This window comes from Segatella copri (genome assembly GCF_009494395.1).
Taxonomy (GTDB): Bacteria; Bacteroidota; Bacteroidia; order Bacteroidales; family Bacteroidaceae; genus Prevotella.
Genome location: NZ_VZCB01000014.1, coordinates 1 through 57,671 on the forward strand (window position 1 = coordinate 1; position 57,671 = coordinate 57,671).

Annotated in this window: 51 protein-coding genes, 4 tRNA genes and 1 pseudogene; 37 read left to right on the forward strand and 19 right to left on the reverse strand. The window is 44.6% G+C overall.

Going from position 1 to position 57,671, the window contains the following annotated elements; all coding sequences use genetic code 11:
* Window positions 1-177: 177 nt before the first annotated feature.
* Window positions 178-1,887, reverse strand: coding sequence for a Na/Pi cotransporter family protein (locus F7D73_RS01565; RefSeq protein ID WP_153121982.1), 1,710 nt, complete (start codon window positions 1,885-1,887; stop codon window positions 178-180).
* 171 nt (window positions 1,888-2,058) lie between these two features.
* Between F7D73_RS01565 and F7D73_RS01570 the strand changes: the two genes are divergently transcribed.
* Entirely contained in the window at window positions 2,059-3,720 is a 1,662-nt protein-coding gene (locus F7D73_RS01570; RefSeq protein ID WP_153121983.1) for a nucleoside kinase, read from the forward strand.
* Between the two features lie 573 nt (window positions 3,721-4,293).
* On the opposite strand, the gene upp is transcribed toward F7D73_RS01570, so the two are convergent.
* On the reverse strand, window positions 4,294-4,953 hold the full coding sequence (gene upp, locus F7D73_RS01575; protein ID WP_153121984.1) for a uracil phosphoribosyltransferase: 660 nt from the start codon (window positions 4,951-4,953) through the stop codon (window positions 4,294-4,296).
* 386 nt (window positions 4,954-5,339) lie between these two features.
* Window positions 5,340-5,527, reverse strand: a pseudogene (locus F7D73_RS01580) (IS1380 family transposase); the annotation flags it as partial.
* Between the two features lie 153 nt (window positions 5,528-5,680).
* On the opposite strand from F7D73_RS01580, the gene F7D73_RS01585 reads away from it, so the two are divergent.
* From F7D73_RS01585 to F7D73_RS01645, 13 genes are all read left to right on the forward strand, one after another.
* Complete coding sequence (locus tag F7D73_RS01585) at window positions 5,681-6,838, forward strand: hypothetical protein (RefSeq protein WP_153121985.1); 1,158 nt, start codon at window positions 5,681-5,683, stop codon at window positions 6,836-6,838.
* Between the two features lie 5 nt (window positions 6,839-6,843).
* Entirely contained in the window at window positions 6,844-7,554 is a 711-nt protein-coding gene (locus F7D73_RS01590; protein ID WP_153121986.1) for a porin family protein, read from the forward strand.
* Between the two features lie 388 nt (window positions 7,555-7,942).
* Window positions 7,943-9,556, forward strand: a complete 1,614-nt coding sequence (gene pckA / locus F7D73_RS01595) for a phosphoenolpyruvate carboxykinase (ATP) (RefSeq protein ID WP_022121513.1) — start codon at window positions 7,943-7,945, stop codon at window positions 9,554-9,556.
* A gap of 202 nt (window positions 9,557-9,758) precedes the next feature.
* On the forward strand, window positions 9,759-11,144 hold the full coding sequence (locus F7D73_RS01600; protein WP_153121987.1) for a DUF6242 domain-containing protein: 1,386 nt from the start codon (window positions 9,759-9,761) through the stop codon (window positions 11,142-11,144).
* A gap of 13 nt (window positions 11,145-11,157) precedes the next feature.
* Window positions 11,158-11,847 (forward strand): DUF6089 family protein, encoded by a 690-nt coding sequence (locus F7D73_RS01605; protein WP_153121988.1) that lies wholly within the window; start codon window positions 11,158-11,160, stop codon window positions 11,845-11,847.
* Between the two features lies 1 nt (window position 11,848).
* Window positions 11,849-12,601 (forward strand): isoprenyl transferase, encoded by a 753-nt coding sequence (locus tag F7D73_RS01610; protein WP_153121989.1) that lies wholly within the window; start codon window positions 11,849-11,851, stop codon window positions 12,599-12,601.
* 54 nt (window positions 12,602-12,655) lie between these two features.
* A complete protein-coding gene (locus F7D73_RS01615) occupies window positions 12,656-15,292 on the forward strand; it encodes a BamA/OMP85 family outer membrane protein (protein WP_153121990.1) in 2,637 nt (878 codons plus the stop codon).
* An 11-nt stretch (window positions 15,293-15,303) separates the two neighbouring features.
* Window positions 15,304-15,816: an OmpH family outer membrane protein gene (locus tag F7D73_RS01620; protein WP_153121991.1), complete on the forward strand. Its 513-nt coding sequence runs from the start codon at window positions 15,304-15,306 to the stop codon at window positions 15,814-15,816.
* Between the two features lie 94 nt (window positions 15,817-15,910).
* Window positions 15,911-16,396: an OmpH family outer membrane protein gene (locus F7D73_RS01625; protein WP_153121992.1), complete on the forward strand. Its 486-nt coding sequence runs from the start codon at window positions 15,911-15,913 to the stop codon at window positions 16,394-16,396.
* Between the two features lie 101 nt (window positions 16,397-16,497).
* Window positions 16,498-17,049 carry an OmpH family outer membrane protein gene (locus tag F7D73_RS01630; RefSeq protein WP_153121993.1) on the forward strand — a complete coding sequence of 184 codons (552 nt, stop codon included), beginning with the start codon at window positions 16,498-16,500 and terminating at the stop codon, window positions 17,047-17,049.
* A complete protein-coding gene (gene murI, locus F7D73_RS01635; protein ID WP_153121994.1) occupies window positions 17,046-17,882 on the forward strand; it encodes a glutamate racemase in 837 nt (278 codons plus the stop codon). Before F7D73_RS01630 ends, murI begins: the two co-directional genes overlap by 4 nt.
* Window positions 17,883-17,919: 37 nt before the next feature.
* Window positions 17,920-18,255, forward strand: a complete 336-nt coding sequence (gene rbfA, locus F7D73_RS01640) for a 30S ribosome-binding factor RbfA (protein WP_153121995.1) — start codon at window positions 17,920-17,922, stop codon at window positions 18,253-18,255.
* Window positions 18,256-18,287: 32 nt separating this feature from the next.
* On the forward strand, window positions 18,288-19,517 hold the full coding sequence (locus F7D73_RS01645; protein WP_153121996.1) for an FtsX-like permease family protein: 1,230 nt from the start codon (window positions 18,288-18,290) through the stop codon (window positions 19,515-19,517).
* A gap of 151 nt (window positions 19,518-19,668) precedes the next feature.
* On the opposite strand, the gene F7D73_RS01650 is transcribed toward F7D73_RS01645, so the two are convergent.
* Entirely contained in the window at window positions 19,669-20,307 is a 639-nt protein-coding gene (locus tag F7D73_RS01650) for an O-methyltransferase (RefSeq protein ID WP_153121997.1), read from the reverse strand.
* A gap of 1 nt (window position 20,308) precedes the next feature.
* Window positions 20,309-20,731 (reverse strand): type II 3-dehydroquinate dehydratase, encoded by a 423-nt coding sequence (aroQ, locus tag F7D73_RS01655; RefSeq protein WP_153121998.1) that lies wholly within the window; start codon window positions 20,729-20,731, stop codon window positions 20,309-20,311.
* Between the two features lie 135 nt (window positions 20,732-20,866).
* Here aroQ and xerA point away from each other — a divergent pair, with 135 nt between their 5' ends.
* From xerA to F7D73_RS01730, 15 genes are all read left to right on the forward strand, one after another.
* A complete protein-coding gene (xerA, locus tag F7D73_RS01660; protein WP_153121999.1) occupies window positions 20,867-21,781 on the forward strand; it encodes a site-specific tyrosine recombinase/integron integrase in 915 nt (304 codons plus the stop codon).
* A 147-nt stretch (window positions 21,782-21,928) separates the two neighbouring features.
* Window positions 21,929-23,203 carry a methionine adenosyltransferase gene (metK, locus tag F7D73_RS01665; protein WP_153122000.1) on the forward strand — a complete coding sequence of 425 codons (1,275 nt, stop codon included), beginning with the start codon at window positions 21,929-21,931 and terminating at the stop codon, window positions 23,201-23,203.
* 20 nt (window positions 23,204-23,223) lie between these two features.
* Window positions 23,224-24,252, forward strand: coding sequence for a DUF4271 domain-containing protein (locus F7D73_RS01670; RefSeq protein ID WP_153122001.1), 1,029 nt, complete (start codon window positions 23,224-23,226; stop codon window positions 24,250-24,252).
* Between the two features lie 6 nt (window positions 24,253-24,258).
* Window positions 24,259-25,008 (forward strand): uroporphyrinogen-III synthase, encoded by a 750-nt coding sequence (locus F7D73_RS01675; protein WP_153122002.1) that lies wholly within the window; start codon window positions 24,259-24,261, stop codon window positions 25,006-25,008.
* 20 nt (window positions 25,009-25,028) lie between these two features.
* Entirely contained in the window at window positions 25,029-25,478 is a 450-nt protein-coding gene (rnpA, locus tag F7D73_RS01680) for a ribonuclease P protein component (RefSeq protein WP_153122003.1), read from the forward strand.
* Window positions 25,475-25,729: a membrane protein insertion efficiency factor YidD gene (gene yidD, locus F7D73_RS01685; protein ID WP_153122004.1), complete on the forward strand. Its 255-nt coding sequence runs from the start codon at window positions 25,475-25,477 to the stop codon at window positions 25,727-25,729. The genes rnpA and yidD overlap by 4 nt, the downstream gene beginning before the upstream one ends.
* 63 nt (window positions 25,730-25,792) lie before the next feature.
* Window positions 25,793-27,094: a tyrosine--tRNA ligase gene (gene tyrS, locus F7D73_RS01690; protein ID WP_153122005.1), complete on the forward strand. Its 1,302-nt coding sequence runs from the start codon at window positions 25,793-25,795 to the stop codon at window positions 27,092-27,094.
* Between the two features lie 66 nt (window positions 27,095-27,160).
* A tRNA-Gln gene (locus F7D73_RS01695) sits at window positions 27,161-27,231 on the forward strand.
* An 84-nt stretch (window positions 27,232-27,315) separates the two neighbouring features.
* The gene (locus tag F7D73_RS01700; protein WP_153122006.1) at window positions 27,316-27,837 is read left to right on the forward strand and encodes an RNA polymerase sigma-70 factor; all 522 of its coding nucleotides are present in this window, start codon (window positions 27,316-27,318) and stop codon (window positions 27,835-27,837) included.
* A 24-nt stretch (window positions 27,838-27,861) separates the two neighbouring features.
* Entirely contained in the window at window positions 27,862-30,612 is a 2,751-nt protein-coding gene (locus tag F7D73_RS01705; RefSeq protein WP_228117601.1) for a TonB-dependent receptor, read from the forward strand.
* A 22-nt stretch (window positions 30,613-30,634) separates the two neighbouring features.
* Window positions 30,635-31,663 (forward strand): DUF4249 family protein, encoded by a 1,029-nt coding sequence (locus tag F7D73_RS01710; protein WP_153122007.1) that lies wholly within the window; start codon window positions 30,635-30,637, stop codon window positions 31,661-31,663.
* Window positions 31,630-31,851, forward strand: coding sequence for a DUF4249 family protein (locus F7D73_RS16300; protein WP_153122008.1), 222 nt, complete (start codon window positions 31,630-31,632; stop codon window positions 31,849-31,851). The genes F7D73_RS01710 and F7D73_RS16300 overlap by 34 nt, the downstream gene beginning before the upstream one ends.
* Before the next feature lie 14 nt (window positions 31,852-31,865).
* Entirely contained in the window at window positions 31,866-32,699 is an 834-nt protein-coding gene (locus F7D73_RS01720) for a hypothetical protein (protein WP_153122009.1), read from the forward strand.
* A 17-nt stretch (window positions 32,700-32,716) separates the two neighbouring features.
* Complete coding sequence (locus F7D73_RS01725) at window positions 32,717-33,532, forward strand: FecR family protein (RefSeq protein ID WP_153122010.1); 816 nt, start codon at window positions 32,717-32,719, stop codon at window positions 33,530-33,532.
* A 169-nt stretch (window positions 33,533-33,701) separates the two neighbouring features.
* Window positions 33,702-34,505, forward strand: coding sequence for a gluconate 5-dehydrogenase (locus F7D73_RS01730; RefSeq protein WP_117662633.1), 804 nt, complete (start codon window positions 33,702-33,704; stop codon window positions 34,503-34,505).
* 137 nt (window positions 34,506-34,642) lie between these two features.
* Here the strand turns inward: F7D73_RS01730 and F7D73_RS01735 are convergent, their stop codons facing one another.
* The gene (locus F7D73_RS01735) at window positions 34,643-34,918 is read right to left on the reverse strand and encodes an HU family DNA-binding protein (protein ID WP_153122011.1); all 276 of its coding nucleotides are present in this window, start codon (window positions 34,916-34,918) and stop codon (window positions 34,643-34,645) included.
* 227 nt (window positions 34,919-35,145) lie between these two features.
* Between F7D73_RS01735 and F7D73_RS01740 the strand changes: the two genes are divergently transcribed.
* The 3 genes from F7D73_RS01740 (at window position 35,146) to secDF (ending at window position 40,342) form a co-directional block, all read left to right on the forward strand.
* A complete protein-coding gene (locus F7D73_RS01740) occupies window positions 35,146-36,093 on the forward strand; it encodes a rhomboid family intramembrane serine protease (RefSeq protein ID WP_153122012.1) in 948 nt (315 codons plus the stop codon).
* A gap of 18 nt (window positions 36,094-36,111) precedes the next feature.
* Window positions 36,112-37,209: an endonuclease/exonuclease/phosphatase family protein gene (locus F7D73_RS01745; RefSeq protein ID WP_153122013.1), complete on the forward strand. Its 1,098-nt coding sequence runs from the start codon at window positions 36,112-36,114 to the stop codon at window positions 37,207-37,209.
* Window positions 37,210-37,318: 109 nt separating this feature from the next.
* A complete protein-coding gene (gene secDF / locus F7D73_RS01750) occupies window positions 37,319-40,342 on the forward strand; it encodes a protein translocase subunit SecDF (protein ID WP_153122014.1) in 3,024 nt (1,007 codons plus the stop codon).
* Between the two features lie 157 nt (window positions 40,343-40,499).
* On the opposite strand, the gene F7D73_RS01755 is transcribed toward secDF, so the two are convergent.
* Window positions 40,500-40,571 (reverse strand) — tRNA-Arg (locus F7D73_RS01755).
* Window positions 40,572-40,660: 89 nt separating this feature from the next.
* Between F7D73_RS01755 and F7D73_RS01760 the strand changes: the two genes are divergently transcribed.
* The 3 genes from F7D73_RS01760 to F7D73_RS01770 all read left to right on the forward strand — a co-directional run bounded on the left by F7D73_RS01760 (window position 40,661) and on the right by F7D73_RS01770 (window position 43,812).
* Window positions 40,661-41,683, forward strand: coding sequence for an endonuclease/exonuclease/phosphatase family protein (locus tag F7D73_RS01760; protein WP_153122026.1), 1,023 nt, complete (start codon window positions 40,661-40,663; stop codon window positions 41,681-41,683).
* 129 nt (window positions 41,684-41,812) lie between these two features.
* Complete coding sequence (locus F7D73_RS01765; protein ID WP_089545314.1) at window positions 41,813-42,670, forward strand: enoyl-ACP reductase FabI; 858 nt, start codon at window positions 41,813-41,815, stop codon at window positions 42,668-42,670.
* Between the two features lie 413 nt (window positions 42,671-43,083).
* The gene (locus F7D73_RS01770; RefSeq protein WP_153122015.1) at window positions 43,084-43,812 is read left to right on the forward strand and encodes a porin family protein; all 729 of its coding nucleotides are present in this window, start codon (window positions 43,084-43,086) and stop codon (window positions 43,810-43,812) included.
* A gap of 116 nt (window positions 43,813-43,928) precedes the next feature.
* Here F7D73_RS01770 and metG read toward each other — a convergent pair whose 3' ends face one another.
* The 12 genes from metG to F7D73_RS16125 all read right to left on the reverse strand — a co-directional run bounded on the left by metG (window position 43,929) and on the right by F7D73_RS16125 (window position 55,774).
* Window positions 43,929-45,995, reverse strand: a complete 2,067-nt coding sequence (gene metG / locus F7D73_RS01775; RefSeq protein ID WP_153122016.1) for a methionine--tRNA ligase — start codon at window positions 45,993-45,995, stop codon at window positions 43,929-43,931.
* Between the two features lie 1,174 nt (window positions 45,996-47,169).
* On the reverse strand, window positions 47,170-48,720 hold the full coding sequence (locus F7D73_RS01780) for a YifB family Mg chelatase-like AAA ATPase (protein ID WP_153122017.1): 1,551 nt from the start codon (window positions 48,718-48,720) through the stop codon (window positions 47,170-47,172).
* A gap of 42 nt (window positions 48,721-48,762) precedes the next feature.
* The gene (locus F7D73_RS01785; protein ID WP_153122018.1) at window positions 48,763-49,770 is read right to left on the reverse strand and encodes a DUF4369 domain-containing protein; all 1,008 of its coding nucleotides are present in this window, start codon (window positions 49,768-49,770) and stop codon (window positions 48,763-48,765) included.
* A 19-nt stretch (window positions 49,771-49,789) separates the two neighbouring features.
* Window positions 49,790-49,875: transfer RNA gene (locus tag F7D73_RS01790), tRNA-Leu, on the reverse strand.
* A 21-nt stretch (window positions 49,876-49,896) separates the two neighbouring features.
* Window positions 49,897-49,969, reverse strand: a tRNA-Gly gene (locus F7D73_RS01795).
* Window positions 49,970-50,084: 115 nt separating this feature from the next.
* On the reverse strand, window positions 50,085-50,711 hold the full coding sequence (locus F7D73_RS01800; RefSeq protein WP_153122019.1) for a hypothetical protein: 627 nt from the start codon (window positions 50,709-50,711) through the stop codon (window positions 50,085-50,087).
* Between the two features lie 19 nt (window positions 50,712-50,730).
* Window positions 50,731-52,068 (reverse strand): argininosuccinate lyase, encoded by a 1,338-nt coding sequence (gene argH, locus F7D73_RS01805; protein ID WP_153122020.1) that lies wholly within the window; start codon window positions 52,066-52,068, stop codon window positions 50,731-50,733.
* 13 nt (window positions 52,069-52,081) lie between these two features.
* Window positions 52,082-52,543 (reverse strand): polyketide cyclase, encoded by a 462-nt coding sequence (locus F7D73_RS01810; RefSeq protein ID WP_089543321.1) that lies wholly within the window; start codon window positions 52,541-52,543, stop codon window positions 52,082-52,084.
* Window positions 52,544-52,560: 17 nt separating this feature from the next.
* On the reverse strand, window positions 52,561-53,193 hold the full coding sequence (gene pyrE / locus F7D73_RS01815) for an orotate phosphoribosyltransferase (protein WP_153122021.1): 633 nt from the start codon (window positions 53,191-53,193) through the stop codon (window positions 52,561-52,563).
* 141 nt (window positions 53,194-53,334) lie between these two features.
* A complete protein-coding gene (locus F7D73_RS01820) occupies window positions 53,335-54,066 on the reverse strand; it encodes a ComF family protein (RefSeq protein WP_153122022.1) in 732 nt (243 codons plus the stop codon).
* Between the two features lie 116 nt (window positions 54,067-54,182).
* A complete protein-coding gene (locus tag F7D73_RS01825) occupies window positions 54,183-54,713 on the reverse strand; it encodes a regulatory protein RecX (RefSeq protein WP_153122023.1) in 531 nt (176 codons plus the stop codon).
* A 26-nt stretch (window positions 54,714-54,739) separates the two neighbouring features.
* A complete protein-coding gene (locus F7D73_RS16125; protein WP_228117602.1) occupies window positions 54,740-55,774 on the reverse strand; it encodes a N5-glutamine methyltransferase family protein in 1,035 nt (344 codons plus the stop codon).
* 393 nt (window positions 55,775-56,167) lie between these two features.
* On the opposite strand from F7D73_RS16125, the gene ribD reads away from it, so the two are divergent.
* Together ribD and F7D73_RS15995 are read left to right on the forward strand one after the other, a co-directional pair.
* Complete coding sequence (ribD, locus tag F7D73_RS01840) at window positions 56,168-57,205, forward strand: bifunctional diaminohydroxyphosphoribosylaminopyrimidine deaminase/5-amino-6-(5-phosphoribosylamino)uracil reductase RibD (RefSeq protein WP_153122024.1); 1,038 nt, start codon at window positions 56,168-56,170, stop codon at window positions 57,203-57,205.
* Between the two features lie 149 nt (window positions 57,206-57,354).
* Window positions 57,355-57,513: a hypothetical protein gene (locus F7D73_RS15995; protein ID WP_194256811.1), complete on the forward strand. Its 159-nt coding sequence runs from the start codon at window positions 57,355-57,357 to the stop codon at window positions 57,511-57,513.
* Window positions 57,514-57,671: the final 158 nt, after the last annotated feature.

Genomic DNA, 57,671 nt, shown 5'->3' on the forward strand with positions numbered 1-57,671 from the left:
AAATGCTCAATTCAGTTGTTTGCTTCCCTAATTAAGTTTTCGGACGGTCTCCCCCGTTTTAACGGATTTTTACACATTGTAAACGGCTTATTTCCTCCAAATGGAACCTCATGAAACAGTAAAAGCTTCAAACCGCAACGACGGTTTGAAGCTTTTTCTGATATATATAAAGAGGTGTTATGCCTCATGCTGTCTTACACCCATTCGAGCCTCCACTACGTTCACCACGTAGTCGCCGAGCTTCTCGCATTCCTGGATGATGTCCATATACATCGTACCGATGGCGTAGGTGTAGAGATGGTTGTTTACATCGTTGATGTTCTGGCTCTTCAACTGATTGCGATAGTTGTTGATTTCGTTCTCGATGTTGAAAGAGAGGTTGGCATCGTTGTCCCCCTTATGACCTACGAGAGTGATGTTCATCTGGGTGAGGGCGTTGTCGGTAAGCTCCATCATCTGATGCATGTGCTCATACTGCGAAGTGATGAAGTCTTCCTTGCCTTTGAAACGGCGGTTGAGCGTGCGGGCGATGTTGAAACAGCTGTCACCGATACTCTCGATTTCAGAAATCTCACGGAGCATGGCACGGATCTTTGCCTTGGTCTCGTCAGAAAGATGAGAATCGCTCACCTGGTCAAGATACTTGGCAATCTCAATCTCCATGTTGTCAGAGATGCCCTCGTATTTCTCGATGCGGGTATAGAGCTTGATGAACTTATCCTCGTTGGTTTCGCCAAGAAGCTCCTTCACCATACCGAACATGCGCTGGATACGCTCGGCGAAACAGTGGATTTCCTTCTGAGCCTCCAGTACAGAGATTTCCGGAGTCTTCATGATACCACTCTGGATGAAGCGCAGGCGGAAGTCGTCCTCGTCGGCATTCTTCTTAGGACGGATAATCTTGCATACCAGCTTCTCAATCTGTGGGACAAACCATACCAGGATAAAGGTGTTGGAGAGGTTGAACGTGGTATGGAAGGCGGCAAGCACGAAGGAGAGCTTGGCTGCATTGGCAACGAAATGAGGATCGTTCTTCTCCATGGCATCGTCGAAACCTACCCAACCGCAAACCAGGTGGATGAACGGACGGAACACGCAGAGTATCCACAGCACACCGAAGATGTTGAACACCATGTGAGCCATCGCCGCTCTCCGGGCCTGCGTATTGGCGGTAAGTGCTGCCACGTTGGAAGTTACGGTGGTACCGATGTTCTCACCCATTACGAGCGCAATGCCTTGATAGATAGGCAATACGCCGGTAGAACAGAGAATCATCGTAATCGCCATGACGGCTGCTGAACTCTGTACGCACATGGTCAGTATACTACCAATGAGCAGGAAGGTGATGGTAGTCTGGAAACTGTGAGGATCAAAACTTGCGAAGAAATCAAGAACTGGCTGGTTATGAGCCAGGTCCATATCAATACCGGTTTGGCGAAGAGTACCCAAACCAAGGAACATAAAGGATATACCAAAGATGAAGTCGCCGATAATCTTGCGCTTCTTACTGTAAATCAGGATAATGGCAATGAAGAATGCAGGCCATACAAAGTCGGTGATATTGAACGAGAAGCCGGCACTCATAATCCAGGCGGTAAGCGTGGTTCCGATATTGGCACCCATGATGACCGAAATAGCCTGGGCGAGGGTAAGGAGACCTGCGTTGACGAATGATACCGTCATCACCGTTGTAGCCGTAGAAGACTGCACCGCAGCTGTGATGAGCGTACCCGAGAGGATGCCCGTCACACGATTGGTGGTCATCGTTCCTAACACATGGCGGAGCTGAGGTCCAGCCATCTTCTGCAAACTATCGCTCATGGTCTTCATACCAAACATAAGTAGGGCGAGTGCTCCAATAAGCCTGAAAAATATCCAAATAGACATATTATAACTTAATTAATGTTGTCAAAAACAAGAAGTATCCGAATTTCTTCGTAACTTTACGCTCTGTAAGCGTGCTCCTCTCCGGGGAGTAGGTTGATGCCCCGAAACAGCTTTTAGGAAGGGCTGGACGGGCAGTAGATTGTGTAACTTTGTAACATTTTTTTAATGCAAATGAAACAAGTAATTCAAATCCGTTGCAAAAATAATAAAAAAACTCAGAAAGTCGAAATTGGAAGCACACTTTTTGATGTTTTTTCTTCATTTGACCTCAAAATGACCCACGGACCCGTCTCTGCAAGGGTAAATAATAAGGTTGAGGGCATGCATTATCGTGTATATAACAGTAAGGATGTAGAATTTCTGGATATGACAACTGCGTCAGGTTCCCGTGCCTATACCCGCACCCTCTTCTTCGTACTTTGCAAGGCGGTGCAGGATATCTATCCGGCTACAGACGTGGTGATTGATATTCCGGTTTCCAACGGTTTCTATGTGGATATCCGTCTCGGTCGTCCGGTTGTGGATGAGGATGTGAATATCATCCGCTGTCGTATGCAGGAGATTATTGATGCCAGGATGCCGATTCGCCGATTCACCGTTCCTACGGAAGATGCCATCACCCTCTTCCAGGAAAAGGGAGATGTGGAAAAAGTAAAACTGCTCAAGACTTCGGGCTCTATCTATACTACCTATTATAAAATAGGTGAATACGTAGACTACTATTACGGAACATTGCTCACCAACACCTCCCAGCTCTATCTCTTCGGCTTGGAGAAGTATTATGACGGCATGCTCCTGCGCATTCCTTCGCTCAAGAACCCGGACGAGCTGGGCGAGATGACCCGGCAGGACAAGATGTTCGATATCTTCAAGGAGCATCATCGCTGGCAGGAAATCCTGGGTATCAGAACCGTGGGCGACTTCAATCAGGCTATCGAAGCCGGTCATGCTACCGACATCATCAATATCAGCGAGGCGCTGCAGGAGAAGAAACTGGCTAAGATTGCTGAGGATATTGCCCAGCGTAAGGGTGTGAAGCTCGTGCTTCTTGCCGGTCCTTCGTCTTCCGGCAAGACTACATCCTGCAAGCGTCTGAGCATTCAGCTTGCCGTAAACGGACTGAAACCGTTGCAGATTTCGCTCGATGATTATTTCGTGGATAGGGATAAGACCCCGAAGGATGAGAATGGAGAATATGATTTTGAGAGCATCTATGCGTTGAATCTCGACTTACTCAACGACCAGTTTAATGCTCTGTTCCGTGGCGAGGAGGTGGAATTGCCGAAATATGATTTTCCTTCAGGCAAGAGCATCAAGAGCGGAAAGAAGCTGAAGCTGGAGCCTAACAATGTGCTGGTGGTAGAGGGAATCCACGCCCTGAACCCTGAACTGACGGCGCATATTCCGGAAGAGCAGATTTACCGCGTATATGCTTCGGCATTGACTACCATCCTGCTGGATAATCATAATTATATTCCGACAACCGACAACCGGCTGCTGCGTCGCATCATCCGCGACTATAAATATAGAGGTGTATCGGCTCAGGAAACCATTCACCGCTGGCCATCGGTAAGAGCTGGCGAGAACAAATGGATATTCCCGTTCCAGGAGAATGCCGATGCGATGCTCAATACGGCGATGCTCTATGAGCTGTCCGTGCTCAAGATGCAGGCGGAACCATTGCTGCAGCAGGTTCCGGAAAACTGCGAGGAATATGCGGAAGCTTACAGACTGCTGAAATTCCTGAAGTATTTCAAGGGAATCCCTTACAATAATCTGCCTCCAACTTCCCTATTGCGAGAATTTCTAGGCGGAAGTTCTTTCCATTATTAGGAGATTGGAGAAAGGAAAGGGCGTCTTTGCGAAATGAAGTAAGCCTCATTCCACTTTTTGCCTGGTTATGGCACAATATTGCCCTCGGCTGGGGCAATATTGTGCCATTGCCGGGCGTAATTTTTTGTGTCGTGAAGAAATATTGAAGGCAAGCGTTGTCGCATCGTATTCCTGTGGATATAACGCTACTCTCGCTTTTACTCTTCACTCTTCACATCTTGGGTGTAAGTGGTTGATATACAAAGGGTATTGTGCGTGAAGAGACAAGCCCGACTCTTCACCACTCTTCACCACTCTTCACCCTGATTCTTTTTGAGGGCGTAACCCCTTTTATTTAAACTATGTTTAGTCATCTATAATGACCAATATCTGTCTTCAATGATGGCTGAACTTCGTGATAAGTAAGCGGCTCCGCGTTTATACCTTGCATAAGGTGAAGAGTGGTGAAGAGTGGTGAAGAGTGAGGCCTGACTCTTCACCTGTTTAATGTGTTGATATTTAATGGGTTAATACCAATATGTGAAGAGTGAAGAGTAAAAAGGAAAGTGGCTTTCTATACAGCCACTTTCCGCTTTAGAGCTTGCTTCCGTAGCAGAGGTCTCCGGCATCGCCGAAGCCCGGAACGATGTATTTGTGCTCGTTCAGTCCCTCATCGATAGATGCACACCAGATGGTTGTCTTATCCTCCGGGAAAGTTTTCTTAACGTGCTCGATTCCTTCTGGAGCGGCAAGGACGCAAGCCACGTGGATATGCTTAGGATTTCCCTTGGTAAGGAATGCCTTCATGCCCATCTCCATGCTGATACCTGTAGCCAGCATAGGGTCGGCGATGATGAGCGTCTTGCCGGTAAGGTCTGGAGTAGCCAGATACTCGATATGTACGCCAATCTCGGTATGCTCCTTGTTGGTATATTCGCGGTAGGCGCTCACAAAGGCATTGCCTGAATGGTCGAAGATGTTGAGGAAACCCTCGTGGAAAGGAAGTCCGGCACGGAAGATAGTACCGATGACAATCTCGTCTGTAGGGAAATTAACCTGGGCTACACCGAGCGGGGTAGTCACGTCTCTGTTCTCGTAATTGAGAGTCTTTGAAATCTCGAAAGCCTCATACTCACCGATTCTCTTGATATTGTTGCGGAAGAGGAGTCGGTTCTTTTGATAATCACAATCGCGCATCTCTGCCAGGTAGCGGTTGATGATGCAATTGTGTTCGCTTAGATTATTTATTTTCATAAGTCGTAGTATTTAATTCTGTTGTCTAAATTGTTGCAAAGATAATGCAAGCGAGTGCAATGAAAGCTTGCTTTCGGATTGCCGAGTGCAGCTTATCTTATGCAAAGATAGTACAAATCTCGGAAACTACAAAATGTTTGGGCAACTTTTTGTAGCTTAGGTGGTGTCAAATATTAGGTTTATTTATACATTGGCATATGTCGTGTGATTATACGGCATTTGTCATCCAATCGTATGACAAGTGTCGTATAATCGCATGTCATATGTCATGCAATCATAAATAAGGGTTTCTTGCATCGTTATGGTTGCTTCCTTGCATCATATAAGACGCAACATTGTTACCATCCATCTCACCCTTGCCAATTTCAAGAAATACTCATTCGGAATGAGCCACCACAGAAGTAGATACTCATGAGAGAACGGATGATTTCGCTGTACCGATAACCGGACGATCTACACCTTAGACTGAGGGTCTTATCGATTACTGTAGACAATGTGGAGTCAAATTGCTCCATGATTGAAAAAAAACTCCAAAAGGTGTGAGTTTCTCAGATTTTATTTGTATCTTTGCCATGTCTATCGTTGAATTCTCTTGTTTGTTATGCAACACTAAGATAAGTGAATTCTTCGACATGACAAAGTCCTTGGCAACTTTTTGTTGCTCAGGTACTTAAAAAGTTTAAGTTATAATAGTGTTGCGGAATTAAGATAAAATAAAAACAAAACCATGAAACGTACTTGTTTCGCATTTCTTTCCCAATGCCTGCTTGTCATCATTATATTGACATCATGCAGTGACGACCAAACCGGTCTCTCCCCTGATATTAACATCCCGATTACCGGTTATTGGCAAATAGCCGATGGTGACATCAATGGCGATGGTGCCATTCAGGGCATCGTGGTACACAGTGACGAGACTGTCAGCGAATGGTTATATACCGGTGAAACCGCTAATCCTTATCAACTGGGTTTTAAAACAGGTAAATGGAGCGTGAACGGCAATCACTACGAGATGCAACTTCCTATCAGCAAAGGCGCCTATTATAATGTGACAGTGGCGGGAAACAATGACAGAACAATGTATCTTGCGTATAAAGGAAAAACATCTGTAGTGCCTTTCTATAAGCTGACATCCCTCCCTGGAAATGGAAACGAGATGATCACCGAACTTGAGGGCATGAAAATGTCGGGTTACACGATGGCTGACATCACGGGTTATTGGGAACATGATAACGAGAACGGCACAGGCTTCTATATCGATAATGAAGGAAACATCTCTGATTTGACATGTTTGTATAGTGAGGAAAAATATTATTCAGTGGAATATCATTCGGCAGAGGTGATACTTAATGGCAATGGCTGTGTCATCTCTTCTTTGGGTTCACAATGGATGGTGTATGCCGTAGGCAGCAACTCATTACTTGCCATTGACCGCAATAACAACAGTCACCAAGTGGAACACTTCGTGAAGAAAGATGTTCCTGATGAGATGATGCGAGCCGACGAGATTATGAAGACCCCTGTGCCTGCAGGACTGCTTGGCAAGTGGGAAACCATCCACTATACGCACATGATCAATGGTGAGAATGTTACCGATATTGACATTCTCAATGGTGATGATTGGAACAAGCAGTTTTGCCACACATTAGCTTTTTCAGAAAATCACAAAATATGCAAATGGGATAGGTTTGGAAGTCAGCTCTACGACCAATGCTTCATGTTGAAGGATGACAACATCACTATTGCAGCAGACTTGACCGGTCTCCTTTCCCCAAAATACAGTTATACAGAAACATGGACCATAAGCGACAAGACTGAAAACAGTATGAAGCTTACGCGCGAGCATGGTAATTCAACAGAATGTTATACCTATAAACAAAAATAATTTCAATGAAACATATCATAACAGTCGTTATCATGATGTTGTTGCCTATGTGGACAACAGCTCAAAACGAAAGTCGCCACGTGTCTGTCATTCCACATGCAGGCGTAACAATAGCCAAGATGAATGGCGCTGCACTAACGGTAGCAGAGAAATGGAAAGCCGGATATACTGTTGGAGCAAGCGTTGAGTTTCCTTTGTCGCAGAATTTTTCTCTGCTTACGGGAGCAGACTTCAGCCTGATAGGTACTGGACTTGAGAAACAGAAAGAGAAATATGCGTCTGCCGATGAAAAACTTGACGTGACGTATCTCTCCGTGCCTCTACAAATCAAGACATACTTCTCTGGTGTGAAAGGATTGGCTGCACATATTGGTGTGCAGGCTGGCATACTCCTCTCGGCAAAGGATAAGATGACTATACACAGCATACGCACGATGAACCTCGGCAACGACATATCATCAATGTACCTATGGGAATCGTACCAAGAGAAGAAATCGGAGGATGTAAGCAGTAAATTCCGCAATGTTGTTATTGGCATTCCCCTTGGAGTGAGCTACGAATGGCGACACATCACCCTCGACGCCTCCTATTGTTTCGAACTGCGACAGGCTATCAGTCTGAAGACAGACAACCCCGGTGGCTGGGGCTTCAACGACTCTCCAACGGCACGCAACCATGCCATATATATCACGGCAGGATATAAGTTCACGCTATAGATAGAAAGGCGCACCCGACAAACCCTGTGGAGGGCTGGGCAGATTTAAGGGTATATATTAAATTCAAGTTAAATCCAGTTGTCGTATATATTAAAGCCGTATATATTAAATAGGTGGAATCTCGTAGAAAAATGCAACTTCCGGATAAAGAACAGCAACGAATATTTGCAAAGTCAACGTGGCAAATTATAGACGAAATGGAGCGATTTTAATTTCTTTAACCAAAAAAGATTTTAAAATATATTATTTATATGCGAGAAACTTTGTTATAAAACATATTTTTCGTAACTTTGCGGCGGTTTTAGGAAAAAGGGGTTCTTTGGAGAATCCAATTAAAAAAGGATAAGTTTCAGAATAAATATTTCACAACTTAAATACATTTAAAAAAATGGCAAAGTTTGATAAGTCAGTTTTAGCAAAGTACGGAATCACAGGTACAACTGAGGTTCTCTACAATCCTTCTTATGAGGTATTGTTCAATGAGGAGACTAAGGAAGGTCTCGAGGGTTTTGAGGTTGGTCAGGAGACTGAGCTCGGTGCAGTTAACGTAATGACTGGTATTTACACTGGTCGTTCTCCTAAAGACAAGTTCATCGTTGACGATGCTACATCTCACGACACTGTATGGTGGGATTCTGAGGAATATCACAACGATAACCACAAGGCTACTCCAGAGGCTTGGAATGCCGTTAAGGAGATCGCTAAGAAGGAGCTTTCTAACAAGAAGTTGTTCGTAGTAGATGGTTTCTGCGGTACACACAAGGATACACGTATGAAGGTACGTTTCATCGTTGAGGTAGCATGGCAGGCACACTTCGTAACAAATATGTTCATCCGTCCTCAGAACGAGGCTGAGTTCGATCAGGAGCCAGACTTCATCGTTTACAATGCTTCTAAGGCAAAGGTTGAGAACTGGAAGGAGTTGGGTCTCCACTCAGAGACAGCCGTTGTATTCAACGTAACTTCTAAGGAGCAGGTTATCATCAACACATGGTATGGTGGTGAGATGAAGAAGGGTATGTTCTCTATGATGAACTACTTCTTGCCATTGAAGGGTATGGCTTCTATGCACTGCTCTGCCAACACAGATATGAACGGTGAGAACACTGCTATCTTCTTCGGTCTTTCTGGTACAGGTAAGACTACATTGTCAACAGACCCTAAGCGTAAGTTGATCGGTGACGATGAGCACGGATGGGACGACGAGGGTGTGTTCAACTTCGAAGGTGGTTGCTACGCTAAGGTTATCAACCTCGACAAGGAGTCTGAGCCAGACATCTACGGTGCTATCACACGTGACGCTCTCCTCGAGAACGTAACTGTAGCTAAGGATGGTAAGATTGACTTCGCAGATAAGACTGTTACCGAGAATACTCGTGTATCTTATCCTATCTACCACATCAAGAACATCCAGCGTCCATTCTCTCAGGGTCCAGCTGCTAAGCAGGTTATCTTCCTCTCAGCAGATGCATTCGGTGTATTGCCACCAGTATCTATCTTGAACGCTGAGCAGACTAAGTATTACTTCCTCTCTGGCTTCACAGCTAAGTTGGCTGGTACAGAGCGCGGTATCACCGAGCCTACTCCAACATTCTCTGCTTGCTTCGGTCAGGCATTCTTGGAGTTGCACCCAACTAAGTACGCTGAGGAGTTGGTAAAGAAGATGCAGAAGTCTGGTGCTAAGGCATACTTGGTTAACACAGGTTGGAACGGTACAGGCAAGCGTATCTCTATCCGCGATACACGTGGTATCATCGACGCTATCCTCGACCACTCAATCGACGCAGCTCCTACAAAGACTATCCCATTCTTCAACTTCGTAGTTCCTACACAGTTGGAAGGTGTAGATCCTAAGATCCTCGATCCACGTGATACATACGCTGAGGCTTCTCAGTGGGAGGAGAAGGCTAAGGATTTGGCTGCTCGTTTCATCAAGAACTTCAAGAAGTATGAGACAAACGAGGCTGGTAAGGCTCTCGTTGCTGCTGGTCCACAGCTCTAATTCGACTCTTCGAATTCATGCTAAATATGGAATCCCGTTTTCTCGCAAGAGAAGCGGGATTTCTTCGTTTTTATACCTCTAAATCACTAAAAAACTTAAAAAATGCGCCTAAAATGAATAATTTGCATAATAATAAGGAGAAAAGGGCGAGTTTTTGAAGAATTCTCTGTAAATTTGCAGCTAAAAAGAAAAATTGGATAGAATGAAAAGGAAGTTTTTAGCTTTCGTAGTGCTGCTGGCAGCTACTTTATCGCTCTCTTCATGTTTGAGCAGCGACGATAATTTAAATGTAGAATATACACATGATACTGCTATTACGGCGTTTTCTCTGGGATCACTCGATCAGTGGGGCAAGACCAAGGATGGTACCAAGGATTCCTTGTATAAAGCTGTTGTGGCAGGCGCTAATTATAAATTTTATATTGATCAGGCTACACGCCAGATTTATAATGTTGATTCCTTACCATGCGGAGTGAGGGATTCGGCTATGCTGGCTACTATTACAAGCAAGAATAGTAGCCTTGTCGTGTTGCAGGATATGGATAAGCCAGATTCGCTCATCACTTATTCCAGCACAGACTCTATCAATTTCTCCAAGCCAAGACTCATCCGTGTTTACAACAACGACTTCACTGCCTATGCTACATATACCGTGAAGGTAAACATCCATCAGGAAAAGGGTGATGTGTTCAACTGGCAGGAGAAGGCTCAGCAGAATACTGTGCTCTCTCAGCTCAGCCATCTGAAGATGGTTTCGCTGGGCAGCAATATCTATGTATTCGGCAAGAATGCTGAGGGATTGAAGATTTACAAGACTGCCAATACCGATGGTATGGGATGGCAGGAGATTACCGCCAATATCGCTTTCGGTGCGGATGACTATCAGAATGCGGTGGCTATGGGTAATAACCTCTATATCTTGTCAGACGGAAAGGTATATGCTTCTGCAGATGGCAGCAACTGGCAGGAGAAGGGAAGCGATGCTTCTCTCAAACTGATGGTAGGCGCCAGTAGCAAGAACCTTTATGCCTATACTGCTGCCGGTATCTCTGTTTCAAAGGATCAGGGTGCCAGCTGGACAGCTTTGGCGCTTGACAAGAGCGTTGATTATCTGCCAACAAATAATCTCTCTATGTGCTCTACCAGCATTCGCTCTACCAAGAACGTGGAGTATCTCATGCTGATGGGTACTCGTGACAAGAGTTATGGCGACTCTATCGCTACTATCTGGAACCACGTAGTAGACAATGATGCTGATGCTGCTGACAATGAGTGGAATTACTTCGAACTCGACAGCCATCAGCCATACAAGATGCCGATGATGGATCAGGTATTGACCTGTGCAGCAGATACAGGCTTTGTTGCTGTGGGCAGCAATGGCAAATGGTATAAGAGCAAGGATAACGGAGTTAGCTGGAAGGTTGACTCTCTGGTTACTCTGCCTGCAGCCTTTACCTTTAACGTTAACAGCAGCATCGGTTTCTGTCGTGATGCCAACAATTACTATTGGCTGATTCGTGGTGGTAATGTCTGGAAAGGCCGCTTCAATCGTGATGGCTGGCGCAAGGACCAGACTATTTTTGAATAACTGAAATGTAGTCATGATTCGTAACTTATGCAGCCTGTTGCTTCTCATCAGCTTGCTTTCCGTTCAGAAGGCGCAAGCGCAGGATGACCCGCAATATCGATTGGAGATAGGTGCGGGCATAGGTACTATGGCGTATGAGGGCGACTTTAATGGCAGCATTTTCAAGAATATGCAGCCGATGGCTGCCGTTGTGGGTCGATATAATATCGACCCATACAAAGACCTGCGGCTGAATATTGGCTTCGGCAAGATAAAAGGATCTTCTGACAATGTGGATTCTTATTTCCCTGACTATGCCGGGCAGCCTTACTCGTTTAACAATACGCTGGTAGATGCCAGCTTCGTGTTCGAGTATAACTTCTGGCCATACGGTACGGGTAGAGATTATCGGGGAGCCAAGCCGCTGGTGCCGTTCATCTTTGGTGGTCTGGGAGCCACCTATGCGACGGGAAGCGAAAAGAATGTGTTTACTGCCAATATCCCCCTGGGTATAGGCGCAAAATATAAAGTAAGTGAACGACTGAACGTAGGACTGGATTGGACCATCCATTTCTCGCTGAGCGATGAGCTGGATGGAGTGAAAGACCCTTACTGGGTAAGCAGTAGCGGAGCTTTCAAGAATACCGACTGCTACTCAACGCTGCAGGTGTCGCTGACCTATAGTTTCAGTGCAAAATGTAGAACTTGTAATAAAGAAGATTAATATGGACAACTTGGATATGAACAGAATACCTGAGCACATCGCCATCATCATGGACGGCAATGGACGCTGGGCAACAGAAAGAGGCAAGGACCGCAGTTATGGTCATCAGGCAGGAGTGGACGCAGTGCGTTGCATTACCTCAGAATGTACTCGCTTGGGTGTGAAATTCCTTACCCTCTATACCTTCTCTACCGAAAACTGGAACCGTCCTGCCGACGAGATTTCTGCCTTGATGGGACTGGTACTGTCTTCACTGGAAGATGAAATCTTCATGAAGAACAATGTACGTTTCCAGGTGATAGGCGATATGAAGCGATTGCCACAGGCGGTGCAGGATAAGTTGCAGGAAACAATGGATCATACTGCCAAGAATGATGCCATGACCATGGTGGTAGCCCTGAGCTACTCTTCACGCTGGGAAATCATGAAGGCGATGAAGGAAACCGTGAAGGAAGCCATGGAGAAGGGCACCAGCTATGAGGAAGTAGAGAAGATGCTGACCGAGGAGAACTTTGAGAAGCATCTGGAGACCAACTTCATGCCAGACCCAGACCTCCTGATCCGTACAGGTGGCGAGTTGCGTATCAGCAACTATCTGTTGTGGCAGATTGCATATTCAGAGTTGTATTTCTGCGATACTTACTGGCCAGACTTCAACGAGGAGTGTCTGCACAAGGCTATTGCGAGTTACCAGGCTCGCCAGCGTCGCTTTGGCAAGACTGAGGCTCAGGTAGAGGAAGAGGAAGAAAAGTAAAAAAACAACCCCCAATATAAGAAACGAAAATACATTATATATAATAAGGTATAAATGAACAAGCTAAGAAAGATTTTCATCCTGCTGCTAGGCGTTATGGCAAGTATGCAGATTCAGGCACAAGATAAGATCGTTAATCCCGACATCTCTTATGCTGGTACACCCCGTACGCTGAAACTGGGTGGCATCAATGTATCAGGTGTGGAAGGATACGAAGACTATGTGCTGACTGGTATCTCCGGACTTACAGTAGGAGATGAGATTACTGTACCTGGAGACGACATCACTACTGCTGTAAAGCGTTACTGGAAGCATGGACTCTTCTCGAAGGTTGCTATTGCTGCCGATTCTATCGTGGGTGAGAAACTCTATCTCCACATCTATCTGGCTGTTCGCCCTCGTATCTCAAACATCAATTACATCGGTTTGAAGAAGAGCGAACGTGAAGACATGGAGCAGAAACTCGGTATGGTGAAGGGTACGCAGGTTACTCCTAATATGCTGGACCGTGCCAAGATTCTTGCCAAGAAATACTTCGACGACAAGGGATTCAAGAATGCCGACATCCAGATTAACCAGCGTGATGACGTGGCTAACAAGGGACAGGTAATCCTTGATGTGATAGTAGACAAGAAGGAAAAGATCAAGGTACACGAGATTACCATCGATGGTAACGAGCAGCTGAGCGACAGGAAGATCAAGGGTGGACTCTTCTCCAAGGGTGCCTTTGCCAAGACTCATGAGGCTGGTAAGTTTGCCACTTTCTTCAAATCCAAGAAGTTTACACCTGAGCGTTGGAAGGAAGATAAGGAGAAACTGATCGAGAAATACTACGAGTACGGTTATCGCGATGCACAGATTCTGGAAGACAGCGTGAGCAACTTTGATGACAAGCATGTAAATGTATATGTCAAGGTTGATGAAGGCAAGAGATATTATCTGAGAAATATCACATGGTCGGGTAATACCGTATACAATACCTTCGATCTGGATCGCATTCTGGGTATGAAGAAGGGTGATGTATATAACCAGAAGTTGCTGAAAAAGCGACTCAATGAGGACGATGATGCGGTTTCCAACCTCTATTATAACAATGGTTACGTGTTCTCCAACATCAATCCTGCCGAAATCAATATCGACGGAGATTCCATCGACCTGGAGATGCGCGTGACAGAAGGACCTCAGGCTTATCTGAGCCATGTACGTATCAACGGTAATACCCGTCTCTATGAGAACGTAGTACGTCGTGAGCTCCGTACCAAGCCAGGTGATCTCTTCTCTAAGGATGCCCTGATGCGTTCGGCACGTGAGTTGGCTTCCATGGGTCACTTCGATGCAGAAAAGGTGGCACCAGACGTAAAGCCTAATCCTGAGGATGGTACTGTAGATGTAAACTGGAACCTGGAGCAGAAGAGTAACGACCAGATTGAATTCTCGCTCGGTTGGGGTCAGACCGGTGTCATCGGACGTGTGGGATTGAAGCTCAACAACTTCTCCATGGCAAACCTCTTCAACAAGAACAAGGAGCACCGTGGTATCATGCCTATCGGTGACGGTGAGGTGCTCAGTATCGGTGCACAGACCAACGGTACCTACTATCAGAGCTACAACGTTAGCTACTCTACCAACTGGTTTGGCGGCAAGCGTCCTATCCAGTTCAGCGTAGGTGCATACTACAGTAAGAGTACCGACGTGTCAAGCAACTATTACAATAGTGCAGCCATGTACAACTATCAGAGTTACTTATATGGCTATGGTTCCAGTTACTATAACAACTACGAGAACTATTACGATCCAGACAAGTACATCCAGATGGTGGGTGTGAGCCTCGGTTGGGGTAAGCGCCTCCGTTGGCCGGATGATTACTTCACCTTGTCTGTGCAGTTGGCTTACCAGCGCTACATGATGAAGAACTGGAGCTATATGTTGATGACCAACGGTAATGCGAACAACTTGAACTTGACTATTGCATTGAACCGTACATCAACCGACAACCAGCTCTTCCCACGTACAGGTTCTGAGTTCGAGGCAAGCGTCAACCTTACTCCACCATGGAGTGCGTTCGACAACAAGGACTACAAGAATCTGGCTAACAACTCTCAGTCTGCCACCTATTCAATGGAGCAGCAGGAGAAGTATCGCTGGATAGAGTATCACAAGTGGAAGTTCAAGTCTAAGACTTATACAGCACTCACAGAGGGGCAGAAGTGCTTCGTATTGATGACCCGTGTAGAACTCGGTTTGCTCGGTGCTTACAACAAGTACAAGAAGAGTCCATTCGAGACCTATTATGTGGGTGGTGACGGTATGAGCGGTTATTCATCATATTATGGTGAGGAAACTATCGGTCTCCGTGGTTATGAGAACGGTTCTGTATCATACGGCCGCAGCACAGGTTACTATGCTTATGCCTACGACCGCTTCTCACTGGAGCTCCGTTATCCATTCCTCCTGGGTAATACCACCATTTATGGTTTGACCTTTGTTGAGGCTGGTAACGCCTGGTATGATACCAAGGACTTCAATCCATTCAGCATGAAGCGTAGTGCCGGTGTGGGTGTTCGTATCTTCCTGCCAATGGTAGGTTTGATGGGTATCGACTGGGCATACGGTTTCGACAAGGTATGGAACGGAAGCCAGTATAAGAAGGGTGGAAGCCAGTTCCACTTCATCTTAGGTCAGGAATTCTAAAGATAAATTTTATGAAGAAAATAGTATTGATGCTGATGATGGCTGTAGCAGCCATCTCAGCACATGCACAGAAATATGCATTGGTAGATATGGAATATATCCTGAAGAATATTCCAGCTTATGAGCGTGCCAACGAGCAGTTGAACCAGGCTAGTCTTCTTTGGCAGGCTGAGGTAGAAGCTCTGAATACGGAGGCTAGCACTCTGTACAAAAACTACCAGAACGAAGTGGTCTTCCTCTCACAGGAGCAGAAGAAGGCTAAGCAGGATGCCATCATGCAGAAAGAGAAAGAGGCAAGCGACCTGAAAAAGAAATATTTCGGGGCTGAAGGCGAGCTCTATAAAAAGCGTGAGGCACTGATGGGACCTATCCAGGAAGAGATTTATAATGCCGTCAAGGAAATCTCAGATTTGCGTGGTTATACACTGGTAATAGACCGTGCCAGCAACAATGGTATCATTTTTGCTTCGCCAAAGGTAGATATTAGCAACGAAGTGCTCCAAAAATTAGGTTATTCCAAATAATAATTGTAAATTTGCAGCCGATAGTGAACGTATGGCGCTTGCAAGGCGGCATGGGAACATGAATTAGAATTAATAATCAAAAAGAAATAAAACAATGAAAAAGCTTATTTTAATGTTGATGCTTTGTGCACCAATGACAATGATGGCACAGAAGTTTGGCAAGGTAAATACACAGCAGATCATGCAGTCTTTGCCAGATGTTGCTAAGGCTAACGGCGAGATGGAAGCTCTCCAGAAGCAGAAGGAGAACGACCTCAAGGCTATGCAGGACGAGTTCCAGCGCAAGGCTGACGAGTACCAGAAGGGTGCCAGCACCATGAACGCTACTGCTAAGCAGCAGAAGGAAACTGAATTGCAGGGTCTTCAGCAGAAGATTCAGCAGGCTTACCAGGATGGTCAGCAGGAGTTGCAGAAGAAGAGCAGCGAGCTCATGCAGCCTATCGTAGCTAAGGTTCGTACTGCTATCGAGGCAGTAGGTAAGGCTGGTAACTATACTTACATCTTCGAGGAAGGTTCTGCTGTTTATACAGGTACCAACGTGGTTGATGTAACCAAGGAGGTTCAGGCTAAGATTAAGTAATCAATCGGTTCATTCGATAGTAAGCTGAGGGCAGGCACAAGTGCCTGCCCTTATTTATCATCCAGTATATTCATATATAATATAATAAGGTATCACGCATCATGAAAAAGAATCTCTTATTTTTGGCTTTCGCTCTCGTTTCGCTCTCGGCTTCTGCCCAGCAGAATCCAACGGTGGGAGCACAACAGGCAACTACTGCAGCCCAGCCGGCATTGCGATTTGGCTACTTCAGTTTTGAGCAGGTTTTTCATACTATGCCTGGCTATGCCATAGCCAAGCATAATATGGACGAACTCCGTGGCAAATACGATGAAGAAACCAAGCGTGTAGAGACCGAATTTAACAGCAAGTATGAGGAATTTCTTGATGGCCAGCGCTCTTATGCCAAGTCTATCTTAGAGAAAAGACAGGCTGAGCTGCGTGAGTTGATGGAGAAGAATATTGCCTTCAAGGCTGAGGCTGCCCGTCTTCTGAAAAAGGCAGAGGAGGAGGCTTATGCTCCATTAAAGGCAAAGATGAATGCTGCCTTACAGCAGATAGGTAAGGAGAACGGATTTGCTTTCATTCTCAATACCGATAACAATGCCACTCCTTATCTGAGTGCTGAGATGGGTGTGGATATTACAGAAGCACTAAAGGAGAAAATGAAATGATGTTGCCATCTAATCCGGGACCTATCGGTATCTTCGATTCGGGCTATGGCGGTCTTACCATCCTGCATGGATTGCGCCAGCTCTTGCCACAGTATGACTATATGTACTTGGGCGACAATGCGCGTGCCCCTTACGGTTCCCGTTCCTTCGAGGTTGTATACAAGTTTACCCGTCAGGCGGTTATCAAACTGTTCTCAATGGGTTGTCATCTGGTTATCCTGGGTTGCAATACGGCATCGGCTAAAGCCCTGCGTTCCATCCAGCAGAGGGATATTCCGGAATTGGATCCGGATCGCCGCGTGCTGGGTATTATCCGGCCAACTGCCGAGGTGATTGGCGAACTCACCAAGAGCCGGCATGTGGGTATTCTTGCCACGGAAGGTACCATCAAGAGTGAGAGCTACAAGATGGAAATAGGTAAGCTGTGGCCAGACATAGAGGTAAATGGTGTGGCTTGTCCTCTGTGGGCTGCCATCGTAGAAGCTAATGAAGCGGATAGTCCCGGTGCTGATTACTTCGTCAAGAAACGCATCGATCAGTTGATGCGCAAGGATGCTGATATTGATACCATCATTCTGGGTTGTACCCATTATCCGCTGCTCATGAGCAGCATCGTGAAGAATATTCCTGACGGGGTGAGGGTTGTACCGCAGGGACAGTATGTGGCAAACAGCCTGAAGGATTATCTGAAACGCCATCCAAACATGGAACAGATGGTTACGAAGGGTGGAACCTGCCAGTATCTGACTACAGAAAGTGAGGAAAAATTTAAAGAGTCTGCGATGATCTTCCTGCATGAGCAGGTAAGTGTTACCCACGTAGACCTGGAATAATTTATAATTTATAATTTATAATTAATAGTTGAGAATTATGCAAGAAACAAGACAAAACCGTATATCAAGACTTCTCCAGAAGGAGTTGAGTCTTATCTTCCAGTCACAGACCCGCATGATGCACGGTGTGATGGTAAGTGTAACAAAGGTAAGAGTAAGTCCGGATCTCAGCATCTGTACTGCATACCTCAGTGTGTTCCCATCAGAGAAGGGTGAGGAGATATTGAAGAATATCAATGCCAACGAGAAGACTATCCGTTTCGACTTGGGTAGAAAGGTGAGAAACCAGTTGCGTATTATTCCTGAGCTCCGCTTCTTCCTGGATGATAGTCTGGACTATCTGGAGCATATCGACGAACTCTTGAAAAAGTAAAAGAGTAAAGAAGTAAAAAGGTAAAAAGACAAATGAATTTTCCATTCTTTATAGCTCGTAGGTATCTTTTCTCAAAGAAGAGCACACACGTTATCAACGTGATCAGTTCTATCTCTGTGATTGGTGTGGCTGTGGCTACGATGGCTTTGGTTATCGTATTGAGCGTGTTTAACGGTTTTCATGACCTGGTGGCATCGCTCTTTACGAGTTTTGATCCACAGCTCAAGGTTGTGCCTGTGGAGGGAAAGACAGCCCCTTCTGATGATCCCATTCTAACCCAGATTCGCTTGCTGCCAGAAGTGGATGTGGCTACGGAAACCGTAGAGGATCAGGCGTTGGCTATCTATCAGGGCAAGCAGGCTATGGTTAAGATTAAGGGTGTGGAAGATAACTTCTCAGAGTTGTCGCACATTACTGATATCTTGTATGGAGACGGCACTTACTCTCTTCATGCGGCAAACCTGGAGTATGGTATCCTGGGTATCAGGCTGGCGCAAACCATGGGTATCGGAGCTCAATGGGATGGTTATCTCAAGATTTATGCTCCAAAGAAAGAAGGACAGTTGGATTTGTCGAATCCAGGAGAGGGCTTTGTTGCCGATTCGCTCAATTCGCCTGGCGTGCTTTTCTCGGTAAGGCAGTCGAAATATGACAAGAACTACATCGTAACCTCCATAGCCTTCGCACGCAATCTCTTCGGACAGCAAGGAATGCTCTCCGATCTGGAAATCCGTTTGAAGGAAGGTAGCAATCTGAATGCCGTCAAGGCTGAGATGCAGAAGATTGCCGGTACCAAGTATAAGGTGCTTGACCGCTTTGAGCAGCAGGAAGATACTTTTAAGATTATGTCAATCGAGAAATTGATGGCATATATCTTCCTGACCTTTATCCTGGTGGTGGCTTGCTTCAATATCATCGGCTCGTTGTCGATGCTCATCATTGACAAGAAGAATGATGTGGTGACGTTGAGGAATCTGGGTGCCAATGATAAGCAGATTACGAGAGTCTTCCTTTTCGAAGGACGTATGATTGCCGTGATTGGTGCCGTGATAGGTATCGGATTGGGATTGTTGCTTTGTCTCTTACAGCAGCAGTATGGTTTCGTTCGCCTGGGTGAATCTGAAGGCTCGTTTATCGTGGATGCTTATCCGGTCAGCGTACATTATACAGATGTGGCTATCATCTTTGTTACGGTCATCGCCGTGGGATGGCTTGCCGTATGGTATCCGGTACGGGCATTGAGTAAAAGACTATTGAGTTAATAGAAAGAAATTTTGTCCTTTGCTGTTTTTAGGCACGGATTACACGGATTTTTTATGACTTTACTTACATTAGCAGCATAAATCCGTGTAATCCGTGCCTTATCTATACCCTAAGCAAGATATTTATGACACCCCCTCTTCTTTTTTATTCTTATTTTTTTCTGATGAGTGTCAAACCATCGCGCAGCGGCAGAATCACCACTTCTACACGGGGGTCGTTGGCAATCAGGTCGTTGAAGGCACGAATGCCCTTGGTCTGATGGTCACGGTCGTAGGCAGGGTCAATAACATGCCCATCCCATAATGTGTTATCTGCAAGGATGTATCCGCCAGGGTTCAGAATCTTCATCACCATTTCGTATGTCTCGATATAGGTGCGCTTGTCGCCATCCACAAAAGCCATGTCGAACATCACTCCCAGCTTGGGCGCTTCTACATTGGCATCTCCGATGCGGAAGTCTATTTTGTCGGCAACATCCGAACCTTCTATCCAGGGACGGGTGAAATCTTCCATCTCGTCGTTGATTTCGAAAGTGTATAACTTGCCACCTTCCTGCAGTCCCTGCGCCAGGCAGATGGCGCTATAGCCGCTGAAAGTGCCTACTTCCAGAATATTTTCAGGACGTATCATCTGTACAAGCATCTTGAGCAGACGACCCTGAATATGACCACTTGCCATACGGCCGTGGATGGTGTGGATATTCGTGGCCCGGTAAAGACGGTATAGATAATCGCCTTCTGGCTCAATATGCTGGCAGATGTATTTGTCGATAAGTTCTGTCTCTGTCATATTATTGATTGGCTATGATTCCTGCAATGGCAAGGTCGTAAGAAGCCAGACCGAAACCGCAGATGACTCCGAGGCAAGCGCAGGAAATATAAGAATGATGACGGAACTCTTCACGTTTGTGCACGTTGGAGATGTGAACCTCAACGCAAGGACATTTCAAACTCCGGATGCAGTCTTGCAAGGCAATACTTGTATGGGTATAGGCACCTGCATTGAGAACTACTCCATCGTAAGAGAATCCCACTTCCTGTAATTTGTTGATAAGCTCACCCTCGATGTTGCTCTGATAGTAATCTATCTCAACATCAGGATATTTAGCCTTTAACTGAGGTAAGTAACTCTCGAAAGAATTGCTGCCATAAATGCCTGGTTCACGAACACCTAAGAGGTTCAGGTTTGGACCATTGATGATTTGTATTTTCATAAACAATCGATTTTTATTTTCTCTAAATCAATATTTTTTTGTATCTTTGCGGCAGAGAGCAGACTCGATGTCTTGAATGAAGAAAAGACAAAGAGCATCAATTCTCTGCTTTCAGATGCAAAGGTAAGAATAAAAATGGAAACAGACAAGAAAATTGGTAATGATTTTATCAGGAATTATATGAGGTACCTCAAGTTGGAGCGCAGCTACTCGCTCAATACGCTTGAGGCATATCGTCATGATCTGCAATTCCTGATAGAATATGGAGAAGAGAATGACAAGTCGCTTCTGGAAATGAGATTGGAAGATTTGGAAACCTTTTCTGCCAGCTTGCATGATAAGAAGATAGGAGCCCGTTCGCAAGCCCGTATTCTGAGTGGCGTGCGTTCTTTCTATCGCTTTCTGGTACTCGATGGTTATATAAAGGATGATCCTACGGAACTCTTGCCTTCTCCTCAGATAGGACAGCACTTGCCTGAGTATCTTTCCGTGGAAGAAGTGGATGCCCTGGAAGGTGCCATTGACTTATCCAAATGGGAAGGACAGCGCAACAAGGCAATTATAGAAACTCTCTTCTCTTGCGGTCTTCGGGTGTCTGAGTTGGTTAACCTCAAGAAAAGTGATGTGTTTGAGGAAGAAAAGTTTATCCGTGTTCTTGGAAAGGGAAGCAAGGAACGACTTGTGCCTATCTCGGGTAAAGCATTGAAGGAAATCAACTTATGGTATATTGACCGGAATCTCATGAAGATAAAACCTGGCGAAGAAGACTATGTGTTCCTGAACCGTAGAGGTGCCCATCTCACACGCACCATGATACTTGTCATGATCAAGCAGACAGCACAGGATGCCGGTATCAAAAAAACGATTTCGCCGCATACTCTGCGACACAGTTTCGCCACAGCTCTGTTGAAGGGAGGGGCTGATCTCAGAGTTATACAGGACTTGCTTGGACATGAGGATATAGGGACGACAGAAGTCTATACTCATATAGAAACTTCCGATCTTCGTGAAGCTATATTGAAACACCATCCACGTAATATCAAGAAGTAAATCGGGCATTCTGAGGAAAATGTAGTCACATGGTCCTCAGAATGCTCGTTTTTTCTATAGAAAATAGCAGAATCTGAAAAAAAATGCGTAACTTTGCAGCCGCAAATAAATGAATATCAATAATTAATAGAAAATAAAGGAGAAAATATGGCATATTTGTTTTCATCAGAATCAGTTTCTGAAGGACATCCAGATAAAATATCTGATCAGATTTCAGACGCATTGCTAGACCAGTTCCTGGCATACGATGACCATTCACACTGTGCAATTGAGACTTTTTGTACTACTGGTCAGGTTGTCATCATGGGCGAGGTGCGTTCTAATGTATACGTAGACTTGCAGACTATAGCACGCAAGACCATCAAGAAGATTGGTTATACCAAGAGCGAATATCAGTTCGATGGTGATTCTTGCGGTATTCTTACTGCTATTCATGAGCAGAGTGATGACATCAACCGCGGCGTAAGTCGTGAGGAAGATGAGAATCAGGGTGCTGGTGACCAGGGTATGATGTTCGGTTATGCTACTAATGAAACCGAAAACTACATGCCTGTATCACTTGACTTGGCACAGCTCATCATGCGAGTACTTGCTGATATCCGTAAGGAAGGCAAGGTGATGACTTATCTTCGTCCAGACTCCAAGAGTCAGGTTACTATCGAGTACTCTGATGATAATATTCCACAGCGCATCGATACTATCGTTGTTTCTACCCAGCATGATGATTTCATCAAGAAGCCAAATGGTGAGGACGATGACGAGGCTATGTTGGCAAAGATTCGTGAGGATGTACTCAATATCTTGATTCCACGTGTCAAGACTCACTTGAGCGATAAGGTGTTGGCTCTCTTCAACGATGATATCAAATATTTTGTAAACCCAACCGGTAAGTTCGTTATTGGTGGCCCTCATGGAGATACAGGTCTTACAGGTCGTAAGATTATCGTAGATACTTATGGCGGTAAGGGTGCTCATGGTGGTGGTGCCTTCTCAGGTAAGGACTCTAGTAAGGTAGACCGTTCTGCTGCTTATGCAGCTCGTTATATCGCCAAGAATATGGTAGCAGCTGGTGTTGCAGACGAAATGTTGGTACAGGTAAGTTATGCTATCGGCGTGGCAGAACCTGTAAGCATCTATGTGAACACTTATGGCAGAAGTCATGTGAATATGACAGATGGTGAAATCGCCAAGAAGATTGCCGAGATGTTCGACCTCCGTCCAAAGGCTATTGAGCGCCAATTGAAATTGCGCCAGCCAATGTTCTTTGAGACTGCTGCTTATGGTCACATGGGACGTAAGAACGAAGTTGTAGAGAAAACCTTCACCAGCCGTTATCATGAAGCAAAGACCATGAAGGTTGAACTCTTCACATGGGAGAAGCTTGACAAGGTAAACGAAATAAAGAAAGCATTCGGACTATAAGGAAAGGATAAATATAAAGAATGGTGCAACAAGCAGATTCGATATTGACAGCAGAAACAGCACTTGAGGCTGCAGAACAGCAGCAGGTGCAGAAGCAACATGGCAGCCAACTCACACCCAAACAGGTGTTGAGTTGGCTGCCAAAGAATGCAACCCCTGCTCAGCAAGACTCAATGATACGCGCGCACATTAAACCTAGTGAAATACACTGGAGCGAAATGCCCGACACGTTGCATCTACCAGGACATAAACCAGGAAAGAGTTTTCGAGATGTCAGTTTACCACAGTATTATCGCGAATCATTCTTTTCTAAGGATTCATTGTTTCACCCAGAACTGAAAGGTGGTCGATTAGGTGTTGCGGGAGATCCTGTACCCTATACGGTGGCAGGAGATAATTTCATTACCTCGCTCTTGTTGCTCTGTTTTGTGATGGCTTGTGTGGCATTCGCTAAAACCAAGCAACTCATTCTGCGACAGGCAAAGACTTTCTTCCGTACCCCATCGTTGGGAACAACTGAGATATCGGAGACAAGTAATGAAATCAGATTTCAGTTCTTCTTCGTATTGCAGACGTGTCTCCTGATAGCTATAGGATATTTCATCTATTCCAAGGCTTCTATCAGCGATACTTTTACCATCGAGCAATATCAGGTGATAAGTATATATGCGGGATGCGTGGGAGGATATTTCCTAATGAAGGCAATCCTCTATAGCATATCGGGTTGGGTGTTCTTTGATAAGAAAAAAAATGTACAATGGCTTAAGGCTTACCTCTTTCTGATATCCTGTGAAGGGGTGGCTTTGTTCCCTATGGTGATGCTGCTGTCGTATTTCGATTTTTCGCTTCAGGTGGCAGTCATTTATACGCTAGTAGTACTAGGAATAGTTAAAATATTATCGTTTTACAAGACATATCTAATCTTTTTTAAAAGAAATGGTGTGTTTTTGCAAATATTTTTGTACTTTTGTGCCCTCGAAGTGGTACCGTTGTTTGCCCTATGGGGTGGACTCGTATTGATAAGTCATTATCTGAAAATAAACTTTTAAGACAAAATGGTAAAGAAGATTTTAGTTTCTCAACCCAAACCAGCAAGTGAGAAGTCTCCTTATTTTGATATTGAAAAGGAATTCGGCGTGGAATGTGTTTTCCGCCCATTCTTTAAGGTTGAGGGACTTACAGCTAAGGAATTCCGTCAGCAGAAGATTAATCTGTTAGACTATACTGCCGTGGTATTTACTTCACGCCATGCAGTAGACAACTATTTTAAGTTGGCAAAAGAAATGCGCATTACCATCCCTGAAGACATGAAATACTTTTGTGTCATCGAGACGATTGCGCTCTACATCCAGAAGTACGTGCAGTATCGTAAGCGCAAGGTTTTCTTTGGCGATACAGGTAAGATTGACGGTTTGATGGCACAGATGGCTCGTCATAAGACCGAAAAGTATCTTGTTCCATTGAGCTGCGTTCATAATGATGATATCAAGGACTTGCTTGATGAGAAGAAGTTGAAGCACACAGAGTGTGTGATGTATCGTACTGTAAGTAATGATTTTACTGAAGAGGAGATAAAGAACTTCGACTATGACATGATGGTTTTCTTCAGTCCAACAGGTGTAAAGGCTCTCAAGAAGAATTTCCCTAAGTTTGAACAGGGCAATATAGCCTTGGCTGCTTTTGGACCAGCTACAGCCAAGACTGTGGCAGATGAAAATCTCCGCCTTGACTTGGAGGCTCCTACCAAGGAATTCCCTTCTATGACAGGAGCGCTGAAGGATTATCTGAAACGTCATAATAAATAGATTATTAGAGAATTGTAAATATGTCGGATCAAGGAATATACACATTCGGAAAAAACGAGCATCTATGCAAGCATCTGCTGATAGATTTGCTCTTTAAGGGACATGCCAAGGCTATGACGGCATGGCCTATACGAATGGTATATTTACTGGTAGACAAAAAGGAAGAGCAGGAGCAGTCGGTGCAGGTACTGATCAGTGTTTCCAAACGCTTTTTTAAGCGAGCTGTTAAACGTAATAGAGTGAAGCGACAAATTCGTGAGGCTTTCCGCTATAACAAGATGGCTTTGGAAGAACAGATGAAGGAACTGTCGGGTAAGCAATTGCTTGTGGCTTTCATTTGGCAAGATGGAAAATTGCATGAATCGGCTGAAATCAATGCCAAGATGCATCAGCAGATGAAGCGATTGGTTGAGAAATTGCAAAATGAAACGGGAGTGAAGAAATCATCTTGTGCTGAGCCTGGTTTATGAGAAAGTTGTTGCATTCTTTAATGCTTGGTATTAAAAAAGCATTGATGTGGGGATTGTTGCTACCAATCATCTTCTATCAGAAGTGCATAACCCCTTATACGCCACCATCGTGCCGCTTTCAGCCCACTTGCTCAGAATATGCGAGACAAGCCATTCTGAAGCATGGTCCTTTCAAAGGACTTGCTTTGGCTATATGGCGTATCTTGAGATGCAACCCTTGGGGTGGTTCGGGCTATGACCCCGTGCCGTAAGTTTCCGACTTTATCGTTGGGCCCCATATACATATTATATAATATATAAAGAAATCACATTCGATGGCAAAAAATTTTGTTGAAGAATTGAAATGGCGTGGTATGCTGGCGCAGATTATGCCAGGTACTGAGGAATACCTTAACACCCACATGGTGTCTGCCTATCTCGGAACAGACCCTACTGCAGACTCTCTGCACATCGGTCACCTTTGCGGTATCATGATGTTGCGTCACTTGCAGCGTTGTGGTCACAAACCTTATCTCCTCGTTGGAGGTGCTACAGGTATGATTGGCGACCCTTCTGGCAAAAGCCAGGAGCGTAATCTTCTCGACTCTGAGACTCTCTATCATAACCAGGAAGCTATCAAGAAGCAGGTTTCTAAGTTCCTTGATTTTGATGGTAATGAGCCTAACAAGGCTGAGTTGGTAAACAACTACGACTGGATGAAGGACTTCACCTTCCTTGACTTTGCTCGCGTGGTAGGTAAGCACATCACAGTAAACTATATGATGGCGAAGGATAGCGTGCAGAAGCGTTTGAATGGTGAGGCTCGTGACGGCTTGTCTTTCACGGAGTTCACCTATCAGTTGCTTCAGGGCTACGACTTCCTCTATCAGTATGAGAAGTATGGCGTGCGCCTCCAGTTGGGTGGTAACGACCAGTGGGGTAACATGACTACCGGTACAGAGCTGATTCACCGTACATTGGGTAACGACGCAGAGTGCTTCTGCCTCACTTGCCCATTGATTACCAAGGCAGACGGCAAGAAGTTCGGTAAGACAGAGAGCGGTAACATCTGGTTGGATCGCAACCGTACTACTCCTTATGCTTTCTACCAGTTCTGGTTGAACGTAAGCGATGACGACGCTGAGAAGTATATCAAGATCTTTACCGACCTTGATAAGGAGACTATCGATGCCCTCGTAGAGGAGCACAAGCAGGATCCAGGTCGCCGTGTACTCCAGAAGCGTCTGGCTGAGGAGGTTACCGTGATGGTTCACTCTCAGGAGGACTTGGATATGGCTATCGCAGCCAGCAACATCCTCTTCGGTAAGGCTACCAAGGAGAACTTGGCACAGCTCGATGAGGCTACATTGAACGATGTTTTCGCTAATGTACCTCACTACGACCTCGACAAGAACTTGCTCGGTGGTACAGCTGTTGACCTCTTTAACCAGGAAGGTATGCAGATTTTCCCAAGTAAGAGCGAGATGCGTAAGCTCGTTAAGGGTGGTGGTGTTTCACTCAACAAGGAGAAACTCGCAGCTTTCGACCAGGTAATCACTGCTGATGACCTGATTGACGGCAAGTATCTTTTGGTTCAGAAAGGTAAGAAGAACTACTTCTTGATTACCGTTAAGTAATCGTTAAAAGTATTGAAAATATTTGGTAGTGGAGAAAAATTCCACTACCTTTGTAGCCGATTTGCTTGTCCTATGGTGTAATGGTAGCACTACAGTTTTTGGTTCTGTCAGTGGTGGTTCGAATCCGCCTGGGACAACAGGTCATGAATAATCCTTCAAGTCTTTGCGGATTTGGAGGGTTATTTTGTTATATAAGAGTTTAGTTTAGGTAGAAAAGGTTTATGCAAGAGATAGACTTGATATTTCAGCAACATTATCGTCCACTATGTCTTTATGCCACTCATTATCTGCATGATATCGATGAGGCTGAAGATGTAGTGCAGGATTGTTTTGTGAAATTGATAAGCAGGAGCATCATGCCGGAAAACATCAAGGCTTTCTTATATACCTCTGTGCGCAATGCCTGCATCGACCGGTTGCGCCGCCAGTATCCGATAGATACGGAGATTTCTCCTTCTGACTTGAGCGGCACAATCTCTGATAATCAGGCGCAGGAAAGTTCTTTCCGGGAGGCGGAACTGTGGACGGCTATCGAGCTATTACCCGAACGATGCAGGGAAATCTTCCTGATGAGCAAGCGTGATGGCATGACTTATCGGGAGATTGCCGAGGAACTGGACCTGTCGGAAAAGACCGTGGAGCATCAGATTTCCAAGGCTTTAAAGACCTTGCGAGGCAAGAAAGAGGATTTTCTTGCAGATTTTTTCTATATTTTACCTTTCATCCATGGGGGTATTCTGTAATTTTTGCGTTATAGCAATAAAAGAATGAATAAAAGTACAGTTATGAAAGGTAAAGAGATTATTTTTGCGCTCTCAATTCTGGCCTTGCCAACACCAACGTTGGCAGGCACGCCGAAGATGATGGTGGAGGCTCAGACTTCTACCACCATCCGTCAGCAGATGGATTGGCTGCACCGTATTAGGAAAATCAACTTCGTCTATGATTCATCGCTTGATGGGGAATTGAACATCAAGTATCATGGACCAGATATCCAGCATCTTTCGGTGAAGAAGGCACTGAAGGCGCTTTTCGAGAAAACTCATATTCTATATACTATCAATGCGAACTATGTGATATTGAAGCGAAAACCCGTACAACAAATATCAACATCTTACACGAATATCAATCACAAAGTTCAGCAGGTTCAGCGTCGCCACACTCTCAGCGGATATGTCCGTGATGAGAGTGGCGAATCGCTGATTAATGCCACCATTTATGATTTGACGGATGGCATCGGCACAACCACCAATGAGTATGGTTTCTTTTCGCTTACCCTGCCAGAAGGCGAGCATCAGCTTCGCTTTTCGTATGTGGGCTATGCCGACAAGGTGGAGAAAGTGAATCTCTCGAAAGATATGCATCATAATATGGCGCTCTGTGTTGATGCTAAACTGCCTGAGGTGGTGGTAGATGGCGACTTGAACTCTCCGCTTCTGACCACACAAACCGGCAAGCACTCCTTTTCGAACAAGGATATCAAGACCGAGTTTGCCCTGATGTCTTCACCGGATGTGGTGAAGACCCTGCAGCGTGTGAGTGGAGTGGCAGAAGGACAGGAGTTGGCAAGCGGACTCTATGTGCATGGCGGCAATGGTGATGAGAACCTTTATCTGATAGATGGTACTCCGCTTTATGATACGAATCATGCGCTGGGGCTTTTCTCCAGTTTCAATGCCGATGTGGTGAAAAACGTGGATTTCTACAAGAGCGGCTTTCCTGCACGATATGGTGGAAGATTGTCGTCGGTGGTGGATGTGCGTACTGCCGATGGAAACATGAATCAGTTTCATGGTGCCTATCGCATCGGACTGCTCGATGCCAGCGTGCAGTTTGAAGGACCTATCCAGAAAGGCAAGACCTCTTATAATATAGGTATGCGCCGTTCCTGGTTGGATCTGCTGTCCCGTCCCTTGACCAAGGCTTTCTCTGAGCCTGACGATAAACTTTCGATAGGTTATTACTTCATGGACTTGAATGCCAAGGTAACCCATCGTTTCAACGACCGTTCGAAAATAGACTTGAGTCTCTATCACGGAAAAGACAGTTGGGACGTGAAGGATGATTATGATGAAAGTAAGGCGGATGGGTATCAACCCAACCAAAGCTATGACAAGGGCTTGACGAAGTCGCAGCTGGATTGGGGAAACTTTAATGTTGCACTCAACTGGAACTACCTGTTCTCTCCGAAACTCTTTTCAAACATTACAGCGGTGTATTCCCATAATCGTTCCAAGTTGTATTCCTTTGATGATGAGCGTTACATCAATCCTTCGGGAGAGAATGCCACTTCTGTCACTCACTTGGAGCATGGTTATACCTCAACGATTTATGATGCGGGCTATCGTCTGGCATTCGATTACCGTCCGAACCCTCGTCATCATTTCCGTTTTGGAAGCGACTATACGATGCATCTCTTTCGCCCCCAGACAGCTATGCAATTGGATTATACTGGATATGAGGGAAATGCATCAGCCCAAGTTGATACCATCCGAATGAATAGTAGTAATCGTCATGTGGCGCATGAGTGGACGGTATACGCAGAGGATGAAATCAATATCAACCGCAACTGGAGTATGAATGTTGGCTTCAATATGGGCCTTTTTCATATCAGTAATAAGAACTTCTTGAATATCGACCCACGTTTTGCCCTGAAATATCAACTGAGCAATGAGGTGTCGCTGAAGGCTTCCTTTACTCAGATGACCCAGTATGTGCATAAGGTCTCTAACAGCTACTTGTCCTTGCCTACGGATTATTGGGTACCGACTACCCGAAATCTGAAGCCAATGCGTTCTTATCAGTTTGCGGCAGGAATCTATGCCCAGCCCAACCGCCATTGGATTCTGTCGCTCGAAGGGTATTACAAGTTGTCCAAGCATCTGCTTCAATACAGCAGTTGGGTAGGCATAGAGCCGTCTGCTGAGCATTGGGATTCGCAAGTGATGGATGGCAAGGGGCTCTTCTATGGTGTTGAGGCTGATGCCACTTATCGCACCAATCATCTGACTTTGAGTGGTTCTTATACGCTCTCTTGGAACAAGCGAAAGTATGATGACTTCTATCAGGATTGGTATTACGACAAGTTTGACAACCGCCATAAGTTGAATCTGTCCTTGCGGTATGCGTTTAACAAGAAGGTGAGTTGCTTTGCGGTCTGGAACTATCATACGGGCAATCATGCCACGGTGCCAACCCAGTTGGCGGCATTGCCAAGCTTGCCAGATCAAGAAGGCAAGTATTACGGGAAATGGTGGAATTCCGCCTCTTATGTCTATGCCATCCCCAATAATTTGACGCTTCCAGCTTATCATCGCTTGGACTTGGGATTCGATTTCCGTCATGTCACCAAGCATGGACATGAGCGCATTTGGAATTTGAGCATCTATAATGCTTATTGCCATCTCAACTCGATGTACGTCAAGGTGGACTATAATGGGGTTACGCAGCAGTTTGAGGCGAAAAACAAGGGATTTATTCCAATAATACCTTCATTTAGCTATACTATCAAGTTTTAAAACAAAAGAAATTTCATTGGATATGAATACAAATCATAGAAGAATAAAAATCAATGTAAGTTGGAGATGGGGACTGTTCTTCTTTTTGATGAGTTTGGTCTTTTCTTCTTGCATAGATGATTTTGATGTAAAGAAGCTGCAAGATACTCCCCGATTGGTACTTTATTGTTTTCCTACGGAGGGAGACACCACACTTATTGTTGTAACGAAAAGCTTGCCCGTTTCTTCGTTCAAAGGAGATATAGATACCCAATCACGCTTGCCCGTGGATGCAAGTGTCGTATATAAGGTAAATGGGATGCCACAGGAGGTGAAACGTATCGAAAACATAAAGGAAGCGCAGTCCTTTTCTCAAGTTTCCGATAGTTGGTTTCTTTCTACTCTAATAGGACAGTATTATGCCGTAGGAAAGCAGAAGGCAGGAGATAAGATTGAGGTCCAGGTGTCGGCAGATGGTCTCTCCGAGATTTCTGCTTCGACTTCCATTCCTGAGAAGGTTGATGTAAATATAGGTGACATCCACTTGCAAGAGAAATCGTCGGATCATGATATTTATTTCTCGGTAGATAAGTTGGAAGCGACTTTTAGTGACCCTGCTTCAACCACGGATTATTATTCTGTGAAGGTAACTCGCAAGCAGAAATATGGAAACTTGAAAGGTGTTCCCAAAGAAGGCAATAGATGGCAACATGATGTTTATGTTAATAATTACCAAGCTTATCTTAATTATTTGGGTAGGGAGGATGAATATGAATGGTGTTTTGATAGTTTGGCATCAAATATCGTTTGGCCTGAGATGGTGACCACCAGTGAGCCATTGATTAACAAGAAGTCAGAGTTGGATTATGATTTCGGCTTTGACGAATACAAATACTTTGATGATGTTTATATTTTCAATGACCGGACGATAAATGGACAGACCTATACAATGCATTTGGAAGTGAACAGTAATGATTCTTATTGGCACACGTATGATGGTTGGGACCGTTTGTTTGGCTTTACTTATAATGTACAACTTTGCAAGTTACTCCAGAGTACTATCGCTTCTTGAAGAGCATTAACGATGCGCAGAGCAATAGTTGGGCGGACGCTGGATTGATGCAGGTGACACCTACTTATTCGAACGTAAAAGGTGGTTTCGGTGTAGTGGCAGGATTTAATGTCTGTGAAGCTTCGAAGTATATCGCCCCATTGCCATCGGAACCATCGGATAATCAAGGCGGAATATATACCAAATAAAAAAGGTGAGGAGTATGAAAAGAAGTCTTTTTATCATTTTAGGTACCTTGTGCTTTGTCATTGCCGGCAAGGCACAAGGTTCTGATGTTTCTGTTCAGAAGAAGAATACGGGTTATTGTATCTTGAATGATACCGTGAAAGCGGTGAAGGATTCTATGACTTTTGAACAGCGTGTGGAGATGATCAATCGCATGAAGCGAAAGCAGGATACCAAACTGCTGCGCTTTGAGGCTGGTATTACGGGCGGATTCTGTGATGCCAATGAAAGTAGCTATATGGTTGAGTTGACATTTGCCTATTATCCCTTGACCTATGCCGGTGTTTCCTGTGGAATAGAATGGAACGACAACCATGGGGATAGGCCCTTGATAGAACGTTATGAGGATGATGAATATGATCCGAAGAGGGTGATTAAAATCAACCTGACACCAGGCTTGGCTTTTCGTACTCCTACCTTGTGGTTGAGCAAGCGTCGTTCTGCGGGCTTGATGCTGCATTGCGAGCCGGGACTCTGCATCACGCCATTTTGTAATGATAAGGTGAAGTTTACCGAAATCAAGGACGCTCAAGGTGTGGGGCATCCTGCTTCTTATACAGATGAACTTTATGGCAATGTGACTACCCGGACCGTGAGGAATCATGGCGGAAAATGGCTGGCTTGGCGCATCAAGTCGGCTTTGACCTTCCGTTCGGGCGATGTATTTCTGTCTTTGGGATGGCTGACAAGCGACTTCAATATCGAAAATGGCAGAAACAATATCCGCTATACGAAGGGTAAGCGATATAATGGCATCGAGAAGTATAAGCATACCAATACGCTCTTTGCATCTATTACAGGACAATTTTAAAGGAAGAAAGGAATTCTATGATGAAGATCAACAAGAATGAACAGGATTTTGTGCTGAAGTATTTTCAGCCGGGCAAGCTGGATACCAGGAAGGCCTTGCAGAAGGTGAAGGCTCGGGTTGGCATCGCTGATGAAGAGGTTTCGCATGCTGCAACTGTATCTTTACGCATGCGTCGCATCCGCTGGATAGCTGTGGCAGCATCTATTCTGGTGCTCTTCACCATAGGAGTCTATACGCTTTTGCAGCCAAAGACGGTGACGCTTTCTGCTGAATCGGAAGTAATGGCGTATCATCTGCCTGATGGAACGAAGGTTTCGTTGATGCCTCATTCTTCTCTTTCCTATCAGGAAGATGATTGCAGAAAGGTGGAGATGAAGGGATGTATCTATTATCAGGTGAAGCATGATGAACAGCATCCTTTCGATGTGATGGGAGAGCATGGACATGTAAGGGTGCTCGGTACCCAGTTTATGGTGGATGAAAGAACGGATGTTCCCGAAGTAATGGTAACCAGTGGAAAGGTGCTTTTCACGGCTCGCAGTTCTGCTGAAGGCGTCTTCCTAATTAAAGGCAAGCGGGCACGTCTGTTGAAAGGGTCTGTCCAGCCTGAGTTGTTGGCTGATTATGATATCAATAATGTGGCATGGGCTACGCATCGACTGCATTTCGACAATACTCCATTATCCGAAGTATTGGAGGAACTTTCTAAATTATCAGGCACAAGATATACGGCTTCTGATGAGAGTAAGCGTTTGACGGGTGATTTCGAAACAGATTCCATCCCACAGGTTATCCAGGTAATAGAAGAAACATTGGGTGTTCAGATAAGATAAGTGTGTGAATAAAACATCGCAAAAAGGGACTAACTTATGAAAAGTAGTCAATAAAATGAGAAAATAAGTAAAAAGGTCGCATCTTTCGTATTGATTAAGAGCGAGATTCAAAATAATTTTGTATCTTTGCCCTCGTAACAAATCAAACAATTGATAAATATATAAAAGTATGGACTTTAACAAACTATTCTCATTGGAGGGTAAGGTTGCCCTCGTGACAGGTGCCGCATACGGTATCGGTTTCGCTATTGCTGAGGCTTATGCCAAGGCAGGTGCTAAAATTGCTTTCAACTGCCGCAGCCAGCATCACATGGATCAGGCTCTTGCTGATTATAAGGCTAAGGGTATTGATGCCAAGGGTTATATCTGCGATGTAACAGATGAGGAGCAGGTGAAGAACATGGTTGCTGACATCGAAAAGGAACTCGGCGTAATCGACATCCTGGTTAACAACGCAGGTATCATCAAGCGTATTCCTATGACAGAGATGTCTGTAGATGACTTCAAGCAGGTGATTGACATTGACCTCACTGCACCATTCATCGTATCTAAGGCAGTTATCCCAGGCATGATCAAGAAGGGCCATGGTAAGATTATCAACATCTGCTCTATGATGAGCGAGCTGGGTCGTGAAACCGTTTCTGCATACGCTGCAGCCAAGGGTGGCTTGAAGATGTTGACTCGTAACATCTGCTCTGAGTATGGTGAGTACAATATCCAGTGTAACGGCTTGGGCCCAGGTTATATCGCAACTCCACAGACAGCACCTCTTCGTGAGCGTCAGGCAGACGGTAGCCGTCATCCATTCGACAGCTTTATCTGTGCAAAGACTCCAGCTGGTCGCTGGTTGGATCCAGAGGAGTTGGAAGGTCCTGCTGTGTTCTTGGCTTCTGAAGCATCTAATGCAGTCAATGGTCACATCCTTTATGTAGATGGTGGTATCTTGGCTTACATCGGCAAGCAGCCTAAATAAGATAAGGACCCTATCACAAGGTTAGTTAAATAAAAAATCCCATCCTTGCACAAATTGCGAGGATGGGATTTTTATGATATACAATAATAGGCTATCTGTGAGGATAGTCCTATTATGTTTAAAAATAATCTTTACAATTATTTGTTGAGTGCATCAGCCAACTCAGCGCCAGCTTTGAACTTTGCGACCTTCTTGGCAGCAATCTGGATCTTCTCCTTAGTTGCTGGGTTGATACCCTCACGAGCAGGACGCTCGTTTACGCTGAAAGTGCCGAAGCCTACCAACTGGATTTTGTCACCTGCGATGAGAGCTTCCTTCAAAGCGCTTGTTGTAGCATTGAGAGCTGCCTTAGCCTGTTCCTTTGAAATCTCAGCACCTGCTGCAATCTTGTCAATCAATTCTGTCTTGTTCATAATTTTACGTTATTAAATGATTAGTAATTTTTGCCTTTTTGTCCTTTTTGCTTACAAATATAGCTTTTTCCTTTGAAAGTTCAAATAAAAAAAGCAGAAAAGTGATGAAATTATTGAAAATTAAGTGTAATATGCTTATTTTTTGATGTTTTCACGGATATTTTTAGTAATTTTGCCCCCAAATTACAAAAATATTCGATAATTAATTAATAAGAAAGTTTATAGTTATGCGCAATATACCAATAGTTACAAAGAATTTGCTGATAGTGAATGTTGTTGCCTTTCTGGTGTGTCTTTTGATGGGAAAGAACGGACCTGACGGCTATGTGCTCAATGATTTGCTGGGACTTCATTTCTTTTTAGCATCTGATTTCCATATTTATCAGTTGTTTACTTACATGTTTATGCATGGAGGTTTTGAGCATATTATTTTTAATATGTTTGCTTTGTGGATGTTTGGATGTGTTGTAGAACGAGTATGGGGCCCGAAAAAATTCCTTTTTTATTACATTGCATGTGGTGTGGGAGCGGGCCTTTTTCAGGAAGCTGCGCAGGCTGTGCAGTTCTATGTCGTAGCTTCTTCTCAGTTGCCAGGGTTGTCTTTTTCTGATTTGACTGTAGTTGCTCATAATAGTTCTGCTGTGCTTAATCAATGGACTACTGTAGGTGCTTCTGGTGCAATCTATGCCATTTTGTTGGCTTTTGGTATGATTTATCCGAATGAGCGTATTTTTATATTCCCGTTGCCTATACCTATCAAGGCTAAGTATTTTGTTATTGGTTATGCAGCCATAGAACTGTTCTCTGCGTTGGCAACTACAGGTGATGGTGTTGCTCATATTGCCCATTTGGGAGGTATGGTATTTGGATTCTTTATGATTAGATATTGGCGTAAGCAGGTAGATGGTGGTTATGGCGGCTCTCATACGGCTGATGCATTTGATAAGTTAAAGAATATGTTTGGCGGAAAACGTAATACAGGTAAGAGAAACTTTACCTATACCCGTAATGATTCTTATACTTCTCAATACGAGCAGGATGCAGAGTGTACCACCAACGAGAAAGTTGTCTCTCAAGAGGAAATAGACCGTATCTTGGATAAGATAAGGAAAAGTGGATATGATAGTTTGACCAAAGAGGAAAAACAGTCTCTCTTTGATCAGAGCAACAAGTAATATCGTAGATGAAAACTTATGTTTAAAGGATTTAAGGAATTTACTTATCGGATGATTGCTGGTGCCAATGTGGCTACGATAGTAATCATGTTCTTGGTAGGCTTCTCAGATGTCTTGTCACCTGAGAAGCTTGGCATTTTTACAAATGCTGGGCTTACTTTTCCGTTATTCTTGGCAATCAACTTGTGTTTTCTCCTCTTTTGGTTATTGTTCCGTCCAAAATATGCCACAATTCCTTTTGTGGGTTTTCTGGTATGTTTTGTTCCTGTTCGTAAGTACATGCCCATCAATGTAAATGGTGAGGCTCCTTCTGAATGTATCAAGGTGCTTTCATATAATACGTGGAATTTTGGCGACCAGACAGAGGATTCTGAAGGTACTAATATTTCTTTAGCATATATTCAGGAACAAGATGCAGATATTGTTTGTTTGCAGGAAGCGATGCCAACCTCAAGAAATGTTCAGCAGATTGATAGTTTGTTAAAACCGCTATATGCTTTTCAAGATACGACCATGCATCCTGGTGGTGGAAATTGCCTGATGCTCTTGAGTAAATTCCCGATATTATCAAAGGAAATTATTCCTTATCAGTCTAAAGGTAATATGAGTGTGGCTTATCGCTTAAATATCAGGGGTCGAGAAGTGTTATTGGTTAATAATCATCTGGAAACGACTGGTTTAAGTCTGGAAGAAAGAAAGCAATTTAAAAGACTTGTAGTGGGAAAACTGGAAGTGGATACTGCTGAACATACATCAAAGCTTTTGGTTGTGAAGTTAGCTGAAGCTACCCGAAAGCGTGCCTCGGAAGCTGAGGCTGTGGCCAGCTATCTGAAGCATTATGGGAAAATGAGTAAAATAGTTTGTGGGGATTTTAATGACGGTCCTATTTCCTATGCACATCGGACGATAGCTAATGGATTGACTGATTGCTTTGTTTCCAGTGGCAACGGATTGGGGATTAGTTACCATCATAGTGGATTTTTTGTTCGCATTGACAATATTTTATGTTCAGATGATTGGGAACCGTACGAGTGTAAAGTTGATGATAAAATCGCTGTTTCTGACCACTATCCCATCATTTGTAAGCTAAAAATGAGGGCTAAACATCAAAAATAGCGCAAATTATTCTTATTTACGAAAAAAAATGCGTATTTTTGCACGTCATTATATATGTAGTAACAATAATAAGACTGAAAATAAATAAATTAATAACAATAAAATAGAAATGCAAAACAAAGGAATTGTAATTTGTGTAGCCGTCTTACTGACACTCGCAAGTATCTTCTATTTGTCATTCTCGTTCGCCACACGTTACTATGACGGCGAGGCTGCAAAGATCAAAGACCCTATTGCACAGCAGGATTATAAGGATTCTGTTAAGTACTTGGGTGTTTATTCTTATCAGAACTGCTTGGAGACTCAGATTGGTCTTGGACTTGACCTTAAGGGCGGTATGAATGTAATCCTTGAGATTTCAGTACCTGATGTAATTGAAAACCTTGCCGATCACAAGACCGACGCTGGTTTTACCAATGCCATGAAGGAAGCTAGAGCTCAGGAAGAAGCTAACGGTGGTGATTTCGTGTCACTTTTCATTAACGCTTATCACAAGAGCGCACCTGGTCATAAACTTGCAGAAGTGTTCGCAACTCAGCAGTTGCAGGGCAAGGTTTCTCCTCAGAGCAGCGATGCAGAGGTAGAGAAGGCTATCCGCGCTTCTGTACAGGATGCTATCGACAACTCATTCAATGTTGTCCGCACCCGTATCGATAAGTTCGGTGTTGTTCAGCCTAACATCCAGAAGCTGGAAGGTCAGCAGGGCCGTATCATGGTAGAAATGCCTGGTATCAGCCAGCCTGAACGTATGCGTAAGATGCTTCAGGGTAGTGCTAACCTTGAGTTCTGGGAGACATATAACTCAGAGGAAGTTGCTCCTTATCTCCAGCAGCTTGATACTCGTATTGCCAATGGCGATAACGGTGAGGAGAAGAACGATACTGTAGCAGCTGATTCTGCTGCAGCTAAGAAGGAAGTAGCTAAGGCTGAGCCTAAGAAGGCTGAGGCTAAGTTCTCTATCAAGAAGAAGGACGATGCTGCTGCCAAGGTAGGCGAGGAGGCTCAGAATGCTGCTGCCATCAAGGCTCACCCATTGTTGGCTCGTTTGCAGCTCGGTGGTGGTTTGAGCACTGTTGGTTATGCTAGCGTTCGCGATACTGCTGCTATCAACAAGATTATCTACTCTGCTGTGGCTAAGCGCGTTTTGCCATCAGACTTGCGTCTGCTTTGGAGTGCTAAGCCTGCTGATAACCTGAAGGCTAAGAATATCTTCGAACTTCATGCTTTGAAGGTTACTACCTCTACAGGTCGTGCTCCTTTGGAGGGTGATGTAATTACCGATGCTAAGGACGAGTTCGACCAGATGGGTTCACCTGTTGTTAGCATGAAGATGAATACTGAGGGCGCACGTAAGTGGGCTCAGATGACCAAGGCTAACGTAGGTAAGGCTATTGCTATCGTTTTGGATGGCGTAGTTTACTCTGCTCCTCGTGTAAACGGCGAGATTGATGGTGGTAGCTCTCAGATTTCCGGTAACTTCACTATCGAGGATACCAAGGACTTGGCTAACACATTGAAGTCTGGTCGTATGCCAGCTCCTGCACGTATCGTTCAGGAGGAGGTTGTAGGTCCTACTCTCGGTGCTCAGTCTATCCAGATGGGTATTGTTTCATTCGTCGTTGCCTTCGTACTCCTGATGGTTTACATGGTAATGATGTACAATGTTCTTCCTGGTATGATGGCTAACTTGGCATTGCTCGTCAATGTATTCTTCACGCTGGGTATCCTGACGTCCTTCCAAGCAGCTCTGACGTTGCCAGGTCTCGCCGGTATGGTCTTGTCTCTGGGTACTGCCGTGGATGCCAACGTGCTTATCTATGAGCGTATCAAGGAGGAGCTTCGCTCCGGTAAGGGTATGAAGCAGGCGGTAGCTGCCGGTTATGGTAATGCTTTCTCTGCTATCTTCGACTCTAACTTGACATCTTTGATTACTGGTGTTATTCTGTTGACTGTTGGTACAGGTCCTATCCGTGGTTTCGCTACTACCTGGATCATCGGTATCATCGTTTCATTCTTCACAGCTGTGTTCCTCACACGTCTGGTTTACGACTATAAGTTGAACCACGACAAGTGGATGAACTGCAAGTTTGATACTCCTATCTCTCACAACCTGATGCAGGGCAAGAAGTATAAGTTCATGTCTATGTATAAGACTACCTTCACCGTAGCTGTCGTAGCTGCAGTGGTATTCATTGGTAGCTTCTTTGTTCGTGGCTTGAGCAAGAGTATCGACTTCACTGGTGGTCGTAACTATGTAGTACAGTTCGAGAATCCTGTAGAGCCTGAGCAGATTCGTACTGTTCTTGGCGATGCATTCGTTAATGCAGACGGCACCAAGGCAACTACTGGCGCTATTGCTATCGGTACAGACGGTAAGACCATCCGTGTATCTACCAACTATATGATTGAGAGCAACGACCCAACTGTTGATGACAAGGCAGAGACCATTCTCTATACAGCCTTGAAGAAGGCTAATTTGGTATCCCAGAAGAATGTCGATGCATTCAAGAATCCAGATGTTCGTCAGGGTGGTTCTATCATCAGTAGTACCAAGGTAGGTCCTTCTGTCGCTAGCGACATCACATGGGGAGCTATCAAGAGTGTAATCTTTGCATTGTTCGCCATCTTCATTTACATCCTGCTTCGTTTCCGCAACGTAGCCTTCTCTGTAGGTTCTACTGTAGCTTTGGCATTTGATGCCTTGACCGTTATCGGTTTCTACTCACTCCTGTGGGGTCTCGTTCCATTCTCATTGGAGATTGATCAGACCTTCATCGGTGCTATCCTGACTGTGGTAGGTTACTCTATCAACGATAAGGTGGTTGTGTTCGACCGTATCCGTGAGAACTTGAAGTTGCATCCTAAGGGCGACCGTCAGCAGCTCTTCAATGCATCTATCAATGAGACATTGGCTCGTACCATCAATACATCTACATCTACATTGCTCGTGTTGCTCTGTATCTTCATCCTCGGTGGTGACAGCATCCGCAGCTTCTCATTCGCAATGATCCTGGGTGTTGTATTCGGTACATTGTCATCTATCTTCATTGCTTCTCCAATGGCATACATCGTTCTTGGTCGCAAGATCAAGGAGGAGCCAGCTGAAGAGGCTGCTGTTGCAGAAGTTAAGTAAAAAGTTGTTTTATCTTATTTCCATCTGGTGAAAACTGGATGGAAATAGATAACGGCAAATACTATAAATAACAAAAGGTCGCTTCCTGGTTTCCAGGAGCGACCTTTTATGGTTTTTACCAGATGATTCCGGTAAATAAGGTTTGTAGTAGAAGAAGTGGTCCCACCGAGAATCGAACTCGGATCAAAGGTTTAGGAAACCTCCGTTCTATCCATTAAACTATGGGACCTTCCCTTGCTAAAACAGTCAGATCTTTCTGCGTTTTGCAATTTGACTGCAAAGATACATCAAATCATTGACACGACAAAATTATTAACTATGTTTTTATCATTGTTGTTATCAAGTTTCCTCACTTTTGTTGAGTTAAACTGTGAAAATCTCTTCGATACGAGTCATGATTCGCTTAAAAATGATGTTGAGTTCCTTCCAGAAAGCAACTATCATTGGACTCCCGTCCGCTATTGGCGTAAACTGAATCATCTGTCTCAAACGATAGTTGCTTTGGGCTATGAAGATTACTCAGTTAAGCATATAAGCAATAATGGAGAAATGGCAACTCATGTTGCCAACTCGATGACTGATTCTGGCAAAAAATGGAAACTTCCGGATTTCGTTGCTCTTTGTGAAGTGGAAAATGATAGCGTGTTGTTTGATTTAACCAAGCGCTCTGCTCTTCGTACGGCAGGTTATGAGTATGTAATGACGAATTCTCCTGATGAGCGTGGCATTGATGTTGCTCTCTTGTATCAGCCCTTTTCTTTTGCTTTGATTCATTCCTGGTCTATTCGTATCAAGCGATTATCCCATTCGCGTCCTACGAGAGATATATTATATGCTTCCGGTCGGATCATGAGTGATGATACTTTACATATATTTGTGGTTCATGCACCGAGTCGTAGAGGTGGCGAATTGGTATCCAGACCTTATCGTATGCAGGTAGCCAATCAACTGGCAGCTGCCGTTGATTCTATCTATGCAATCAATGATAGTGCCAAAATTATTGTGGCAGGAGATTTCAATGATTATCACGACTCTCCCGCACTTGAACATCTTTATCAGCATCATCTTATTAATATTTCTTCTAAAGCTAAAGGGAGTAATGGTGCTAAGGCTACTTATCGTTGGCATGGTGAATGGAGAAGTCTTGACCAGATTCTGCTGAGTGAATCGATGCAGCATCAGGAAAATGTCTGCAGGATAGGAGATTTGCCTTTCTTGCTCGAAGATGATGAGAAATATGGTGGTAAAAAACCTTATCGAACCTACCTGGGTCCGAAGTATTTAGGGGGTTACAGTGATCATCTTCCATTAGTGGCTCGGATTCTGATAGATGATAAATAAGGCATGATTTGCTTGACTTTTCTCAAAAATGGAGGTGTAAAATGCACTTTTTTGTGAAAAAGCTTGCATATATTGCACAAAATTCGTAATTTTGCGCACGATTTACAAACATATAGTATTAAGATAACAATGACTCACAATTTGTTAAAAGGCAAGCGTGGCATCATCTTCGGTGCACTCAATGAGGAATCAATCGCTTGGAAAGTAGCCGTTAAGGCTGCTGAAGAGGGTGCTACCATCGCACTCAGTAACACAGCAATGGCTTTGCGTATGGGTACGCTGGATAAGCTCGCTGAACAGATCAACGCTCCTATCATCGCAGCGGATGCGACCAGCGTTGAGGATTTGGAAAAGGTATTCACTGAGGCTCAGGAGAAGCTTGGCGGCAAGATTGACTTCGTGCTCCACTCTGTTGCTATGAGCCCTAATGTTCGTAAGCATCGTACATACGATGATCTCGACTACAATTTCTTGAACAAGACTTTGGATATTTCTGCTATCTCTTTCCACAAGATGTTGCAGGTAGCCAAGAAGTTGGATGCTATCAATGAGTGGGGTTCTGTAGTAGCTCTCACTTACGTAGCTTCTCAGCGTACTTTCTTCGGTTACAACGATATGGCTGATGCCAAGAGCATGCTCGAGAGCATAGCACGCAGCTTCGGTTACATCTATGGTCGCGAGAAGCACGTCCGCATCAATACTATCTCTCAGAGCCCTACAGCTACAACTGCAGGTAAGGGTATCAAGGATATCGCGAATATGATGGACTTTGCAGACAAGATGTCTCCACTCGGAAATGCAGTAGCAGAGGATTGCGCTAACTATTGCGTGATGATGTTCTCTGACTTCACCCGCAAGGTAACTATGCAGAACCTCTTCCACGACGGTGGTTTCTCATCTATGGGTATGAGCCTTCGCGCCATGAACCAGTATGCTAAGGATATGACTCCTTATGAGGATGAGAATGGTAAGGTTATCTACGGATAATTGAAAAAATAAGGAAAGGATGATGTATTACACATCATCACATCTACTCATAATAGGCAATACATGCTGTTTCCTACAGGGAAAGCGATGTATTGCCTATTTGTCTTTTGGCTCACATCGAACGGTGCGAGCACATGCGTCGAACGTCGTAAATGCTCACATCGTACGACGCACAAGCATGCTTCGCTCGGTGCACGGCGTGTGGTATGCATACTTTAAACTATATGAATAACAGCCTGGCAGAGTCTTGATTTGTTAATTATACAGCTGAAGGGAAACCTTCTTCCTTTTGAATATGTGCTTAGATTAGCTTTAATAGTTGTTTCTTGTATATTATAGATGCAATATTCTTCCTGTTTTTGAGTTTATTTATATATAATAAGGTGTAAATTGTCAATTCAAGAAAGAATATAATGAAAAAGAACATTGCTATCGTGATGATGTTGTTGCTTTCTGCTATAGGAGCAATGGCACAAGGTGAGGAGAATCCTGTAGGAAGATTTTCTGTGATTCCTCGTATCGGTGTGGCTATCGCAAATCTGAGTGATAATTCCATTTATCTGACAACAGAAAACGGCAGGGAGGTGAAGTCTAAGAATCAGACAGGATTCTTGGGCGGACTTGATGTGGAGTATCGTGCCACAGACTATCTGAGTGTTTCTCTAGGTGCTTGTTATGTCCGTCTGGGTGCCCGATGGGGTGATTATGAGATGGCAGAAAATGGGAACGTCGTTAATAATGGCATCAAGAAATATACGGGTGTCAAGAATCATCATCTGAATCTTGACTATGTTCAGATTCCTTTGATGCTGAAAGCATACGTGGCTCCTCAGTTTGCCATCATGGCTGGTGCACAGGTGGGTTTCTTGTGCGGTAATGGCAAGATGTTGTCGGAAGAAACAGAGTTGGAGAAGGATAATAAGACTGGTTCTACTCTTTACAAGGAAAGCCGGGAAGTGGAGAGCATTTACGCTGCCAAGAAGGTGAATGTGTCTATTCCTGTGGGTTTATCATATGAGTATATGAACGTTATTCTGGATGCCCGCTATCATATAGGTTTAACCAAGGTAAATAAGGAGGATGCCGGAGATTCCAAGAATAAGGTATTCACCTTTACAATAGGCTATCGCTTTGCGCTTTAATAAGAAAAAGCTCTATATCCTCAGTATTGAAGATATAGAGCTTTTTAGATTTTTATTTAAAAAAGGCTTCTTTTGTTCTTATTCCAAAGGACTTTTAGCCTTTTGTTTCTCAAAGATTATCCTACCTGGCTTCCTGGCTTAACCTTGCCAAGGAGTGAAGTAACATTCAAAGTGCCGTCGAAGTTGACTGCAGAGAGAATCATACCCTGGCTCTCGATGCCCATCATCTTGCGAGGAGCAAAGTTGGCTACAAACAATACGTCCTTGCCTATCAGCTGCTCTGGCTCGTAGTAGGCTGCGATACCTGAGCAGATGGTGCGCTCTACGCCAGAACCATCGTCGATGATGAACTTCAGGAGCTTCTTAGACTTCTTTACCTTCTCGCAGTTCAGGATGTGACCTACGCGGATATCGAGTTTCTCGAAATCATCAAAGCTAACTTCTGGCTTGATAGGAGCTGCCTGGTAAGAAGCCTCCTCGTTGGCCTTCTTGGTGTCAGCGAGCTTCTGGAGCTGTCTTTCGATAACCTCATCCTCAATCTTCTCGAAGAGCAATTCAGGCTCACCGAGCTGGGTACCAGCCTTGAGCAAATCTGTGCTGCCGAGCTGAGTCCACTCGAAGTTAGGCATATTGATCATCTTGCGGAGCTTCTCTGAAGAGAATGGTAAGAATGGCTCGAAGGCGATGGCGAGGTTGGCTACCAGCTGGAGGGAGATGTTCAGGATAGTCTCTACACGTTTAGGATCGGTCTTCCAAACCTTCCAAGGCTCACACTCTGTGATGTATCTGTTACCGATACGAGCCAGGTTCATAGCCTCTTTCTGAGCCTCACGGAACTTGAATACGTTGAGATACTGCTCTACCTTCTCCTTCACGTCCTTGAACTCAGCGATGGCCTTCTCGTCTACCTCCTGCAATTCACCGCAGGCAGGAACTACGCCGCCCCAATACTTCTTGGTGAGCTGGAGGGCACGGTTTACGAAGTTACCGTAAACGGCAACCAACTCAGAGTTGTTGCGCTCCTGGAAATCCTTCCAGGTAAAGTTGTTGTCCTTGGTCTCAGGCGCATTGGCTGTCAATACATAGCGCAATACATCCTGCTTGCCTGGCAAATCTACGAGATACTCATGCAACCAGACTGCCCAGTTGCGGGATGTTGAAATCTTGTCATCCTCCAGGTTCAGGAACTCGTTGGCTGGTACGTTGTCTGGCAAGATATAGTCGCCGTGAGCCTTCAGCATGGTAGGGAAGATGATGCAGTGGAACACGATGTTGTCCTTGCCGATGAAGTGAACGAGACGGGTTTCAGGATCCTGCCACCACTTCTGCCATGTTCCCCACTTTTCTGGATGAGCATCGCAAAGCTCCTTGGTGTTTGAGATGTAGCCGATAGGTGCATCGAACCAAACGTAGAGCACCTTGCCTTCTGCTCCCTCTACAGGAACCGGAATACCCCAATCCAGGTCGCGGGTCATGGCACGTGGCTGAAGATCCATATCCAACCAGCTCTTGCACTGACCGTAAACATTGGTACGCCACTCCTTGTGACCTTCCAGAATCCACTTTTTCAACCAATCCTGATATTTGTTCAATGGAAGATACCAGTTCTTGGTAGGCTTCTTCACAAGACCATGACCAGGGTTGTTCTTGTTGGTAGGGTTGATAAGTTCCTCAGGAGAGAGGGTAGCACCACATTTCTCGCACTGGTCGCCATAGGCACCTTCTGCACCGCAGCGAGGGCAAGTGCCCACGATGTTACGGTCGGTAAGGAATTCGCCTGTTACCTCATCACAGAACTGCTCCTCTACCTTTTCCTCCAATACACCCTTGTCGTAGAGAGTGCGGAAGAAATCAGAAGCAAACTTATTGTGAGTAGGCGAAGTGGTACGGCTGTAAATATCAAAAGAGATGCCGAAATCCTCGAAACTCTTCTTGATGAGGTTGTGATAGCGGTCAACAACCTCCTGTACTGTAATACCTTCCTTCTTGGCACGGATGGTTACTGGTACACCATGCTCGTCGCTACCGCCGATGAAAACAACGTCTTGCTTCTTGAGGCGAAGATAGCGAACATAGATATCGGCTGGCACGTAAACACCTGCCAGGTGGCCGATATGCACACCACCGTTAGCGTAAGGCAATGCTGCGGTTACGGTGGTACGTTTGAAATTCTTTTGTTCCATATTAGCTAATATATTTTTGTTATTTGCCTGCAAAATTACAAAAAAATGTTGGAAAGTAGAAAGGATTGGCGCTCCTTTTTCTTACTTATCTATATAATAAGGTGGGATTTTGTGTGGAAAATGGATAAAAAGGGCTAAAACAGCAATAATAAGTAGAGTTGTCCGAAAGTAAAAAAGACCCTAAGCAGTTGAGCTTAGAGTCTTTTTTTTATTATCATTTACTATTTTTATCTGTTATTTTTTCTTTTTTTCTTTTTTTTTCTCTATGATAGAGAAGTTATTACCCTGTTTCGTCTTGTTATCCTAATATCCATCTTTTTATGTTGATGATGATAGGATTATTCTTACATTACATTCAAGTAGGCGATAACAGCCAACTCTGCAACAAGAATAACGAAACCAATCTTCTTAATTAATTCTGTAATTTTAAAAATGCAATTCATATTCTATATAGTTTTGTTGTTTGTAATTTACTCCTTACACTTATGTGCTTGGTTCTTTTTTCGATTGCAAAGGTAGTGTTTTTTCTGTTATCTGTGGGGTAAATATTGATTTTTGGGGTATAAATTGTTTAGAATATAGGTAAAAACAATAGGTTTTGCTACGGTAAGGGTAAAATTTGCCCTAAATGAACTCCGTCTCCGTTTTCAGAATGGATGTTTTTTTATCTGTATTTCTTGCGTTGTAAAAATGAGGGCTGTCTGTTATGTACAACAAAAAAGCCTTAACGAACCCCTTTAAAGGTGCGCCAAGGCTTTTTTGAACCAGGAATGTATATTTCTGGTGCAATTGATTGATAACCTCCCTTATACTTATTATAATGTCTTAAAGACTCATATAGGCAATGACAGCTAACTCTGCGAGTAAGACTACCATACCTATTTTCTTTACTGCTGATGTAATTTTAAAAATGCAATCCATGATCTTAAAAGTTTTTGTTGTTAATAATTGACCACTACGTTGCCGTATGATCTTGTTTACGAATGCAAAGTTAGGGCTTTTTTGTTAATGTATGGGGTATTTATTCTTGTTTTTGGAGTGAAAATGTGTCTTTGTTGTTAAAAAACAACAGTTATTACCTCTCTTGTGATAGAAATTACTCCCCTTGTGGCATCTTTTTCTTTATATTTATGCAGTATAAGAGGTGATAATACGTTTTTATCCAACATTTTTGTCACAATTGTCCTCTTTCTGCCCAGTCTCCTCTGTCTAATGTACGGTAACCTATGGCTTCAGCAAGATGTTGAGGCTCTACGTTCTCACAACCAGCCAGGTCGGCGATTGTTCTTGCCACTTTCAAAATTCTATTATATGCCCTGGCAGATAGGGACAGTTTCTCCATGGCCATGCGCAGGAGGTTGATTCCTTCCTCTGTCGGTTCTGCAAACTGGTGAATCATCCGTTCCGTCATTTGAGCATTGCAATGAATGCCCTTGAAGTCTTTGAATCTGTTGGCTTGAATCTCCCTGGCTTTTATCACTCTCTCCCTGATATTTGCGCTAGGTTCGCCTGGCGCAGCTTTGGAGATGTCCTTGAACGGTACAGGACTTATTTCGCACTGTATGTCTATTCTGTCAAGCAGTGGTCCTGATATTTTATTCATGTATCGTTGGATTTGTCCTGGTGTGCAGACGCATTTGTGGGTAGGGTCACCGTAATAGCCGCATGGACATGGGTTCATGCTTGCTACAAACATGAAGGAGCATGGGTAGTCTATGGAATATTTTGCCCTGCTGATGTTGATGTGGCGATCTTCCAATGGTTGTCGCAGTACTTCAAGGGTTGTTTTGTTGAATTCCGGAAGTTCGTCGCAGAAGAGCACGCCGTTGTGCGCCAATGATATTTCGCCCGGCTGAGGACTGGTTCCTCCACCGACTAGGGCTACTTGTGAAATCGTATGGTGAGGTGCTCTGAATGGTCGTTGGGAAATGAGTGAGACATTCTTGCCCAGTTTTCCTGCAATAGAGTGGATCTGGGTTGTTTCCAGGCTTTCTGATAAGGTTAGAGGAGGAAGGATGGATGGCAGTCTTTTTGCCATCATGGATTTGCCTGATCCCGGAGGGCCTACCATGATAAGGTTATGACCGCCTGCAGCAGCCACTTCCAGTGCACGTTTTACGTTTTCCTGTCCACGTACATCTGCATAGTCATAGTCGCAATGAGTCTGGTTCTCGTAGAATTCCTTCCGCGTATCTACGATGGTTGGTTCTGGTGCAGACTGGTCGCTGAGAAACTGGATTACTTCAAAGAGATTTTTCATGCCGTAAACCACAAGATTGTTTACGACAGCTGCTTCCCGGGCATTCTGTTCCGGTACGATAAGTCCTTTGAAATGTTCTGCTCTGGCTCTGATAGCGATAGGAAGTGCGCCTTTTATGGGTTGCAAGGTGCCGTCAAGGCTCAGTTCTCCTACCATCATGTATTCTTTCAAGTGCTCTTCTGGAATATTCCCGTTTGCGCCCATGATGCCTATTGCCAACGGTAGGTCGAAGCTGCTTCCTTCCTTTCTGAGATTGGCAGGAGCCAGATTGATGGTAATATCCGCAATCGGGAATTTGAAGCCACTATATTGTAGGGCAGCCGCAATGCGGTCACGGCTTTCCCTTACTGCCTCATCTCCCAGACCGGTAAGATGATACATGACACCCTTGTTCAGGCTTACTTCTACGGTTACAGTAGTGACTTCCAAGCCATTAACTGCTGCACAATATGCTTTTACTAACATATGGCTACTAGTTTTAAAGGTTTATGGTATGGCTCGATGTATTTACTTGAGCAATTCGTCGAGCTTATTGTAAAGCTCTTGCCTTTTCATGCCTCGGGCGATGATTTTTCCATTCTGTAGCAGAATGATATTTGGCAGGGATTTGAGTCCCAGTTTGTTCAGGGTCTTGTCTTCCATCATCTCTCCGTTGCAGATAGTTGGAGAAGTGATGGAATCTCGCTTGATGTTCTGCTTGCATTCATATTTGCTGGCGTCCAGGCAGAATCCCATCAGTTTGAGCCTTCCGTTGGCTTTCTTCTGGCGTCTCTTGAGTTCTCTCTGAAGTTCCTGGCTGTCATAGTTGTATGATGCCCATGTATAGATGACCGCCACTGGAGCACTACTCAAATCGGCAGATGAAACCATTTTGCCATTCAGGTCGTAGGCTGTAAATGTTGGCAACTGTTTTCCTACGCTGCTGTTTTTGGTATCGGTTGCCCATGTCTTCATTTTACCGAATAGAGGATTCTTTCCCTGTTCTTTTTCAAGAAGTGCAAGGAGAGAAAGTGCTTTGTCGTAGTCGGGTGAAGAATTGGCAAAGAAATACTTTCTTATCAGGTATAGGCTTACAACAGATTTTGTGTTTGCCTTGATGAAATCTTCAGCATGTTTTTTCTCCTGTGGAGGAGTGTCGTTGAGGATACTTTGACGGAACTTGGTCATGAGTTCATTGGTCTTAGTGCCCTTCACTTCCATTTCCTTCAGGTGAGAAGCGTCCGCCTTGATATCTACCGACTTTCCTGATTCAGCAAAGATAGGCTGTTCAGAGAAGTTTGGGAATATAATCATGATGGTGTAGTTTTCCTTGCATGGTTTTTCGAAAGAGAAACGGCCACCTTGTACTTTGATAGTGTCCATACCTTCAAAGCCTCCATCCGGACTATAAACATAAAATTCACCTTGGTTCATGTGAAGAAATTTGCCTTCAATTTGAAAATAACCACTTCTTGCCCCACATGAGGTAAGTATTAAAACTGAAATAAAATATATGATGTAAGCAAATTTTTTCATAATGAAAAACTTTAAGGAGTGCCGCGAGCGGGACTCGAACCCGCACAGCCATTACTGGCCAAGGGATTTTAAGTCCCTCGTGTCTACCAATTCCACCATTGCGGCATGGTAAACGTTAAGAGTTAGAGCGGAAAACGGGACTCGAACCCGCGACCCCAACCTTGGCAAGGTTGTGCTCTACCAACTGAGCTATTTCCGCATTGTTGCGAGTGCAAAGGTAATGCTATTTCTCCATTCTACCAAAAGATTTACATTTTTTAAGACGAAGAATCCTCATTTTTTTCGTTTTATGGCTTAAAATGTAGCATTTTCTCTTAATTACCTACTGTCAGCACGCTTCCGTTGCCCGAATAAACCACTCTGTATCTCATGAGTGCTTTGTCGTTTTTTCCTTGACCGCCACTTGTTATCGTGCCGTTTTCCAGGTTATAAACTCTTTTGCATTTGTTGCAAACTACTGATTGGCGGTTTCCTGCCCATTCCAGCGGATAGTTGGTCCCGCCATATTGCTGGATGCAGTTAGGGCATTGACGGTCCCAGGCAACGTAACCGTTGAAGTTGGTTGTTCCCAAGATAAAGCCGTTTTTTGTTGCGTCGGTTGTATTGCTTCCAGCACCCATGTGGCTATAGTTGGCGTAATTTTCCTTGGCAGTTGAGAGGATGATAGTCTCCGTATGATTTCTGCCGTCGTTCAGGGTGGAGTAGATGTTCCAGACTCCGTTTACCCTTTTGGCACTAACCATGGTGTAGGTTCCTGCGCCACTTAATGCTGTAACAATGCTGCAGTCTAGATGATATTGGGTTCTGAAGATAAACTGGCACAGGTATTGTGTGCTGATGGTGTTTTCTGCATCGCACGAACAAAGTAAGAGCATAGCTATTCCAGCCATGCTCTTCACCTTATTATATATATATACCTTATTATATATGCTATTCTTCATACAGAAGCCTTTTCTGTTTTTATTTCAAGAGTTCCTTTTCTGCATTCTCCATGCGCTCGAAGTGGAACTCTGAGAGGGTTTTCTCCATCAGTTCCTGAATCTTGTCGTTGCAGAGATTGCCGATACTTCCCTCGTGAGTATGATGAATGTCCTTGTTTGGCTTGAATTCGCCTGCTTCAATTTCCAGTCCCACCGTCTTGTAGGCATCACGGAAAGGCATTCCGTTGGCGGCAAGCTGGTTCACTTCCTCTACAGAGAACATTGGGTCGTAGCGAGGGTCATCGAGAATATGCTCGTTCACCTCCATCTTGTTGATGATGTAGGCAGCCATCTGCAGGCAGTCCTTCAACTCGTCGAAGGCAGGAAGGAACACTTCCTTGATAATCTGAAGGTCGCGGAAGTAACCCACCGGCAGGTTGTTCATGATGAGCATTACCTGCTGAGGCAAGCTCTGCAGCTTGTTGCTCTTGGCGCGAATCAGCTCGAATACGTCAGGGTTCTTCTTGTGAGGCATGATGCTGGAACCGGTGGTGCACTCCTTAGGCAACTTCACGAAGCCGAAGTTCTGGCAGTTGAACATGCAGGCATCGAAAGCCATCTTTGCCAGTGTTCCTGCCACGGTAGCCATGGCGAAAGCCACGTTGCGCTCCATCTTTCCTCTGCCCATCTGAGCATAAACCACATTATAGTCCATGCTGTCGAAACCGAGAAGCTCGGTAGTCATGGTGCGGTTCAGTGGGAATGAGCTTCCGTAGCCTGCAGCACTACCCAACGGGTTGCGGTTGGTCATGCGGTAAGCTGCCTGGAGGAAGAGCATGTCGTCGGCAAGTCCCTCAGCATAAGCGCCAAACCAGAGTCCGAATGACGAAGGCATTGCCACCTGCAGGTGGGTGTAGCCCGGCATCAGAACATCCTTGTACTGGTTGCTCTTCTGAATCAGCTCGTCGAAGAGAATCTTCACTGCGTCCACAATCTCCTTCAACTCATGACGGGTGAAGAGTTTGAGGTCTACCAGAACCTGATCGTTGCGTGATCTTCCCGAATGGATCTTTTTACCCATGTCGCCCAGTTTCTGGGTGAGCATCAGTTCTACTTGGGAATGAACATCCTCCACGCCGTCTTCAATGACGAACTCGCCCTTGTCGGCGATGGCGTAGATATTCTTCAATTCTGCGAGGAGCTGTGCCAGTTCATCCTTCTCCAGGAGTCCGATGCTTTCGAGCATGGTGATGTGCGCCATACTTCCCAGTACGTCGTACTTGGCGAGATAGAGGTCGAGCTCACGGTCGCGGCCTACGGTGAATCTTTCGATTTCCTTGTTTACTTCAAAGTTCTTTTCCCAAAGTTTATGTGCCATAATTTCTTTATTTTTAATCCTGGTAAGGAATCATCGCCAGGGCGTCGGCAATTTTCTCGATGCCTTCCTGCAATGGCTTCTTCACCATACCCTTGATAAACATGTTGAGCTCTGCCTTGATGGTGAGTTTCATCTTGCATGAGAATTCTCCTGTAGGGAGCAGCTGAATCCAGAAGTTGAATGGGATAGGGCTGTTCTCTGTCTCGAACTTGATGGTTTTGGGAAAATCTCTGTCGATGATGCGCATCTTCAGGTCGCCCACCATAGGAGCGTTGATAGTGATGCTGTCGCTGTCGAATCTCAGGTCCTTGAGTTTCTCCATTTCCTTTCTCTTGTCCTCAGGAATCTGGTCTTTCACCTGCTCGAAGCGGTCCTTGAGCACCTGCAGGTTGTTGAGGTCGCTCAAAGTATTAAAAACAGATTCCTGCTTGTGAGGAATCTGTTTGATATTACTTTCGAATGTACTTGTACTCATTATTGATGGGTCAAAAATTACTTCTTCCAGTTAGCTGGGTCCTTGCGCCACTCGTGGAGCAACTCTACGTCTTCCTGCTTGATGTAGCCAGTCTCGAGAGCCTCTTCCACTACGTGCTCGTAGTCAGTCAGAGTAACCAACTTCACGTTAGCATCAGCGAAAGCTTTCTCTGCTATAGGGAAACCGTAGGTGTAGCTAGCTACCATACCCACAATCTCGTTGCCGTTCTTGCGGAGCGCCTCTACAGCCTTGAGTGAGCTGCCGCCTGTAGAAATCAAATCTTCTACAACAACGACCTTAGCCTTAGGGTCGAGCTCACCTTCGATGAGGTTCTGCATACCGTGATCCTTTGGTTTAGAACGGACGTAAACGAAAGGCAAGTGCAACTCGTCTGCAACCAAGGCACCCTGTGCGATGGCACCTGTAGCCACACCGGCAACAGCGTCAGCCTCTGGGAACTGCTCCAGGATGGCGTGTACGAGCTCGAGCTTCACATAGTTGCGGAGTTCAGGGAAAGACAATGTCTTGCGATTATCACAATAGAAAGGAGACTTCCAGCCAGAAGCCCAAGTGAAAGGATCGTTAGGCTGCAATTTGATAGCCTTAACCTTCAATAACTTAGATGCGAATTCTTTCTTCAGTTTGTCCATAATTATAAGGAATTAATAATTAATTTTTGGCAAAGGTACTACAAAAAAGTGAGTTATTGCCACAAAGATGCGATTTATTATATATTTTTTATACCTCAAGCCCATTTTTCTGCTGTTTTCGACTATTCTTCCGTTCTTTTTTTATTCCTTCGTCCATCCTACGGATGTGAAGCTGAATTTCATTTTGCCGGCTTTCATGAGTTCCTGGCAGCAGGCGTTGACGGTGGCTCCCGTGGTGCAGACGTCGTCTACGATGAGAAGATGTTTTCCCGTCAGGTCTGTGATGGGGTGCTTTCTGCCTTTCTCATCGTGATAGTATGTAGCAAGCTGGAATGCATGTTCCACGTTCTCCTGTCTTTGCCATTTGTTCTTGTGGGTTTGACTTTCGGTGAAGACTTCCCTTCTTACCGCATCGGTGATGATGGGCAGCTGGGTTTGCCTCCTGATGCCTAGGGCTATTTGTTCGCTTTGATTATAGCCACGTTTCTCCTTCCTTTTGGGTGTCAGTGGAATGGGGATGATGGCGTCAATTCCTTCAAAGAATTTTCTCTCGATTCCTTCTTTGCCAATCATTTCTCCCAAGAAGAAGCCTGCATCCGGTCTGTCTCCATATTTCAGGGCATAGACAGACTGGCTGGCAGGCGAATGGCCCTGGTAATAAAACAAGGAGGCGCATTTTACGATGGGAATATGTGCCCAGAAAATCTTTGCCATCTCGTTCTCGTATGGATTTTCCCAGGTATCTGTACGAGGCAAAGTCGAGAGGCAGGATGTGCAGAGCATTTCTTCCGGCCCATGAAGGCGTCTACCACACATCAGACAGTGGCGGGGAAAGAGCAGGTCTAGTAATTTCCCTAATAGGCTGATTTGCATTACTTCTTTACTTTGAACTTTGAACTTTGAATTTTGAACATTGAACTTTATGATTAGTAAAGCCGTTGAATTCTTCACTCTTCGTTCTTCACTCTTCACTTTTTTCGCTTTCTTCCCTAGAAGTCTTCTTCGAAATCGATGTCGCCCAAATCTTCTTCTTTCATCTTGTCGATGCATTTGTGAATTACATCCATGCTGTAACCTCTGCCAAGGGCAAAACGGATGAGTTTCATGGAGCGCTCATAATCGTTTTTAGCCTTGATGCTCTTATATTTGCTTTTCATCAGGGGCAGGAGGGTTTCCGTGTACATATCGTCCTCGATTTCCTCGAAGATGGGGTCGGAGATTTCCTTGGGAATATGTTTCAGCCAGAGTGCCTGCTCCACCTTTCTTCGTCCCCACTTGTTATATTTTATCTTGTCGTTGATAAAGAAGCGGGCAAAGCGTTCATCATCGATAAATTTCTTCTGAGTCAGAAATTCCATGTTTCGGGCGATGGCTTCCTCTTCCAGTCCCCATTTCTTCATCTTGTCGAGCATCTCTTGCGAGCAATGTTCGGCTTTCGTACAGAGGGTGGTGAGTTTCAGGAGAGCCTGCTCCTCAGTCATCGGCTTCTTGGGGCGCTTGGAGTTGTCATAATATTCCATAATGCATTTATGTTTTATTGGGAGGACTATTTCATTGCTCGCATCATTCTCTTCTTTCCGAAAGAGTCCTCCTTGGTCTCGATTTCCTTGAAGCCAAATCCTTCGAGCATTTCTCTTGTCTCCTTTTCATAGATAGGGTTGATTTCGAAATAGAGCATGCCCCAGCTTCGCAATTCTAATGAGGCGAACTCGGCGATGGCTCGATAGAACTTCAGAGGATCTTCATCGGGCACGAAGAGGGCGAGATCGGGCTCGTAATCAAGGACGTTCTTCTCCATATCTGCCTTCTCCTTTTCGCAGATATAAGGAGGATTGCTCACGATGATGTCTGCTTTTAAATGATTTTTTCTGTCTGTTTTACATTTTTCAGGCATGTCAAAGATATCGAATTTGTAAAAGATAGCTCTGGACGCTAATTGCTTGGCATTCTTTGTGGCAACATTGCAGGCAGAGTCGGAAATGTCGAATCCTACTACTTCTGAATTTGGAATGTCAAGGCTCAGGGTAATGGCAATGCAGCCAGAGCCGGTACCTAAATCTATGATTCTTGGTCGAGGAGAGGCTAGTTTAGTATGTCTAGCTTTTTTATAACAATGTGTCATTTTGATGAGGAATCTCAAACGTAAATATTTGCGCTTGAACCATCCTTTTCCCTCAAACAAGTTTACGTCTTCAAGGGCAACGTCAGGGCTGATGTTAAATTCTTCTCTGATAATTGCCTCTTCTTTTTTCAAGTTCTCGTTCTGTGTTTCCGCAATCCATTGGCAAAGCTCGGCGGTCTCTGGTCTTGGGATGAGCACGCCCGGCTCTACATGGAAGGTTCTTCCTGCAAAGTCGGCCTGCCCCAGCACGTACTGCACTGGCTCGCCTTTTTGCAGTCTATAGACAATTTCTTCGAGTTTTTTGCCCTCGTCTGCAGATAATTCATTAACTTTGCCGCCGATAATGTCGGTCAGCGTCATTCCGTACTTCACATCGAGTACGGTGCGGACGATAGCTTGTGCTTCCCCAGCATCATATAGAGGGGTGAGGGATTGCCAAAGTTGCTGATAAGTTTTCATCTTGATATTGCTTGTTGCGATTTGAGAGCAAAGGTACTCTTTTCTTGAATTACTTATCTTTTTTTTGTGTTAAATTATCGTAAGAAATAGTTTTTTTTTATGCAAGCTTCCTTTATTTTATTATCTTTGCGGACGAAAGTCCCTTGAAAAATAGGCGCGAGCTCATAGAAAGTCCCTTGAAAAATAGGCGCGAGTTCATAAAAAGTCCCTTGAAAAATAGTTTTATGCATTTGTAATATATTAATAATAAGGTGCTTATGTTGAAAAGGAAAATTGAACAAACTCTCTTGGCTTGGAAACAGGAGGATAATCATAAGCCCATTGTCATTAAAGGTTGCAGGCAATGTCTTTGTATATGGCTTTTTTATTGAGACAATCCTAATTGCAGAAAATATGAAACAAAATAAAGTATCTTTTCAGAATCCGAAGACGGGAGAGCCGCTCTCTCAGCAGGAGATTGACGAAATGTTCATGCGCCGCTGCCTGCAGTTGGCTAAGAATGGTAGGCAGAATGCGAAGCCTAATCCGATGGTGGGCGCCGTCATCGTGAGTGCAGAAGGAAGAATCATCGGCGAGGGCTATCATGTAAGATGTGGCGAGGGCCATGCCGAGGTCAATGCCTTTGCGTCTGTGAAGCCCGAAGATGAGCATCTGCTGAAGGAAGCCACTATCTACGTGAGTCTCGAACCGTGTTCTCATTATGGCAAGACGCCTCCTTGTGCCGACCTGGTCGTCAGGAAAGGCGTGAAGAGATGTGTTTGCGGCTGCGTAGATCCTTTTGCCAAGGTTCAGGGGCGTGGAATCCAGAAGATTCGCGAGGCAGGAATCGAGGTAACAGTAGGCGTTCTGGAGGCGGAATGCCTCGAACTGAACAAGCGTTTCATCACTTTCAATACCCATCAGCGACCATACATCATCCTGAAATGGGCGCAGACGGCGAATGGTTTTCTGGATAATAATTATCAGGGAATGGCGATTTCTTCGCCTTTCACCAAGATGCTTTCGCACAAGCTTCGTGCCGAGAACGATGCTATCCTGGTGGGAAGAATCACCGATGAGCGTGACCATAGCCAGCTCAACGTAAGAGACTGGAGCGGCAGGGATCCGATGCGACTGGTCATCGACCGCCATCATCCTTGTTTCGAGGGCTTGGATTTCTCTCAGGGAAAGACCAGCGTGCTGAATCAGATTATGGACTACCTCTATATTAATAAGGTGCAGTCGCTGATTGTAGAAGGAGGCGCCATCACCCATCAGGCTTTTCTCGATGCAGGACTTTGGGATGAAATCAGGGTAGAAACATCTTTATCCACATCTGTGGAAAACCTGGTAACTGCCGGAACAGCAGCACCAAAGCTTCCTCATAACATCCGGTTAATCAACCATGAGGCGTATGATGGAAACATGATCAATACCTATGAGCGCCAATAGCTTCATAGAAGCAATAAGGCTAATCATAAAGTTCAAAGTAACAACATTCAATGTTCAAAGTAACAACATTCAATGTTCAAAGTAACAACATTCAATGTTCAAAGTAACGACATTCAAAGTTCAAAATAATAAAGTTCAAAAGTAAAAAAATGAGCAATAGATTTACATCGCGCCTGAGCGATAATGACGATTTCAAGAGAGACGAGTTGGTTCGCAAGATAGAGCACGCCGTGGAGCACATGACGCTCGCTGAGCTGGAAGCCCTGTCCTATGATATGTTTACGAAAGGATACATCACGGATTATTAAGACGACGATTAAGATTACATCACGGATTTCCAGAAAAAACAAATTCACTGTTTTTTTTATTGCCACATCTGCCACGTATACATTTAACTCTCTGATTATAAGTGGATAATGCGTGGCAATAAGCGGTATTTCTATTGCCACCTAATGCCACGCATTGC

Bases quoted from the DNA above. Each gene is read 5' to 3' on its own strand.
- F7D73_RS01565 (WP_153121982.1), bottom strand. From the start codon at position 1,887: ATGTCTATTTGGATATTTTTCAGGCTTATTGGAGCACTCGCCCTACTT.
- F7D73_RS01570 (WP_153121983.1), top strand. From the start codon at position 2,059: ATGAAACAAGTAATTCAAATCCGTTGCAAAAATAATAAAAAAACTCAG.
- upp (WP_153121984.1), bottom strand. From the start codon at position 4,953: ATGAAAATAAATAATCTAAGCGAACACAATTGCATCATCAACCGCTAC.
- F7D73_RS01585 (WP_153121985.1), top strand. From the start codon at position 5,681: ATGAAACGTACTTGTTTCGCATTTCTTTCCCAATGCCTGCTTGTCATC.
- F7D73_RS01590 (WP_153121986.1), top strand. From the start codon at position 6,844: ATGAAACATATCATAACAGTCGTTATCATGATGTTGTTGCCTATGTGG.
- pckA (WP_022121513.1), top strand. From the start codon at position 7,943: ATGGCAAAGTTTGATAAGTCAGTTTTAGCAAAGTACGGAATCACAGGT.
- F7D73_RS01600 (WP_153121987.1), top strand. From the start codon at position 9,759: ATGAAAAGGAAGTTTTTAGCTTTCGTAGTGCTGCTGGCAGCTACTTTA.
- F7D73_RS01605 (WP_153121988.1), top strand. From the start codon at position 11,158: ATGATTCGTAACTTATGCAGCCTGTTGCTTCTCATCAGCTTGCTTTCC.
- F7D73_RS01610 (WP_153121989.1), top strand. From the start codon at position 11,849: ATGGACAACTTGGATATGAACAGAATACCTGAGCACATCGCCATCATC.
- F7D73_RS01615 (WP_153121990.1), top strand. From the start codon at position 12,656: ATGAACAAGCTAAGAAAGATTTTCATCCTGCTGCTAGGCGTTATGGCA.
- F7D73_RS01620 (WP_153121991.1), top strand. From the start codon at position 15,304: ATGAAGAAAATAGTATTGATGCTGATGATGGCTGTAGCAGCCATCTCA.
- F7D73_RS01625 (WP_153121992.1), top strand. From the start codon at position 15,911: ATGAAAAAGCTTATTTTAATGTTGATGCTTTGTGCACCAATGACAATG.
- F7D73_RS01630 (WP_153121993.1), top strand. From the start codon at position 16,498: ATGAAAAAGAATCTCTTATTTTTGGCTTTCGCTCTCGTTTCGCTCTCG.
- murI (WP_153121994.1), top strand. From the start codon at position 17,046: ATGATGTTGCCATCTAATCCGGGACCTATCGGTATCTTCGATTCGGGC.
- rbfA (WP_153121995.1), top strand. From the start codon at position 17,920: ATGCAAGAAACAAGACAAAACCGTATATCAAGACTTCTCCAGAAGGAG.
- F7D73_RS01645 (WP_153121996.1), top strand. From the start codon at position 18,288: ATGAATTTTCCATTCTTTATAGCTCGTAGGTATCTTTTCTCAAAGAAG.
- F7D73_RS01650 (WP_153121997.1), bottom strand. From the start codon at position 20,307: ATGACAGAGACAGAACTTATCGACAAATACATCTGCCAGCATATTGAG.
- aroQ (WP_153121998.1), bottom strand. From the start codon at position 20,731: ATGAAAATACAAATCATCAATGGTCCAAACCTGAACCTCTTAGGTGTT.
- xerA (WP_153121999.1), top strand. From the start codon at position 20,867: ATGGAAACAGACAAGAAAATTGGTAATGATTTTATCAGGAATTATATG.
- metK (WP_153122000.1), top strand. From the start codon at position 21,929: ATGGCATATTTGTTTTCATCAGAATCAGTTTCTGAAGGACATCCAGAT.
- F7D73_RS01670 (WP_153122001.1), top strand. From the start codon at position 23,224: ATGGTGCAACAAGCAGATTCGATATTGACAGCAGAAACAGCACTTGAG.
- F7D73_RS01675 (WP_153122002.1), top strand. From the start codon at position 24,259: ATGGTAAAGAAGATTTTAGTTTCTCAACCCAAACCAGCAAGTGAGAAG.
- rnpA (WP_153122003.1), top strand. From the start codon at position 25,029: ATGTCGGATCAAGGAATATACACATTCGGAAAAAACGAGCATCTATGC.
- yidD (WP_153122004.1), top strand. From the start codon at position 25,475: ATGAGAAAGTTGTTGCATTCTTTAATGCTTGGTATTAAAAAAGCATTG.
- tyrS (WP_153122005.1), top strand. From the start codon at position 25,793: ATGGCAAAAAATTTTGTTGAAGAATTGAAATGGCGTGGTATGCTGGCG.
- F7D73_RS01700 (WP_153122006.1), top strand. From the start codon at position 27,316: ATGCAAGAGATAGACTTGATATTTCAGCAACATTATCGTCCACTATGT.
- F7D73_RS01705 (WP_228117601.1), top strand. From the start codon at position 27,862: ATGAATAAAAGTACAGTTATGAAAGGTAAAGAGATTATTTTTGCGCTC.
- F7D73_RS01710 (WP_153122007.1), top strand. From the start codon at position 30,635: ATGAATACAAATCATAGAAGAATAAAAATCAATGTAAGTTGGAGATGG.
- F7D73_RS01720 (WP_153122009.1), top strand. From the start codon at position 31,866: ATGAAAAGAAGTCTTTTTATCATTTTAGGTACCTTGTGCTTTGTCATT.
- F7D73_RS01725 (WP_153122010.1), top strand. From the start codon at position 32,717: ATGATGAAGATCAACAAGAATGAACAGGATTTTGTGCTGAAGTATTTT.
- F7D73_RS01730 (WP_117662633.1), top strand. From the start codon at position 33,702: ATGGACTTTAACAAACTATTCTCATTGGAGGGTAAGGTTGCCCTCGTG.
- F7D73_RS01735 (WP_153122011.1), bottom strand. From the start codon at position 34,918: ATGAACAAGACAGAATTGATTGACAAGATTGCAGCAGGTGCTGAGATT.
- F7D73_RS01740 (WP_153122012.1), top strand. From the start codon at position 35,146: ATGCGCAATATACCAATAGTTACAAAGAATTTGCTGATAGTGAATGTT.
- F7D73_RS01745 (WP_153122013.1), top strand. From the start codon at position 36,112: ATGTTTAAAGGATTTAAGGAATTTACTTATCGGATGATTGCTGGTGCC.
- secDF (WP_153122014.1), top strand. From the start codon at position 37,319: ATGCAAAACAAAGGAATTGTAATTTGTGTAGCCGTCTTACTGACACTC.
- F7D73_RS01760 (WP_153122026.1), top strand. From the start codon at position 40,661: ATGTTTTTATCATTGTTGTTATCAAGTTTCCTCACTTTTGTTGAGTTA.
- F7D73_RS01765 (WP_089545314.1), top strand. From the start codon at position 41,813: ATGACTCACAATTTGTTAAAAGGCAAGCGTGGCATCATCTTCGGTGCA.
- F7D73_RS01770 (WP_153122015.1), top strand. From the start codon at position 43,084: ATGAAAAAGAACATTGCTATCGTGATGATGTTGTTGCTTTCTGCTATA.
- metG (WP_153122016.1), bottom strand. From the start codon at position 45,995: ATGGAACAAAAGAATTTCAAACGTACCACCGTAACCGCAGCATTGCCT.
- F7D73_RS01780 (WP_153122017.1), bottom strand. From the start codon at position 48,720: ATGTTAGTAAAAGCATATTGTGCAGCAGTTAATGGCTTGGAAGTCACT.
- F7D73_RS01785 (WP_153122018.1), bottom strand. From the start codon at position 49,770: ATGAAAAAATTTGCTTACATCATATATTTTATTTCAGTTTTAATACTT.
- F7D73_RS01800 (WP_153122019.1), bottom strand. From the start codon at position 50,711: ATGAAGAATAGCATATATAATAAGGTATATATATATAATAAGGTGAAG.
- argH (WP_153122020.1), bottom strand. From the start codon at position 52,068: ATGGCACATAAACTTTGGGAAAAGAACTTTGAAGTAAACAAGGAAATC.
- F7D73_RS01810 (WP_089543321.1), bottom strand. From the start codon at position 52,543: ATGAGTACAAGTACATTCGAAAGTAATATCAAACAGATTCCTCACAAG.
- pyrE (WP_153122021.1), bottom strand. From the start codon at position 53,193: ATGGACAAACTGAAGAAAGAATTCGCATCTAAGTTATTGAAGGTTAAG.
- F7D73_RS01820 (WP_153122022.1), bottom strand. From the start codon at position 54,066: ATGCAAATCAGCCTATTAGGGAAATTACTAGACCTGCTCTTTCCCCGC.
- F7D73_RS01825 (WP_153122023.1), bottom strand. From the start codon at position 54,713: ATGGAATATTATGACAACTCCAAGCGCCCCAAGAAGCCGATGACTGAG.
- F7D73_RS16125 (WP_228117602.1), bottom strand. From the start codon at position 55,774: ATGAAAACTTATCAGCAACTTTGGCAATCCCTCACCCCTCTATATGAT.
- ribD (WP_153122024.1), top strand. From the start codon at position 56,168: ATGAAACAAAATAAAGTATCTTTTCAGAATCCGAAGACGGGAGAGCCG.
- F7D73_RS15995 (WP_194256811.1), top strand. From the start codon at position 57,355: ATGAGCAATAGATTTACATCGCGCCTGAGCGATAATGACGATTTCAAG.